Source organism: Streptococcus sp. SK140 (assembly GCF_000259525.1).
Lineage (GTDB): Bacteria > Bacillota > Bacilli > Lactobacillales > Streptococcaceae > Streptococcus.
Genome location: NZ_AJML01000010.1, coordinates 1 through 57,671, shown reverse-complemented (window position 1 = coordinate 57,671; position 57,671 = coordinate 1). Strand labels below are relative to the sequence as shown.

Genomic DNA, 57,671 nt, shown 5'->3' with positions numbered 1-57,671 from the left:
CTTGGAATCCACACCTGAATGTTGAACAGACTCAAAATTCTATTGGCAATTGGGTAAAATCCTATGACGATCCAAATTACTACAAATGGGCCATTTGTCTTAAAGAAAATTCAGACCATACCATTGGAGATATCAGTCTTGTTAGTGTGGATGAAGAAAACTCTAGCTGTGAGATTGGATATATCTTAGGGATGGACTACTGGGGACGAGGACTCATGACAGAAGCCTTGAAGGCAGTTTTATCATACTGTCTAGATGAGATTGGATTTGAAGAGGTTGATGCTTGCTATGTAAGTCTAAACCCAGCATCTGGTCGTGTTATGGAAAAGGCGGGTATGACTTTTTGGAAGACGATTCCAAATGCAGTTGAACGAAAAGGTTATAGAGCTGATAAAATTTATTATCAAATCAAAAAATAAGATGGAAAGTTAAGCTTTTCCATCTTATTTTTTTTTTATAATATACTTTTTAATCAAAATAAAGCAAATCTTTGCTGGTACTTGTAAAGAGGTCAAAGCCGTCTTTTGTCACAACACCACAGTCTTCGATGCGGACACCGACTTTACCAGGGATGTAGATACCAGGTTCAACAGAGAAGCACATGCCTTCTTCGATAACCATATCGTTTCCTTCCATAATTGAAGGGAATTCGTGGACATCCATACCGATACCATGACCGAGACGGTGGTTGAAGTACTCACCATAACCTGCTTTTTCGATAACTTCACGGGCAGCACGGTCTACTTCATGCGCAGTGACACCAGGTTTGATAAAGTCAAGGGCAGCTTGTTGGGCTTCAAGAGTCAAGTTGTAAATGTCTTTCTTGAATTGGTCAGGTTTACCAACAGCGACTGTACGAGTCATATCTGATGCATAACCATTGACCATTACACCGAGGTCAAAAAGGAGAAGGGCATTGTTTTCAACCTTGTTGGCTCCAGGAATACCGTGTGGATTTGCAGCGTTATCACCTGTCAAGACCATAGTATCAAAGCTCATTTCATAGCCTTCGCGTTTCATGGCAAAATCAATCTGTGCGATAATATCAGTTTCAGTATTGTCAAGAGAGATATTGTCAAAACCAACTTTGACAGACTTGTCTGCATAGACACCTGCTACCATCATCTTTTGTACTTCGTCAGCTGACTTAATTAAGCGCATACGCTGGATTAGTGGAGTTAAGTTTTCAAATTCAGCAGTTTCAAAGACAGATTTTAAACCGTGGTATTTAGTCAAGATGAGGTTATCAAACTCAACTGCGACACGTTTGAAATCAAGTTGTGGCAAGGCATTTTGGATTTTTTTCCAAGGGTTTTCAGAGTCTACATAACCAACAACTGGGAAAGAGACAGTGCTTGTTGCGCGCTCAACTTCAAGAGCTGGAACAAAGAGAAGTGGTTCCTGATCTCTAAGGACAAAGAGGAACATTTGGCGTTCGTGTGGATCACTGTAAAAACCAGTGAGGTAATTGATAGTGACGGGGTCAGATACGACAGCGACGTCTAGCTTTTCTGATTCAAGATATGTTACAATTTGTTGTAATTTAGACATATGTTACCTTCTTTCTACCCCTCTATTTTTGCAAAAAATAGTAGAAAATGCAAGAGAGAAGGGGAAAAGAGCTTAAAAAAATTCCAACAGCCTATGGCATGCTGGAAATAGGAAGTTTAGTTAAAATCTGCCTTGCTTTTCACATCGCTGTATTCTTCAGCAACTTCTTGACTGAGAATGTCCTCATAAGCTGGAAGGACGATGTCCTGACCATACTTTTTCTTGAGGGCAGTAGTGACCAAGCGATAGGCTAAGTTTGCATTACGGGATAAAATAGGTCCGTGGAAATAAGAACCAAAGACATTTTTATAGTGAACGCCTTCGCCAATTTTCTCTTCATTATTTCCGTTTCCGTATACGACCTGACCGAGTGGTTTTTGGTCATCTGAGAGGAAGGTACGGCCTTGGTGGTTCTCAAAGCCAAAGTAGGTTTCATCGAATTCTTCGTTATGAATTTTAATATCACCGATGAAGCGGTTGTTGGTTTGGTTGAGTGTATAGTGTCCCATAACACCGAGACCTTCGATACGTCTTCCAGAAGCTTCGATATAGTATTGACCCAATAGTTGGAAGCCACCACAGATAGCTAGAACAACACCATCATTTTGGATAAAGTTATCGATGCTTACTTTTTTAGCAGGCAAATCACCAGCAATGATACTTTGTTCAAAGTCTTGACCACCACCGAAAAAGGCGATATCATAGTGATTTTCGTCAAAGTCATCGTGGAGAGAAACGATGTCAACTGTTACGTGAGCACCTAGCTTTTCAGCCACATACTTGAGCATGAGGATATTCCCATTATCCCCGTAGGTATTCATGAGATTGCCATAGAGGTGGGCGATATTTAGCTGGTAAGGATAGTTGCCGTCTTTTGAGGAAAGTGAAGTATAAACCATTAGTTCATCTCCTTTCTAACAAGCTGACGATTGGCCAGTAATTCTCGGAATTCCAGCATAGCAGTATAAGTCGCAAGGATATAAGCATGTTTGCAGTCTTGGACTTCAATCGTTTTAAGAACTTGTTCCAGACTACTTGTTTCAGTGATTTTATCAGCTGGATAACCAGTTACTCGAAGACGACGAGCGATTTCAGAATGACGAACGCCACCGGCGTTGATTTCTGGGATATCCATCTCAGTAATTTGTTCAAAATCAGCATCCCAAATCCAACTGGTATCAATCCCGTCTGCATAATTCGCATTGAGGAGAACAGATAGACTAAATGGATAAGGAGCGAGTTTTATCATTTCAATAGCTTGGGTAGCACCAACAGGATTCTTGATGAGAACCAGTGTGCATTCCTTGTCACCGATTTGGAAGGTTTCTTGGCGTCCAAAAACAGCTCGACTCTTATCAAATCCTTGCTTAATCAGTTGAGAATCAGCACCAAGGTAACGCGCAATAGCAACCGCAGCCAGAGCATTGTAGATATTGTAGAGTCCACCGATTTGAATACCGTATTCCTGTCCGTCAATAACAAAGCGAGAGCGATTGTTGGTTAACTCAACCAATTCTGTCAGACGGTAATCCAAGTCAGGGCGTTTACATCCACAGTTTTCGCAGATATAAGCTCCTAAGTTGGCATAAGTATTAAGCTCATATTTCAAAATACTTTGACAGTCTGGGCAGAGAATACCTTCAGTATTGTAGTGAGCAAGCTTTGCTGGACCTTTTTCCATATCAAAGCCAAAATACTGAACAGGATTTGGAATAGCAGGCTTGTAGAAAAGAGGACTGTCACCATTCAGCAGAACAGTAGCAGTAGGAACTTTTCGAATAGCATCCAAAATCATGTTGTAGGTCGTATAAATCTCACCGTAGCGGTCCATTTGGTCACGGAAGATATTGGTAATGACGAAAAGACTAGGCTGGATATAGTCACAGATGTGTGAGAGACTAGCTTCATCGATTTCAAGAACCGCAATATTTTTTCCAGTTTTTGAAGATTTTGCAGTCAAGAAAGTCGTTGTAATCCCTGTGATCATGTTGGCACCACTTGGATTAGTTAAAACTTGACCATAAATTTCCTTAAGGATACCGACAGTGAGAGCGGTTGTCAAGGTTTTTCCATTGGTACCAGTTACCACAACAATCTCATAGTTCTTCGCTAAATGTTGTAAAATATCTTTATCAAATTGAAGGGCAAGTTTTCCAGGCAGCGTACTTCCACGTCCAAGACGACTCAAAATAAAGTGAGAAGAACGCCCAGCAAGAAGGCCCAAAGTAGTTTTTAATTTCATGTTTCTATTATATCATAAATGCTGAAAAAGACAGATTTGAGATTTTAGAAAAAGAAAAACAGCCCAAGGAGGGCTGCTTTCTATTATTAAATCTATTAAATCGCAAACAAGTCATTCAAGTTCTCAGCCAAGGTTGGGTGAGTGAAGATTTGTTTTGTGAAGTAAGTGTATGGAATCTTGTTGTCCATTGCAACAGTGATGATGTTGATGATTTCTTGTGAACCTTCAGAGAAGATAGTTGCGCCAAGAATTTCTTTTGTTTCAGTATTGACAACAGCTTTGAAGGCACCACGAAGGTCACCATTTACATGTCCACGAGGCATAGCTGCAACAGGGATTTCCTTAACAGCGTATGGAAGCTTCAATTCAGCAGCTTGGCTTTCAGTCAAACCAACTTGTGAAAGTGCAGGTGTGATGAACATAGTATTTGGTACATTGAGACGGTCTTCAAGGGTGTAGCTGCCATCACCAGCAAGGTAGCTGTATACAACACGGAAGTCATCAAGTGAAATGTAAGTGAATTGAAGGCCGCCGTTGACATCTCCAACTGCAAAGACACCAGGAACGTTTGTTTGACAATGTTTGTCCACCTTGATAGCACCACGTTCAGTTAGTTCAATATCTGTATTTTCAAGTTGTAGAGGTTCAACATTTGGTTTACGTCCTGTTGCATAGAGAAGGGCATCGAAACGATAGGTTTCATTTTCAGTCACAACAAGAACTTGGTCACCATCGTTTTTGATTTCAGTAGTATGGATGTTTTGAAACAATTCGATGCCGTCTTCTTCCATGTATTGTTTAGCAAGAGCTGCGATGGAAGGTTCTGCACGAGGTAAGAAAGTGTCCATTGCATCTAAGACTGTTACCTTGCTTCCGAGTTTGTTGTAAAGACCAGCAAATTCAAGACCAATGTTTCCACCACCAAGAATTCCAAGTTTTTCAGGCAATTGTTCCAAGTTTTGGATTCCTGTTGAGTCAAAGACGTTCTTACTTGTAGCAAGACCTGGGATTGGTAATACATTTGAAACAGCACCAGTGTTGATGACGATAGTTTCAGCTGTTAGTTCTTGTTTTTCATCACCAGCTTGAATTTCAATAACCTTGTTTGAGACAAAGTGTGCTTCAGCATCAAAGATATCTACACCTGTACCAGCTACAGTAGCATAATTTTTTCCATTGAGGCGTGTAGTAACCGTATTTTTAGTAGCCATGACTTCCTCAAAAGACAAGTCTTTCTCAGCAGCAACTAGCAAGGTTTTAGTTGGGATGCAACCGATATTGATACAAGTTCCACCGTACATCGCCTTACTACGTTCGATAAGGGCAACCTTTTTACCAGCTGAAGCTAGTTTTCCAGCAAGCGTTTTACCTGCCTTACCAAATCCTATTACAATTAAATCGTATGTTAACATTTTTATTCCTCCTGTTCGATTTTCATTCTAGCACAAGAAAAAAACTTTTGCACAAATCTGCTACGGAAAATAGTTTCAGGAACCGAATGCTCTAACAAATACTTTTTGAGTGAAGAAAATCGATAGAAAAATCGTTTACATGATTTAATCAGGAGGTTAGACTATCTTTTGACCCTCTCTTGTGTTATACTAGATAGGTTGCAAAAAAGCAGTACTTTTCTTTAGTGGAAAAGAAGCAACACGGTCTTTCATAAAAGATATGAAAGTACGTCATGACAAGAAAAGTATAAACTAAGCGCTATAGGATGGCTTCGCACCATCTTTAGAAAGAAGAATAACGTGAAATTTAATGAATTTAACCTTTCTGCTGATTTATTAGCAGAAATTGAAAAAGCAGGATTTGTAGAAGCAAGTCCTATCCAAGAGCAAACCATTCCTCTGGCTCTTGAAGGAAAAGATGTTATCGGACAAGCTCAAACAGGTACAGGAAAAACCGCAGCCTTTGGCTTGCCAACCCTTGAAAAGATTCGTACAGAAGAAGCAACCATTCAAGCTTTGGTCATTGCACCAACACGTGAACTAGCTGTGCAAAGTCAGGAAGAACTCTTCCGTTTTGGTCGAAGCAAGGGTGTAAAAGTCCGTTCTGTTTATGGTGGTTCAAGCATTGAAAAACAAATTAAGGCTCTTAAATCTGGTGCCCATATCGTGGTGGGAACACCAGGTCGTCTCCTAGATTTGATCAAACGCAAGGCATTGAAATTGCAAGATATTGAAACTCTAATCCTTGATGAAGCAGACGAAATGCTCAACATGGGCTTCCTTGAGGATATTGAAGCCATCATCTCACGTGTCCCAGAAAATCGTCAAACTTTACTCTTTTCAGCAACTATGCCAGAAGCTATCAAACGTATCGGGGTTCAGTTCATGAAAGAACCTGAGCATGTGAAGATTGCGGCTAAAGAGTTGACCACAGAACTAGTTGACCAGTACTATATCCGTGTTAAGGAACAAGAAAAATTCGACACTATGACTCGTCTCATGGACGTAGAGCAACCAGAACTGGCAATCGTATTTGGACGGACAAAACGCCGTGTGGATGAGTTGACTCGTGGTCTGAAAATCCGTGGCTTCCGTGCTGAAGGGATTCATGGAGACCTTGACCAAAACAAACGTCTTCGTGTCCTTCGTGATTTCAAAAATGGTAACCTGGATGTCCTCGTAGCAACTGACGTAGCAGCTCGTGGTTTGGATATCTCTGGTGTAACACATGTCTACAACTATGACATCCCACAAGATCCTGAAAGCTATGTTCACCGTATTGGTCGTACAGGTCGTGCTGGTAAGTCAGGTCAATCGATTACTTTCGTAGCACCAAATGAGATGGGCTATCTTCAAATCATCGAAAACTTGACCAAGAAACGCATGAAGGGGTTGAAACCAGCGACAGCAGAAGAAGCCTTCCAAGCTAAAAAGCATGTTGCGTTGAAGAAAATTGAACGTGACTTTGCTGAAGAGACTGTTCGTGGAAACTTTGACAAATTCGCAAAAGATGCCCGTAAACTTGCAGCTGAATTCAGCCCAGAAGAATTGGCAATGTACATCCTAAGTTTGACAGTTCAGGATCCAGATAGTCTTCCAGAAGTTGAAATTGCGCGTGAGAAACCACTGCCATTTAAACCATCAGGTAATGGCTTCGGTGGTAAAGGCAAGGGAGGACGTCGTGGTGAGGATCGTCGAGATCGTGATCGCCGTCGCGACAATCGTCGTGGTGAACGTCGAGATGATTTCAAAAAAGGCAGTCGCAAAAACGACCGCTTTGAGAAGGAAAAACGTTACCGTAAGGATAATAAAAAACCACGTAATACTTCAAGTGAGAAGAAAACTGGTTTTGTAATCCGTAACAAGGGTGATAAATAATAAAAAAAGCGGTTCACTGAGGTGGATCGCTTTTATATATAAGGAGACCGAGAGTTAATAAAAGTTTAATACGAGAAAATAGATTTATATATTTGCTATCTTGTAATATTATATTATCAAAAATTTAGGAACCTGTCAACAAGAAAATTAGAAAAAACTAGTAAAAATTTTCGAACAGTCATGAATTGCAATTCAATAAACAATTTTCAGATAATTATTGAAATAATGATCAATTTATGATATAATGGAAGCGATTAAATACGAGGTGAAAAATGGCACATTTATTAGAAAAAACGAGAAAAATTACGTCTATCCTGAAGCGTGCGGAGGAGAAATTACAAGATGATCTTCCATATAATGCCATCACACGCCAATTAGCGGATATTATTGATTGCAACGCTTGTATCCTAAATAGTAAGGGACGTCTTTTGGGATACTTCATGCGTTACAAGACTAATAATGATCGTGTAGAGCAATTTTTCCAATCAAAAATTTTTCCTGAGGACTATATTCAAGGTGCAAACATGATTTACGATACAGAAGCAAATCTGACTGTAGATCACGAATTAAGCATCTTTCCAGTTGAGAGTCGTGCAGATTTCTCAGAAGGTTTGACAACAATTGCTCCAATCCATGTTTCTGGGATTCGTTTGGGATCTTTGATTATCTGGCGTAATGATAAGAAATTCGAAGATGAGGATTTGATTCTTGTTGAGATAGCTAGTACGGTGGTTGGTATTCAGCTTTTGAACTTCCAACGTGAAGAAGACGAGAAAAATATCCGTCGTCGTACAGCCGTAACTATGGCAGTCAACACTCTTTCTTACTCTGAGTTACGAGCAGTGTCAGCTATTTTGGGTGAATTGAATGGCAATGAAGGACAATTAACTGCGTCAGTCATTGCAGACCGTATCGGTATTACGCGTTCTGTGATTGTCAATGCCCTTCGAAAACTCGAATCTGCAGGAATTATTGAAAGTCGTTCACTGGGGATGAAGGGAACTTATCTTAAGGTCTTGATCCCAGATATCTTTGAAGAAGTGAAAAAGAGGGATTATTAATGACTAAGGCTTTAATTTCGATTGACTATACAGAAGATTTTGTAGCGGATCATGGAAAATTGACAGCTGGAGCTCCTGCTCAAGCTATATCAGAAGCGATCAATCAGGTGACTAGATTAGCATTTGACCGTGGAGATTATATTTTCTTTACCATTGATGCTCATGAGGAAAATGATGTCTTTCATCCAGAAAGTAAACTATTTCCCCCTCATAATCTGATTGGGACTAGCGGGCGTAATCTATATGGTAAGTTAGCCGAGTTCTATCAGGAATATGCTGGCGATAGTCGTGTTTTCTGGATGGACAAACGTCACTATTCGGCTTTTTCTGGCACAGATTTGGATATCCGTCTGAGAGAGCGTCGCGTGGATACAGTCATTTTAACAGGTGTTCTGACAGATATCTGTGTATTGCATACGGCTATCGATGCCTATAATCTGGGTTATCAGATAGAAGTTGTTAAGCCAGCAGTCGCATCTATTTGGCCTGAAAACCACCAGTTTGCACTTGGACATTTTAAGAATACATTAGGAGCGAAACTCCTTGATGAAAACCTAGTTGAAATCAAAGAATAATGTATTCAAAAAAAATGAAAAAAATCTGAAAAAAGTGTTGACAAAGTTTGTGAAAGTTGATATACTAGTAAAGTAATCGACGCGGGGATGGCGGAATTGGCAGACGCGCAGGACTAAGGATCCTGTGACCGCTTTAGGTCGTGAGGGTTCAAGTCCCTCTCTCCGCATAGGAAAAGAGTTAGCTTCAGCTAGCTCTTTATTTTTATATAAACAAGGGCAAAGATTTTGCTCTTTTTTTGTGATTTCATAAACATTTCATATTTGGATATTATAATAGACTTAGAAACATGGAGGTGCTATATGAATCCCACTCAAAGAGCTTGGGCTTACATCAGCAGAAAACGACTGAGAAGTCTCATATTATTCTTGATTCTATTTGTTTTATTGGCAGGAATATCGGCTTGTTTGACGCTTATGAAGTCCAACCAAACAGTAGAAAATAATCTCTATCGTTCATTGAATACATCTTTTTCTATTAAAAGAATAGAAGCAGATCAGACTTTTCAACTGTCTCAACTAGATGACCTTAAAAAGATAAAGGGCCTTGAGAAGATTTCACCTGAGCTTGAAACAATAGCCAAGTTAACTGACAAAGAAGTCATTACTGGAGAACAAAGTATCCAAAGGGATGATTTGACAGAGGCTGAAAAAAATCTTATCACTTTGATTGCTTTAGAAGATTCTTCTAAGGATGTCTCCTTTACAAGCTCTGCCTTTACCCTTAAAGAAGGAAGACATCTCGAAAAAGGGGACAGTAAAAAAATCTTAGTCCATGAAGAATTAGCTAAGAAGAATAACTTAAAACTTGGGGATAAGATTAGCTTAAATCCTGCTCAAGTGGAAGGAAATAGTGGACAAAGGCTAGACTATGAAATCGTAGGTATTTTCTCAGGTAAGAAGCAAGAAAAATTCACTGGTCTTAGCTCAGATTTTAGTGAAAACACGGTCTATACAGACTTCGAAAGTAGCCAAACTCTTCTTGGAAATAAGGAAGATCAAATCACTGCAGCCCGTTTCTATCTTGAAAATCCCAAAGATATGGATGACATCATTCAAGAGGTTGAAAAGTTATCTCTTGAAAATCAAGGCTTTCAAGTGGAAAAGGAAAATAAGGCCTTTGAACAAATCAAGGATTCAGTTTCGACCTTCCAAACCTTCCTACAAATTTTCCTCTATGGTATTATGATTGCTGGTGTAGGAGCTCTGGTCTTGGTCTTGTCACTTTGGTTACGAGAGCGAGTCTACGAGGTTGGTATTTTATTGGCGCTAGGAAAAGGAAAAATAGCAATCTTTAGTCAATTCTGCCTGGAAGTTATCCTGGTTTCATTGGCAGCAATTTTACCAGCATTTCTTGCAGGAAATGCCATTACTTCCTATCTTTTAAAAACTGTACTAGCAAGTGGCGATCAAGTCGCATTACAAGATACACTGGCCAAAGCGACTAATCTTTCAACAAGTCTTCTTTCATTTGGAGAATCTTATGTCTTTCTCCTTGTGATTAGCTCCTTGTCAGTTGCACTTTGTTTTATCTTTTTATTTAGAAAATCACCGAAAGAAATTTTATCATCCATCAGTTAATAAAGGAGAAATCATGACTTTACTACAATTACAAGATCTTACTTATCGTTACAAGAACACTGCAGAAGCAGTATTATATAAAATCAATTACGATTTTGAACCAGGCAAGTTTTATAGTATTATCGGAGACTCAGGAGCTGGGAAGTCAACACTCTTATCTCTATTAGCAGGACTTGATAGCCCAGTCGAAGGAGCTATCTTATTCGAAGGCAAGGATATTCGTGAACAAGGTTATTCTTATCATCGCATGCACCATATCTCTTTGGTTTTCCAAAACTATAACTTGATTGATTATCTTTCTCCATTGGAAAATATCCGCTTGGTTAATAAAAAAGCTAGCAAGGATATCCTTCTTGAACTTGGTTTAGATGAAAGTCAAATCAAGCGGAATGTTCTCCAATTATCAGGAGGGCAGCAACAACGGGTGGCCATTGCTCGTAGCCTTGTATCGGAAGCACCAGTGATTTTAGCGGATGAACCAACAGGAAACCTAGATCCTAAGACAGCTGGGGATATCATTGACCTGCTCAAATCTCTTGCTGAGAAAACAGGCAAGTGTGTGATCGTTGTGACCCACAGTAAGGAAGTAGCACAGGCGTCAGATATTACACTGGAATTGAAGGATAAAAAGCTGACAGAAACAAGAAGAAATAGTAACTAAAACTTTTAAATATATAAGCGAAGTAAATCTAGAAAGGAATCTTATGTTACACAACGCATTTGCCTATGTCACAAGAAAATTTTTTAAGTCGCTTGTGATCTTTCTCATCATTCTCTTGATGGCTAGTTTGAGTTTGATCGGCTTGTCTATCAAGGGTGCGACAGCCAAGGCTTCTCAAGAAACCTTTAAGAATATCACCAATAGTTTTTCTATGCAAATCAATCGTAGAGTTAACCAAGGAACTCCACGTGGTGCAGGGAATATCAAGGGTGAAGATATTAAAAAAATTACTGAAAATAAGGCCATCGAATCTTACATCAAACGTATCAATGCTATCGGTGATTTAACAGGCTACGAATTGATTGAGACACCTGAAACCAAGAAAAATCTAACGCCAGATCGAGCTCAACGTTTTGGAAGTAGTTTGATGATAACAGGTGTTAATGACTCTTCTAAAGAAGACAAGTTTGTATCAGGCTCTTACAAACTAGTTGAAGGTGAGCATTTAACAAACGATGACAAATACCAGATTCTCATGCACAAAGACTTGGCTGCTAAACATGGCTGGAAGGTAGGAGATAAGGTCAAACTGAACTCCAATATTTACGATGCCGATAATGAAAAAGGAGCCAAGGAAACAGTAGAAGTAACGATCAAAGGACTCTTTGATGGACATAACAAATCTGCTGTGACCTACTCACAAGAACTTTATGAGAATACAGCTATCACAGATATTCACACAGCTGCCCAGCTCTATGGTTATACTGAAGATACAGCTATCTATGGCGATGCTACCTTCTTTGTAGCTGGAGATAAGAACCTAGATAGTGTCATGCAAGAACTAGGGTCAATAAACGGCATCAACTGGAAAATGTATAGCTTGATTAAGAGTTCATCTAACTATCCTGCCCTTGAACAATCCATCTCCGGCATGTACAAGATGGCTAATCTGCTTTTCTGGGGTAGCTTGAGCTTTTCTGTTCTACTACTTGCTCTCTTACTCACACTTTGGATTAACGCCCGTCGTAAAGAGGTTGGAATTCTCCTTTCAATTGGTCTTAAACAAGCAAGTATTCTAGGTCAATTTATCACAGAAGCAGTTATGATTGCTATTCCAGCTCTCATTTCAGCCTACTTCCTAGCTAATTATACAGCTCGTGCTATTGGAAATACAGTACTAGCCAATGTCACATCAGATGTGGCTAAGCAGGCAAGTAAGGCAGCCCAAGCTTCCAATCTCGGTGGTGGTGCAGAAGTTGACGGCTTTAGCAAGACTCTTTCAAGTTTGGATATTTCTATTCAACCTTCAGACTTTGCCATCATCTTTGTACTTGGCTTGGTTCTAGTAGTACTAGTTATGGCACTTGCTTCCAGCAATCTCCTCTTTAAACAACCAAAAGAACTCTTGTTGGATAGTGAATAAAAAAACCTGCTACCTATTCTCACTCAAATGAGATATAATATAGGTAGCATTTTTGTTAGAAAAGGATTTATATGAAAATTCTAATTGTAGAAGATGAAGACATGATCCGTGAGGGAATTAGTGATTACTTGGCGGATTGTGGCTATGAAACCCTTCAGGCAGCAGATGGCCTTGAGGCCTTAGAACAATTTTCTCATCATCAGGTTGCCTTGGTTCTCCTAGATATTCAAATGCCTAAACTCAATGGTTTAGAGGTCTTATCAGAAATCCGCAAGACCAGTCAAGTTCCTGTTTTGATGTTGACAGCTTTTCAAGACGAGGAGTATAAGATGAGTGCCTTTGCTGCATTAGCAGATGGTTATTTGGAAAAGCCTTTTTCTCTATCTTTGTTAAAAGTACGAGTGGATGCCATCTTTAAACGTTATTATGATACTGGTCGTATTTTTACCTATAGAGACACCGAGGTAGACTTTGACAGTTATAGCGCCAAAGTGGCTGGCCAAGAGGTTGCAGTGAATGCAAAAGAACTGGAAATTTTAGACTATCTGGTTAAAAATGAAGGTCGAGCCTTAACACGGTCGCAGATTATCGATGCTGTATGGAAGATGACAGATGAGATCCCTTTTGACAGAGTGATCGATGTCTATATCAAGGAACTACGGAAAAAATTGGATTTAGACTGTATTCTTACCGTGCGCAACGTTGGTTATAAATTGGAGAGAAAATGAGACGTTCAGGTTTATTTAAAAAAATTTTTATCTATACCTTCTCGGTATTTTCTACCTTGGTCATTTGTTTGCATTTGGCCATCTATTTCCTCTTTCCATCGACCTATCTCAGTCACCGTCAGGAGAGCATAGGCCTCAAGGCTACCGAAATTGCACAATCCCTCCAAGGAAAGGACAGTCAAACTATCCAGGAAGTCCTTGAACTCTATTCTCAAAGTAGTGATATTAAGGGATCTATCAAGGGAGAGATGACCCAAGATAAGTTGGAGGTCAAGGACAATCTTCCCATTGATAAAGAACGACAAACAGCCTCCTTGGTCATTGAGGAAAGAGAAGTTCAAACCAAGGATGGTCAGACTATGACCTTGCAGTTTTTAGCCTCTATGGATTTGCAGAAAGAAGCAGAAGACATCAGTCTTCAATTTCTGCCTTATACTTTATTAGCGTCTTTCATCATTTCGCTCCTCATCGCCTTTATCTATGCGAAAACCATTGTAGCTCCGATTTTGGAAATCAAACGAGTGACTCGACGGATGATGGACTTGGATGCTCAAGTACGCTTGCGCGTGGATTCCAAGGATGAGATTGGTGATCTCAAAGACCAGATTAATAGTCTCTATCAGCATCTCTTGACCGTTATTGCAGACTTGCATGAGAAAAATGAGGCAATCCTCCAACTAGAAAAAATGAAGGTAGAGTTTTTGAGAGGTGCTTCCCATGAGCTCAAGACACCTCTTGCTAGTCTGAAGATTCTTCTGGAAAATATGCAAGCCAATATCGGACGTTATAAAGATAGAGACCATTACCTTGGAGTTTCTCTAGGAATTGTGGATGATTTAAGTCACCATGTCCAGCAAATTCTATCCCTTTCTTCGGTACAGGAATTGCGAGATAAGAAGGAAGAAATCAATCTTTTGGATATGACCAATCTTCTATTGAAGGACTATGACTTATTAGCCAAAGAGAGAGAAATCACTGTAGACAATCAACTGACTAACCAACAAACTTATCTAAATCCTTCTGTACTCAAGCTTATTCTTTCCAATCTTATCAGTAATGCTGTGAAACACTCTGTTCAAGGAGGCTATCTAAAAATTGGAGCAAAAGATGGTTGGGTTTTCATTGAGAACGCCTGTACACCTGAGGAGCAAGATAAGTTTGAACAATCCTTTACGGCTTCTAGTCGACAAAGTAAGGGAGCTGGCTTGGGACTTTTCGTGGTCAAAAGTTTATTAGAAAATGAAGAAATTAACTATCATTTTGAAAGAGCTGAAGATCACCTAGTATTTTTCATGAAGCTACCTCAGACCGAGTTGGAAAGTGATTAAGAAAGGGTTTACATCTATCTAATTGGAAGAAATTCAATCTAAAGTATGGGAAAAACTAGCTTTTTTTGCTAAAAAGTGATAAAATGAACAATGTAAATGGGATGTCCCATAAAAATATACAGGAGGCCTGATAAAATGGCAATCGTTTCAGCAGAAAAATTTGTCCAAGCAGCTCGTGACAACGGTTATGCAGTTGGTGGATTTAACACAAACAACCTTGAGTGGACTCAAGCTATCTTGCGCGCAGCAGAAGCTAAAAAAGCTCCAGTTTTGATCCAAACTTCAATGGGTGCTGCTAAATACATGGGTGGTTACAAAGTTGCTCGCAACTTGATCGCTAACCTTGTTGAATCAATGGGTATCACTGTACCAGTAGCTATCCACCTTGACCACGGTCACTACGAAGATGCACTTGAGTGTATTCAAGTTGGTTATACTTCAGTTATGTTTGACGGTTCACACCTTCCAGTTGAAGAAAACCTTGAAAAAGCTCGTAAAGTTGTAGAATTTGCTCACGCAAATGGTGTATCAGTAGAAGCTGAAGTTGGAACTATCGGTGGTGAAGAAGACGGAATCATCGGTGACGGTGAATTGGCTCCAATTGAAGACGCTAAAGCAATGGTTGCAACTGGTATTGACTTCTTGGCAGCTGGTATCGGTAACATCCACGGTCCTTACCCAGCAAACTGGAAAGGTCTTCACCTTGACCACTTGCAAAAATTGACTGAAGCTGTACCAGGATTCCCAATCGTATTGCACGGTGGTTCAGGTATTCCTGATGACCAAATCCAAGCAGCTATCAAACTTGGTGTTGCTAAAGTTAACGTTAACACTGAATGCCAAATCGCATTCGCTAACGCAACTCGTAAATTTGCTCGTGACTACGAAGCAAACGAAGCAGAATACGACAAGAAAAAACTCTTCGACCCACGTAAATTCTTGGCTGACGGTGTAAAAGCTATCCAAGCATCAGTTGAAGAACGTATCGACGTATTCGGTTCAGAAGGTAAAGCTTAATCTAGCTGAACAAAACATAACAGAAACCTGCCCGTAAGGGTGGGTTTTTCATTTTCCAACTCTTCTCAATCTTATTTAAAAAGTGATATAATGAAGATGGAACGAATCATTTAGTGGATTTTTTGGTAAAACTAGTTTTTAAATCAACCTTTGAAAGGAAAAATAGCCATGATATTCGATCAGTCCTTGCAAGCTTACATACATGAAGTAGATGATGTTCTTGTAGCTTGGGAAGAAAAACCAAGTGGAAATTTTGAGATGGAAGCTCAGTTGCTTGCAGCCAATTACCATAAAAATCTTTCCCGTATTCTTGCATTTATACTGCCTCATTTACAAGAATTTTATGGTCATTTCACAGATGAAGAAGCTACTGAAAAATTGGGTAAACCCATCATCGAGCCAGAAAGACAAACCGTTACTTTCTGTGATCAAACTTTTGATGATATTCATATCTTTTCTTTTGATTATCAGGGGCAAGACTTTGAAATTCTAAAGAATTTTGCCATTGATGGTTAAGGTCTGTTTTCAGTTTTAAAAAGAAGGGGAGAGACTGATGAGTACTGCTGATTTTGTCTTTGTAGAGACTAAAGAACCCGTATTCCTTGATTTACAAGCCTTTTGTCGTGCTTTGAGAGAAAGATTCCCAGGTATTATGGTTAGAGAAAGAACTAATCCCGAAAAAGCTTACTCGCTTTCTTGGGATTATCAAAGTCCTCAGCTTACCTTGGAAAGTTCACTGAGTAGCAATAAAAATGTTTTTGTGATTGATTACTTTGATTCAACGAACAGATTACAAGATTATGCCTCCTACATCATCTGGCTTCGGAAATGGTTTCCAGCTGAAGAGAAGGTTTTCTTTTGTGATGAAGGATATGAGTATGTGTTGGAGCTTCCTAGTGTTTTATCCCAAAAAGAGTTGGAAAACTACTTACGAACAAGGTTTGATGAGTGAAGAAAAAGTTCAAAGACAAATATGATATGGAAAAGTGAAAAAGGAGAATCAGATGCTTACTAGAGATGAGATTTTAGTTGCTTTGCAAGATGCAATTACTGAATACCAAGAATTTGAGTTGGCAGATGAGATTATGGATGTTATGGAGCTTTATGATCAACCCTTTGATTTGGTTGCCCCCATTTTAGAATTTATTTCCGAGCATCCAGAAGTAGATTTTGGTTCTCCAGGTTACTTGGTTCACTTTGTGGAGAGATTTTATCATCAAGGCTATGAGGATTTATTGATGGAAGTAGTTGGTAAAAAGCCAACCTTGCATAATATTTGGATGCTTCATCGATGTTGTAATGACAATGATCCAAATCTAGTCTGGCAGATTCAGGCTTTGGTTGGAGAACTTAAGAAGGATAAGACTCTTGATTCACAAGTAAGAAGCATGATTGAAGACTTAACTTGGTAGAGGGAGGTGATGTAGCATCACCTTTTTATCTTTTCTTAGGGATAAAAATTTTCGATATGAATTAACACTTGTTTTCCTTAGACATTTGCACTATAATAGGGTGTTATTAGGGCTTTCTTTCCTTATGTTGAAAAAGAAGGCAGATTTTTGGAGATAAGAAGTCGTGTTTGAATGTTCAGGAGCTTGATTTAACGATTTCTTACTAAAGGGAGATAGATATGGCAATGATAGAAGTGGAACATCTTCAGAAAAATTTTGTGAAGACTGTTAAGGAACCGGGCTTGAAGGGAGCCTTGCGCTCCTTTATTCATCCTGAAAAGCAGACCTTTGAAGCGGTCAAGGATTTAACCTTTGAAGTTCCAAAAGGGCAGATTCTAGGCTTTATCGGAGCTAATGGTGCTGGGAAGTCGACAACCATCAAAATGCTAACAGGGATTTTGAAACCGACATCTGGTTTTTGTCGGATTAACGGCAAGATTCCCCAGGATAATCGCCAAGATTATGTCAAGGATATTGGAGTCGTTTTCGGACAACGTACCCAGCTATGGTGGGATTTGGCACTGCAAGAGACCTACACGGTTTTGAAGGAGATTTACGATGTGCCAGACTCGCTTTTCCATAAGCGTATGGACTTTTTGAATGAAGTTTTGGATTTGAAGGAATTTATCAAGGATCCTGTGCGGACTCTTTCATTGGGTCAACGGATGCGGGCGGACATTGCGGCTTCCTTGCTTCACAATCCCAAAGTTCTCTTTTTAGATGAGCCGACTATTGGTTTGGATGTGTCGGTCAAGGATAACATTCGACGTGCTATCACCCAGATTAATCAGGAGGAAGAGACAACTATTCTCTTGACCACTCACGACTTGAGCGATATTGAGCAACTCTGTGATCGGATTTTTATGATTGACAAGGGGCAGGAGATTTTTGATGGGACGGTGAGCCAGCTCAAGGAGACATTTGGCAAGATGAAGACTCTCTCCTTCGATCTGACGCCAGGTCAAAGTCATCTCGTCTCTCATTATGAAGGCTTACCTGATATATCCATTGATAGACAAGGAAATAACCTGACTATTGAATTTGATAGTTCCCGCTACCAATCAGCTGATATTATCAAGCAAACCTTATCTGATTTTGAAGTCCGTGATTTGAAGATGGTAGATACGGATATTGAAGATATTATCCGTCGCTTCTATCGAAAGGAGCTCTAAGATGGTCAAATTGTGGAGACGTTATAAACCCTTTATCAATGCGGGGATTCAGGAGTTGATTACCTATCGAGTAAACTTTCTTCTTTATCGGATTGGCGATGTCATGGGGGCTTTTGTGGAATTTTATCTCTGGAAGGCTGTCTTTGATTCCTCGCAAGAGCCTTTGATTCAGGGCTTCAGTATGGCGGATATCACCCTCTATATCATCATGAGTTTTGTGACTAATTTATTAACTGAGTCAGATAGCTCCTTTATGATCGGTGATGAGGTAAAAGATGGCTCTATTATCATGCGCTTATTAAGACCAGTCCATTTTGCGGCCTCTTATCTTTTCACTGAGCTTGGGTCAAAGTGGTTGATTTTCATCTCTGTTGGCCTGCCGTTTTTAAGTGTTATTGTCTTGATGAAAATTTTATCTGGGCAAGGGGTTATGGAAGTGCTGGGATTAACCATTCTTTATCTCTTTAGCTTAACGCTGGCTTATCTGATTAACTTTTTCTTTAATATCTGTTTTGGTTTTTCAGCATTTGTGTTTAAAAATTTATGGGGTTCTCAAGTATTTAAGGCTTCACTAGTATCCTTTATGTCAGGAAGTTTGATTCCTTTGGCTTTTTTTCCAAAGGTGGTTTCAGATATTCTCTCCTTCTTACCTTTCTCATCCTTGATTTACACTCCGGTCATGATCATTCTTGGGAAATACGATACCAGTCAGATTCTTCAGGCACTTTTGCTTCAGCTTTTCTGGCTTATAGTGATGGTGGGCTTGTCTCAGTTGATTTGGAAGCGAGTCCAGTCATTTATCACCATTCAGGGAGGTTAGTATGAAAAAATATCAACGCATGCATCTGATTTTTATCAGACAGTACATCAAGCAAATCATGGAATACAAGGTAGATTTTGTGGTTGGTGTGTTGGGAGTCTTTCTGACTCAAGGCCTGAACCTCTTGTTTCTCAATGTCATCTTTCAACACATCCCCTCGCTAGAAGGTTGGACCTTTCAAGAGATTGCCTTTATCTATGGATTTTCCTCAATTCCAAAGGGATTAGATCATCTCTTTTTTGACAATCTCTGGGCTTTAGGTCAACGACTAGTTCGAAAAGGGGAGTTTGACAAGTATCTGACTCGTCCTATCAATCCTCTCTTTCACATCCTCGTTGAGACCTTTCAGATTGATGCCTTGGGTGAACTTTTGGTCGGTGGAATTTTACTAGCGACAACGGCGACTAGCATTGCTTGGACTCTTCCCAAATTCCTGATTTTTCTAGTTTGTATTCCTTTTGCGACCTTGATTTATACTTCCTTGAAAATTGCAACAGCCAGCATCGCTTTTTGGACCAAGCAGTCAGGTGCCATGATTTACATTTTCTATATGTTTAATGATTTTGCCAAGTACCCGATTTCCATTTACAATTCGCTCCTTCGTTGGTTAATTAGCTTTATTGTGCCTTTTGCCTTTACGGCCTACTATCCTGCCAGCTATTTCTTGCAGGGCAAGGATGGACTCTTTAATATTGGTGGTTTGATTCTGATTTCTCTCATCTTCTTTTGCATCTCTCTGAAACTCTGGGATAGGGGATTAGACGCTTACGAAAGTGCAGGTTCTTAATAGCAAAAATTGGACCAAATCATGAAAGGATTTTATGATGTTTGTAATTGAAGAAGTGAAAGATGCCAATCAAAAAATGGCAGTTGTCGCTGAAGTTTTAAAGAATTTGCCAGAATGGTTTGGAATACCAGAAAGTACGCAAGCCTATATCGAAGGAGCCAAGGACTTGCAAGTGTGGGCTGCCTATCAGGAGAGTGATTTGGCTGGATTTGTAAGCTTATCATATTCTAGTGAAGATTGTGCAGAGATTGACTGTCTCGGAGTAAAAAAAGCTTATCAAGGTAGAGGAATTGGTAGTCAGTTACTTGCTACTTTAGAAAGTGAAGCACGTAAAAACGTTGATTATTTACAAGTGAAAACAGTAGCAGAAGGCTCTAATAAAGATTATGACCGAACAAATGTCTTTTATCGCAGTCTTGGTTTTAAAAAATTAGAGATTTTTCCGCAACTATGGGGACCCCAAAATCCTTGTCAGATTTTAATTAAAAAGATAGATTAAGAATCCCTTGACATCCTTCCTTATAGTGCTATACTATAAGTGGATTCGCCGATTTAGCTCAGTTGGTAGAGCACCGCACTCGTAACGCGTAGGTCACAGGTTCGATCCCTGCAATCGGCATAAGAAAGAGCAATAAAATAAATATTATATTAGTTTATTAGAATCATCAACACTCATCAAAATGAGGAGGAGTATCATGAACAAGAAAGAACGGATGAAACATGTTGAGAAGACCCACGGTCGAAAAGCAACTGCATCGAAATTGGCAGAAGCCTCCTCTACAACTAAAAATATAAAAATGTATATCAGTCTTGCCTTAACAGCACTAGTTATAATCATTGTTGCTAGTATCTTTTTAAATTCACCTAATCTCAAGCAAGAAGCAAATCAAACTTCTTCCTCATCTAAGACTGAAGAGACGACAAGAAGTCAGGGGAAAGAGGAAGAAAAGGATAAGGCAAAGGAAGAGGAAATTCAAAAACTAAAGGAACAATTGTCTGATTTGGATACCAAGATTTCAGAATCAGAGCAGCTCGTTAATCAATTAAAAAAAGAAGCTTCTGTTCCAAAATTAGATCTTGAAGCCCTCAGAAGTAATGATTTATCAAGTTTAGAGGGTACTTGGCGGACACAGTCTGGTAATGAATATGTCATTAACGATTCAGGGGAAGTCCAATCTTCTTGGATATACAATGATCAAAAGCATGAGTCTATTGTTGGATTGAAAGTATCAAAAAGTCAGAATGATCGTAACTCAGAAACAGTAGCCCTTGGCGCTTGGGCAAAAGGTTCTCAGGCGGGAGGGTTTGTGGTAGTCGTTGTACCAAGTGGGGTTGTCATGGAACCTGGTGATGATGGTAAAATAACAGACAATTCCAATCACACTGAGGACAGACTCTTTGCAGGACAACAATATGAAGGGATGTTGATGCATCCAGAAAATGTTTACTATCGTGTTAAACCAGATACGAGCCAATTAGAATCAGAAGAGAAGAATTTAACGAAATTGAAAGCTGATCGTGATGCCATCAAATCAGCTTTAGAGTCTAAAGAATAATGAAAAATGAATGAAAAGAAGCCAACTAAGGCTTCTTTTTTTGAAAAGTTTTGACCACATAGCCTGTGATGTCGACCACATAAGCAAAAGCTATTGTTGACTATTTTTATTTCTGTTATAGTAGTAACTGTCAAAGGGAGCAAAGCTTCCAACAAAATAGAAAATGAGGTCGTATCATGAAAAAAGTATTAGGTATTGGATTTTTAGTTGTTGCAGTAGCAGTTTTGTATTTTGGCTTTGTTGGATGGCCGAGTTTGGATGTTAACATCTGGGCACTCTTTCCAGTAGGTCTATTTCTGTTTTTCACTCTTGAAAATCTAGTAAAAAAAGATTACAAGGCCAGTCTCATGAGCTTAATTATTGCCTTTATCATCGCTAATGCCATTCTTGATATCTTGCCACTTTCAAGTGGGTTGGTAATCGGTGCTGGTGTTCTGGCTTGTGTGGGAATTGGTTTTCTCTTTCCTGAAGCCAACAAGTTAGAAGAATAATATAAAAAATCTCGAGGTTTCTCGAGACTTTTTCTTTATTGACCTGCGTAATATTTTTGAATTCCTTTGACAATACCTGCAACCAATCTGTTTTGGTAGGCGTCACTGCGGACTTGTTGATTTTCATTGAAATTGTCAATATAGCCCAATTCCAATAGAACAGCTGGTTTATCAGTTTCTCGAAGAACAGCAAAACTACTTTGTAGGAGTCCTGCATCCTTAGCACCAGTTTCAGCTAGTAGTGAAGAGTGGATATCTGCCGCGAGGCGATTACTTTCACTGATTCGGTCAGGGTGGTTATGCCAGTACGGATTGATTTTAGAAGGATAACCAGCAGCTTCTTCATAAGAATAAGTCTGAATCCCAGCTCTATTTGAAGCTGGATTACCACTAGCATTGAAGTGAATACTAATAAAGATATCTGAGTCAGTCTTATTAACCATTCTTGAACGTTCGGTGACAAAGTCTACAAAGACATCACTGTCTCTTGAAGAAAGAACAGTATAGCCGAGTCCTTCAAGCTCCTTGCGTAGCTTTTGGTAAACTTGCATATTCAGTTCTTTTTCGGTGATGTTATAATAAGATGCACCGGGATCTTTACCACCATGACCTGGATCTAGGAAGATAATATTGTTATATTTCCCCTTTTCAAAACCACGACTTACAGAAGTTTCACCAATCCATTTCCCATTGCTTTGGAATTGATGAGTTTGTCCATCAATTTTATGGGTTCCTGTAACATAGACTCCATTGTCATCTACATAGTAGCGGGCTTTATAGAAGCTGTCGTCAATCCATTCGCTCTTAGCCATGTAGCCACCTGCCTTGAGGTAGTAGGAGCCAATCCATTCACGTTCTGCGTAAGCACCACCAGATTTCAAGTAGAACCAGCTATCATAGTTTTTATCGAAAATCCATTCTTTTTCAGCCATGGCCCCGCTAGCTTTTAGGTAGTAGCTACCTTGCCATTGGTTACTTGCCATAGTAGCATCTTTGTTAAAGTAGTACCAGGTACCACTGATTTTATCCCACTTGTTTTTGATTAATTTACCAGAAGCAAGGGCATAGTACCATTGTCCATCTTGTTTTACCCAAGAACTCTCAGCCATGGCACCACTATTGGTAAACAGATAGTCGTCAAAAATTGTGTTGCTGAGCATGACTCCGTCTTGATCAAAATAGTACCAGACACCACCGATTTTTTCCCATTTTTGTTGAGAAATTTTTCCATAAGCATTAGCGTAATACCATTTATCTTGGAGTTTACTCCAACCAGAATCGACCATGGCCCCGCTACTAGTCAGGATATATCCGTCAAAAATAGTATCACTCAGCATGATGCCATCTTTGTTGAAGTAGTACCATTTTCCGTGGATTTTTTTCCAGTTAAGAACATGGGCATTGTTTTCATAGAAATGCCAGTGGTTTTCCTCTAATACCCAACCTTCTTTTTGAACTTCTGGAGTCTTGTCTTCTTCTTTCTTAGTTGGATTTGTTGTTTGATTGGCATTTGCTTCAGTTGAAGCTTCAGTTTCCTTGGCTGGGAGACTGTGTTTCTCCACTTTGTCAGTAGCGGTTTCACTGTGTGTTGTTTCTACTGGGGTTGACTGTGCTTGGTTTTCCTCAGCATAGCTAAGATTGGTGGTTAGACCAAAAACTGAAAGCGTAATGGCACTTGCCAAGAGCGTTTTTTTCACTTGATTTATCTCCTATACATTTTTTATAATCTTTTTTAAAAATCTCATTAGAAAAGCGCCTCAGACGGAACATTTAGTGACCAAGATCGAGGTGCTGGTGAGCTATATTGTAATAGTTGACTATTTCATCATGAAAATTTGAACAATCATGATGATATAGATGAGCAGTGTTAGTAAAAATCCAGCTCGCCAAAAGAATTTAATAAATTTGGGATAATAAAAGCTACGTCTTTTGTTTAAGAAGAAAAAGACTAACACAATTGCTAGTATTGATAAGGCTATTCCCAATACGGGAAGTTGATTGTGTGTAAACATCTTAGCCGTTATCAAATAATATTCAAATATCAGAAAAGGAAAAGCTAAATCAGCAGCATTGACGCCCCTTTTCTTTAACTTAAAGAGTCTGCTTAAAATAATCGCCAGAGCTAAGGTTAGTACCAAAAGCAAGATGGAAGCAAGTTTCATTAAAATCATACCATTATTGTATCATAAAATTTTGAGAATAGAAAAGTAAATTCCTTGATTTATCACTGTTTTAGCAAAAAATCATTGGTAAGAAACAGATTTTATAATTCCTGCTGGAATAGAATGAATTATGTGTTTTCTACGATGATAGTTTGAACTCTCAATATAAATCTTTTTTATGTTCACCATAGAAAATATATATTAGTCAGAAGAGAAGAATAGTAGTAGAATGAGTAGCAAATAAAACAAAGGAGTTTCTTATGAAATTAGTTACGTTATGGTCAAAACTCTCACTAGGAATCCAATTATTGGTGGCTTTGGTCTTGGGTGTTATCGCTGCGGTCATCTGGCCACAATTTGCAGGCTTTTATCAATTTTTAGGACAAGCCTTTATTAAATTGATCAACATGGTCATCATCCCATTAATTTTCCCAACTATCGTTGTTGCAGTAGCCGGTGTTATCGGGAAAAAATCTTTTGGAAAAATATTGACCAAGAGTTTGTTTTACTTTTTCGCAGTAACAACTGCAATTACTCTTTTGTTTGTATTTGCTAGTTACTATTTAGGATTTGGTCAAGGAGTGAATATCGGTCAAACTGGTGGGAATCTTGATGGAATTGCCAATAATGTCAAATTTAGCGAATTTTTGCTTGGTTTTATTCCATCAAACATCGTTAAATCTCTTTCAGATGGCGCTTTATTACCAATTATCGTGTTTGCTATCTTTCTTGGTTACGGAATTGGGAATCTTAAGTCTGAGAAAGCTCAGAAGATTATCGAAGGTTTCCAAATCTGGATTGAGGCCATCTACAAGATTGTTACAGTGATTGTCAAACTTTCACCGATTGGCATTTTTGGATTTATCGCAAAAGATGTTGCAACTACTGGCCTTGACAAATTGATTGGACTTGGTCAATTTGTAATCGGAACTTACTTGGCTTATGCTGTATTGGTTCTCCTTATTTTCCCTTTGATCGCTCTATTCTTTAAAGTACCGTATTTGTCAGCCTTTCGTGAAAATTGGAGTCTTTTGACTCTGGCCTTTGTTACTGGTAGTTCTAGTGTTGTCTTGCCATCACTTCTTAAAGATTTGAAAAAACAGGGGCATGACGAGCATACAATTGATTTAGTTGTTCCTTTAGGATATACTTTTAACTTAGAAGGAGCAGCGGTTTATTTCTCAGTAGCGACAATTTTTATCGCCCACGCCTATGGTATACAATTTTCTTTATCAAGTCTCTTGTTTACTGTTTTATTGTTGACTTTGATTGGAAAAACTGCAGCAACTGTGCCATCAGGAGCTATCGTAGTTCTATTAGCTGCAGCACCTCAATTGGGCTTGCCAGTTGAAGGAGTGGCCTTGATTTTTGCAGTTGATTTCTTTGTCAATGCTGGCCGTACCATGATCAATGTTCTGGGTCAAATCTTAACAGTCAGCGTTATCGAAAAAACAGAAGGATATATTTTAGAAGAAGAAAAGGAAAGCCAATTATCAGTCAGCTTTTCTTAAGGAGATATGAGTAATGAGTGAAGCAAAAGTTTATGTAATCCATGAGAATCTTGAATGGACCCAGCATTTGGTCAAATGGTTGGAAGAACTAGAAGTCCCTTATGAACTATGGGATCTGTCTAGTGGGATTTTAGATTTGCAAAGCCCACCGCCGCAAGGTATCTTTTACAATCGCATGTCTGCATCTTCTCATACCAGAGGTCATCGCTATGCACCAGAATTTACAGAGCAGGTGATTACTTGGCTAGAAGCACACGGACGCAAGGTTGTGAATGGTACTGGTGCTATCAACCTAGAAATCAGTAAAGTTAAACAATATTTAAAGTTAAACGAGTCGGGTATTGAGACTCCTGCAACAGTTGCAGTTTTGGGTCAAGAAAATATCATTGAAGCAGCCAGAAAATTTAACATCTATCCTTTGATTACCAAGCACAATCGAGCAGGTAAAGGCTTAGGAGTTCAACTCTTCCAAAATGAAGAAGAACTTGAAGCCTATGTCAATAGTCCCCTCTTTGAACCTTCAGTGGACGGGATTACCTTGCTACAAGCCTACATAAAACCAAGTGATGGACGTATTCGTCGTTCAGAGTTTATCAATCAGAAGTTTCTCTACACTGTTTCAATCGACTCTTCAGATGGTTTCCAACTTTGTCCAGCAGATGGTTGTCAAATCGGCAAGAGACCAGAACAACTAGAAACGTCTGAGAAATTCCAGATTACAGAACCTCTACCAGATGACCGAAGAGAAGCTTATGAGAATTTCTTGAAAAATGCTCAGATTGAAGTTGCGGCGATTGAATGGGTTCAATCAGAGAGTGGAGACATTTATGTCTATGATGTAAATACCAACACCAACTACAATCCTACCGCAGAAAAAAATGCCAATATTTTTGCTCACCAACATTTGGCTCAGTATCTAAAAACAGAATTGCAAGCCTTGACTAGTGGACAATAAGGTAACTAATTCAAAAATCCCCCAGTATCAAATGACTGGGGGATTGATTTGTTTATACTCTTCGAAAATCTCTTCAAACCACGTCAGCTTCCATCTGCAACCTCAAAATAGTATTTTGAGCTGCCTTCGTCAGTTCTATCCACAACCTCAAAACGGTGTTTTGAGCAACCTGCGGCTCGCTTCCTAGTTTGCTCTTTGATTTTCATTGAGTATTAATCGATAAAAAATTAATGATTTGCTTTAAAGTCCGGGTCTTTTAGGCTTTGAACACTGGCATTGATCACTGCACCGATAATTAATATCTTGGCAATAATTATAAACCAGAACATCATGACAACAACGATGATGGAACTAAAAAATCGAACGTCGACTAGATAGTTAACATAATTGTTGAAATAAGCTGAAAAGATTGTTAATAGAGATATAAGAGTAAGAAGTACGAATAGACTTCCAGGAAGGACGTAACGAATACGACCGACTTTCACATTCGGAAGGAAATAATAGAGCATAATCAAGATCGCAAAAAGAAAGGCATAAATCAGCGGTCCTGTAAAATCCTGTAAATATGCAAATAGAGAACTTTCGGATTTCCAGTAGTTTTTTAACAGATCCAATAACATATGACCAAACATACTTAGGAATAGAGCAAGTGCAAATAGAATCTGTAATCCCAAACTAACCAGGAGACTCATCAGTTGATGGGAAATGAGCCCTCTATTTTTTGCAATTCCATAAGCTTTATTAAAAGATTTTTGGAGGAAATTCATGGATTTTGAGAAGGTCCAAAGGGCTGAGATCACTGCAAAGCTCAAGAGTCCAGCAGATGGTTGAGTCAGTACTTCTCGAGCAATCTTTGCTACTACATCATAGATCGTATCTGGTAAAAATTCCTTTAGTGTGATCAAGAAATCGGAGATTGGAATTTGAAAGTAAGGCAAGATATTGACAGCTATCATAAGTAAGGGGAAGATTGAAATCAACCAATAATAGGCCACAGCTACACTGGTTAATTCAATATCTGAAACACGATAGTAGTGCAAAAAAGCTTTCAATAAAGGCCTATTGGTTAGTTGTTTCCACAACTTTTTCATTGCATAATCCTCCACAATATTAACCTAAATCTTAATTTCTGCGAACTAATTCCATCATATCATAAGGTAGTGTGTTGGCTGCTTCTTTTAGAGAATAGGTTTCTAGATTGTTTACATTTTGTCGTAATTTTTTAGCATACTGGGCTGAGATGAGTTTTTGTTTTTCGTATTCAAAGATAGACTTACGTTCTAGATAGTAGCCTCTCAACATTTCATCGATGTTATTGGGTTTGATACGATTGATAACCCGTTCCACAAAGGCACCACTAGTAATATGACTAGTTTCACGGAGACGTGATTCCTGCATAAAGCTAATCAAGGAACTCTTATAAATCCCTTTCAGGTTTTCCAAACTTTCGATGATGATTTCAGTGTTGGCTAGGTAGAGCTCTGCAATCTGATCATAATCGATGGCTAATAGTCTTTGATTTCCCTTGTCTCTCCAAGAACGGAAGGTTTTTCCAAATGTGAGCAATTCATGAAGGAGAAAACGCACAATCCGGATAGAAACAAGGAAGTAGTAGGTTAGGCGAGAAGCAAAGTTTCGCTTAATATTGTTCTCCATGCTTTTCAAGTACCGTTGATAAACACGATAACCTCTTTCACCGATTTTGCCTTCTTCATAGGCCTGTTCCAAACCATCGTTCTCGATACTGAGAATCAAAAGTTTAAGAGCTTCCCAGTCTTCTTGGATTTCTTTGTTTTCTTGGCTGAGGATGAGATTTTCAATCCGTCCGTGATAATTATCGATAGCAGCATAGAGGGGAACCTTGTTTTTAGTATGTTCCAAATCTTTCTCTAATTCCATGGCAACATCGTTTAGGATAGCGATGTGCATGAGATGATCCTTAGATGGTTCTTGCTCTTCAGAAAGGTGTGGCAAGACCAATAATCCAGTAAGGAAACTGACCAAGGTTACACCGGCTACGAGGAAGAGAAGGAGCGGATATTCCTGCTCCAGATTAGAAGGTATCAAGAGGATGGTAGCAATAGAAACCGTTCCTTTAACTCCAGAAAATGTCAAGAGAAGCATATCTTTGACATATTTATGGAGGCTTTTTTTAAGTTTCTTTATTCGAAACGCGTAAAAGCCGTAAATCATGAGAAAGCGGATGACAAAGAGTAGGAAGGTTAAGAGGAAGATAGTGATGAGAAGGAGCACATTGTTATAAAAAGCACTCTTCAGAATTGGCTCCGCAATCATTTCCAGTTCCATTCCCAAAATAACAAAGACAGAACCATTAAGCATAAAGGTTACTGTGTGCCATACAGTCTCTGTAACAGTATCAACTTGGGCTTCAAGCAGATTTATTTTCTTGAAACGACTAGCTTTTAAAATACCAGCGACAACGACCGCAATAATTCCAGAAACATGAATCTCTTCAGCTATGAAAAAAGTCAAGAGAGGTAAACTAAGTTCCAATAAGAGCTCACTTGCGATATCTGTTGCACGGACACTGAGTAGAAAAGTATGGAGGAAGCGATTGATTAGGGCTGTTATAAAGCCGACTGCAAATCCTCCAACGATGGAAATGGCTAATGAGGTTCCAGCTTGGGTGAGCGAAAATGTTCCTGTTGTCCAAGCGATGAGAGCCATACGAAAGGCTACTAGTCCAGAAGCATCATTCAGAAGACCTTCCCCCTTTAGGATATTAGAAACCCGTTTCGGAAAGGAAAAACGTTGAGAAAGAGATGCGAAGGCGACTAGGTCAGTAGGACCTAAAGCAGCACCAACTGCTACGCAGGCGGCCAATGGAAGGCTCGCCCAAAGGACATGGGCGACTCCTCCCATGCTCAGAGCTGAGATAAAGATAACTGGAAAAATCAAAAAGAGGACAATCCGCCAGTGTTTTAGGATAGAAGTAATGTCTGCTTCTTGAGCCTCTCGGAATAGTAGCGGGCCAATGACTAAAGCTAGGAATAACTCAGTATCTAAATGATATTGGTTGTTGGGTAAACAAAGTCCAATTCCAATCCCTAACAAAATTTGAATCAGGGGCATGGGTAAAAAGGGAAGAAGTTTATTGGTCGTGCTAGAAACAATAAGAACTAGTAAAAATACTAAGAGATAAAAAAGTAAATCCATCTTCTACCTCCTTATTTTTGTTTGCGACAAGCTTCAAAAAGTTCCTTTTGTTCTTGGATTTTTTGATCAATCTTCGAGCAGTCCTTATGCTCGATTTTCTTCTGACAACGCTCCATTTCAAGTGAAATCATTTTTTTCTTGATTTTCAACATCTTCTTACTCATATGAACTTCATCTAACATACCAACTGCTCGTTCATGTTGGGTTGATTCAACGAATTTTTGTCGAAGACCTTCTATTTTATCTCGTAGGTATTGTTTATCCATGGCGATACCTTTCTAATTTTTCAATCATGACTAAAAACGGTGGATTGTTGATTTGGTTGAGAGTGCGATAGATCGTAGCAGTATATTCTTGTTGTGGTAAGTGACTGACAAAATCCATGACTGCATCCCGTTCGATATCTCCGCCTTCATGCCCGTAATAAATCATGATGGCTATTCGTCCACCTTTAACAAGCATTTGGCAAAGTTTATCCAGTGCTTCAATAGTTGTTTGAGGTTGGGTGATAATGCTTTTATCAGCTGAAGGAAGATAACCTAGATTAAAGATGGCAGCTTTCACCTCAGTTACAAACTGATCCACGGTTTCATGACCTTGTAGGATTAATTCTGCATTGGTCAAACCAGCTTCTTGTAGACGTTGGCTAGTCTTTTCTAGAGCTTGTTCCTGTATATCAAAAGCGTAGACTTGTTTAGCCAACTTGGCAAGAAAAAAGGTATCGTGGCCATTTCCCATGGTCGCATCAACGACAATATCCTCTTGGGTGATGACTTGGGCAAGAAAATCATGCGCCATTTCAAGTGGTCTTTTCATTCATAAACTCCTGTTTTACAGCCTTGCATCCTTGGACGCTACCGCGTCGTCTCATTTCAGCCTCAATGCTATTTAGAACTTCCCATTTATTGAGACTCCACATAGGACCAATCAACATATCCCTAGGCGCATCACCCGTAATCCGATGGATGACAATATGCTTGGGAATAATTTCTAGTTGGTCACAGATGACCTTGACATATTCATCCTGACTCATGAGCTGCAAACGACCTTCATGATAGTCGCGTTGCATTCGAGTGTTGGTCATGAGGTGAAGTAGGTGAAGCTTAATCCCTTGGATATCATTGTCCCTTACACAACGCCGAACGTTTTCCACCATCATTTCATGAGTTTCACCGGGCAAACCATTGATCAAATGGGCAACAATCTCGATCTTCGGATACTTCCGAAGTCGTTTGACCGTATCCACGTAGAGTTCATAGGAGTGGGCACGGTTAATCAATTCAGAAGTTTCTTCATAGGTAGTTTGTAAACCTAGTTCTACAGTAACATGCATTCGCTCTGATAATTCTGCCAAGTATTCGATAGTCTCATCAGGAAGACAGTCAGGTCGAGTCCCAATATTGATGCCAACTACACCTGGTTCGTTGATAGCTTGTTCATAGCGTTCGCGAATCACTTCTAGCTTTTCATGTGTATTGGTAAAATTTTGGAAGTAAACCAAATACTTTTTAACATCTGGCCACTTACGGTGCATAAAGTCAATTTCCTTATAGAATTGCTCGCGAATAGGAGCATCAGGAGCAACGATTGCATCTCCAGAACCAGAAACCGTACAAAAAGTACAACCTCCATGTGCTACAGTTCCATCGCGATTGGGACAATCAAAGCCAGCATCAATAGGAACTTTAAAAGTCTTTTCTCCAAATAAATTTCGATAGTAATCATTCAAGGTATTATAGGATTTCATAGCTAATATTATATCAGAAAAGACCCGCAAACTCAAAGTCAGCAAATAAGTGAGAGATATTGAAATGATTGGACAGAAAAAAATTTTTTAAAAAGCCTTTACAAAAAAATAAAAAGTGGTATAATTAAGTCACAAACAAGTGCAAACGTTTTCGTAAAACGTTTGCCTAATAAATATAAAAGGAGATTTGAATGATGAAAGATACATTCAAAAATGTCTTGTCTTTCGAATTTTGGCAGAAATTCGGTAAGGCTCTAATGGTGGTTATCGCTGTTATGCCAGCGGCTGGATTGATGATCTCAATCGGTAAGTCGCTTGCAATGATTGACCCAAACCTTGCCCCTCTAGTGATTACAGGAGGAATCCTTGAGCAAATCGGTTGGGGAGTTATCGGTAACCTTCATATTTTGTTTGCCCTAGCTATTGGAGGAAGCTGGGCTAAAGAACGCGCTGGTGGTGCTTTTGCTGCTGGTCTTGCCTTTATCCTAATCAACCGTATCACTGGTACCATCTTTAGTGTAAGCAGTGATATGTTGAAAGATCCTAACGCTATGGTATCAACACTCTTTGGTAACTCTATCAAGGTTGCTGATTATTTCATTAGCGTACTTGAAGCACCAGCCCTTAACATGGGGGTATTTGTAGGGATTATCTCAGGTTTTGTTGGAGCGACTGCTTTTAACAAATACTATAATTTCCGTAAACTTCCTGATGCACTTTCATTCTTTAACGGGAAACGTTTTGTACCGTTTGTAGTTATTCTTCGTTCAGCAATCGCTGCAATTCTTCTTTCAGCTTTCTGGCCAGTTGTTCAAACAGGTATCAACAACTTCGGTATCTGGATTGCTAATTCACAAGAAACAGCACCAGTTCTTGCACCATTCTTGTATGGTACTTTGGAACGCTTGCTCTTGCCATTTGGTCTTCACCATATGTTGACTATCCCAATGAACTATACAGCTCTTGGTGGTACTTACGATATTTTAACTGGTGCAGCAAAAGGCACTCAAGTATTTGGACAAGATCCACTTTGGCTTGCATGGGTAACAGACCTTGTAAACCTTAAAGGTACTGATGCTAGTCAATACCAAACATTGCTAGATACAGTTCATCCAGCTCGTTTCAAAGTTGGACAAATGATTGGTTCATTCGGTATTTTGATGGGTGTGGCTGCTGCTATTTACCGTAATGTTGAAGCAGACAAGAAACACCAATACAAAGGTATGATGATTGCGACAGCTCTTGCAACTTTCTTGACTGGTGTTACTGAGCCAATTGAATATATGTTCATGTTCGTTGCAACACCTCTTTACCTTGTCTACGCTGTTGTTCAAGGTGCTGCCTTTGCTATGGCTGATATTGTTCACCTTCGTGTGCACTCATTCGGTTCAATTGAATTCTTGACTCGTACTCCACTAGCTATCAATGCTGGTCTTGGTATGGATATCATTAACTTTATCTGGGTAACAGCACTATTTGCAGTTATCATGTACTTTATCGCCAACTTCATGATTCAAAAATTCAACTATGCTACTCCAGGACGTAACGGAAACTACGAAACTGCTGAAGGTTCATCAGAATCTGCTGCTTCTGGTGAGTCAAAAGTTGCAGAAGCTTCTCAAGCTGTTAACATCATTAACCTTCTTGGTGGACGTGCTAACATCGTTGATGTGGACGCATGTATGACTCGCCTTCGTGTTACTGTAAAAGACGCTGAAAAAGTTGGAACAGAGGAACAATGGAAAGCTGAAGGAGCTATGGGACTTGTCATGAAAGGACAAGGTGTCCAAGCTATCTACGGACCTAAAGCTGACGTTTTGAAATCAGATATCCAAGACCTTCTTGACTCAGGTGAAGTGATTCCTGAAACTCTTCCAAGTCAAATGGCAGCAGCTCAACAAGATGCTGTTGTATACAAAGGTGTGACTGAAGAAGTATACTCAGTTGCTGACGGTCAAGTGATTGAATTGGATCAAGTTAAGGATCCTGTATTCGCACAAAAAATGATGGGTGATGGATTTGCAGTAGAACCATCAAACGGAAACATTGTATCTCCAGTATCAGGTACTGTATCAAGTATCTTCCCAACTAAACACGCTCTTGGTCTTGTGACTGAAGCAGGCCTTGAAGTACTTGTTCACATTGGTTTGGACACAGTAAGTCTTGAAGGAAAACCATTTACAGTTCGTGTTACTGAAGGACAACAGGTTGCTGCTGGTGATCTTCTTGTCACAGCTGACTTGGGTGCTATCCGTGAAGCTGGTCGTGAAACTACAACTGTAGTTGTCTTCACAAATGGTGATGCGATCAAATCAGTTAAATTAGAAAAAACAGGTTCTCTTGCTGCTAAAACAGCAGTTGCAAAAGTAGAATTGTAATATTTAGGAGGTTGGAAGCTGTTTCCAACCTCTTGTTTAATAGGAGAAAAGCATGAAGTTTTTAACACTCAATACCCATAGTTGGATGGAAAAAGATCCTGAACAAAAGTTTCAACTTTTACTTCAAGATATACTTGAAAACAGTTATGATTTGATTTGTTTTCAAGAAATTAACCAGGAAATTACTTCAGCGCAAGTAGAAGCTGGTGCACTTTATCAGCCATTACCATCTGCTGAGCCGATTCATCAAGATCACTATGTTCGTCTCTTGGTAGAACACTTAGCTGAGCAAGGTCAAAACTATTATTGGACTTGGGCCTACAACCATATCGGTTATGATCGTTACCATGAAGGTGTTGCAATCCTATCTAAAACACCAATTGAAGCGCGTGAAATTTTGGTTTCAGATGTAGATGATCCGACAGATTACCACACTCGTCGAGTTGCTCTAGCAGAGACAGTAGTTGAAGGTAAAGAACTTGCAGTTGCCAGTGTCCATCTCTCTTGGTGGGATAAAGGCTTCCAAGAGGAATGGGCGCGCTTTGAAGCAGTTCTGAAAGAATTGAACAAGCCACTCTTGCTAGCAGGTGATTTTAATAATCCTGCAGGTCAAGAGGGCTACCAAGCTATTTTAGCTAGTCCACTAAACTTACAAGATGCATTTGAAGTTGCAAAAGAAAGAAGTGGTAGTTACACTGTTCCGCCTGAAATTGATGGTTGGAAGGGAAATAGCGAACCTCTTCGAATCGATTATATCTTTACAACAAAGGATGTGCAGGTAGAAAAACTTCACGTGGTCTTTGATGGTAAAAACAGTCCACAAGTTAGTGATCATTACGGTCTGCAAGCAACACTATCTTGGAAAGACTAAATAAGCTATTTTAGTAAAAACAATCAAGCCCCCTTCTACAAACAGAAGGGGGAATTTAATTTAAAGAGTTAATATAGTTAAAGTTTTTTATTGAATAACTTGTAAAAAAAGATAAAATCCTTTAAAATAAAAAGTGTTGGAGGAATTTATGATTGTAAATCAAATAAAGCGTATGATCCCGACGCTAAAGGTAAATAATAGAAATTTAAATGAGTTGTTTTATATTGAGACTTTGGGGATGACACCCTTGCTTGAAGAGTCAGCATTCTTATCACTAGGAGACCAATCAGGTATTGAAAAGTTAGTTTTAGAAGAGTCACCAAGTATGAGGAGCCGTAAGGTTGAAGGGATTAAAAAATTAGCTAGATTACTTGTAAAGGTAGAGAAGCCATCTGAGATTGAAGCACTACTAGCTAGAATGGAAGAAATCCCTCAACTCTATAAAGGAAATAAGGGATATGCTTTTGAGGTTCTTTCTCCAGAAGGGGATTGTATTCTTATTCATGCCGAAGATGATATCAAGGATTTGAAAAAAGTTGAGGAAGAAGTCACTTTTTCAAAAGATGAGAAACTGAGATATTTGACAGCCTTTGAAATCTCGGTGGAAATTAACTTACCAGATAAGACATCAAGCCTACTTGATAAAGAAGAAATCGAAAACCGACTAGCTTTTAATCAATCTCAAGGGAGCGATTTACTGGTTGAAAATAATGTAACTTGGGACTTGTCTATGTTGAAATTTCAAGTAGAGAATTTGGATTTGCCTGTATTGCGTCAAAGATTTGAAGAAGCTGGTTACTTTATTCCAAAATCTGAGAAGTTTTTCCTAACTAAGGATACCAACAATATTGAATTGTGGTTTGAAGCAGTATGAAACAAAAAATCATTCAAAAAATAAAGCAACAAATTGAGGCGGGGATTTATCCTGGTGCCTCTTTTGCGTATTATCAGGATGGCGTTTGGTCTGACTGGTATCTAGGAGAAGCAAATCCAGAAACTGGTGAGCAGACTCGTGAGGGCTTGGTCTATGATTTGGCAAGTGTGAGCAAGGTCGTTGGAGTAGGAACGGTCTTAACCTTTTTGTGGAAGGAAGGCAAGATTGAGTTAGATAACTCCATAAGAGACTATCTTCCAGAAGTGGATTACCCAGTCATCACCATTCGACAACTCCTAACGCATGCAACGGATTTAGATCCTTTTATTCCTAATAGAGATCAGCTTTCAGCAGATCAGTTAAGAGAAGCTATGTTTCATCTGAATCGCCGAGAGAAGAGAGCCTTTCTATACTCAGATGTGCACTTTCTCTTACTAGGTTTTCTTTTAGAATCTTATTTTGAAAAGGACTTGGATCAGATTTTACAAGAGCAAGTGTTGAATCCATGGAAGATGAAGGAAACTCAGTTTGGTTCAGTTAACTGTGCTGTTCCAACGGTCCGTGGACAGAAAGCAGGAGTGGTCCATGATCCCAAGGCTCGTTTGCTTGGAAAACATGCAGGTAGTGCAGGCTTGTTTTCAACAGTTCATGATTTAAAAATCTTCTTAGAGCATTATTTGCAAGATGATTTTGCTGAAGGATTGAGTCAGAATTTTTCGGATCTGAGTGATAAAGAACGCTCATTGGCCTGGAATCTTGAAGGTGATTGGTTGGACCATACAGGTTATACTGGAACTTTTATCATGTGGAATCGACAGAAACAAGAGGCGGCAATCTTTTTATCTAACCGAACCTATGAGAAAGATGAGCGTGCTCAGTGGATATTGGATCGTAATCAGGTCATGGACTTGATTCGTGAAGCAGACTAGGGAGGGCTCATGTCTAAAGCGTTAAAAGGAACTATTTTTACAGTGATTGCAGGTATTGCCTGGGGCCTATCAGGGACTAGCGGTCAATACTTGATGGCTCATGGAATTTCTGCTCTTGTTTTAACCAATATCCGTTTGATTATTGCAGGACTCCTTTTGGTTCTTTTGTCCTATATCAAATCTAAGGAGCAATTCATAGCTTTTCTAAAAGATAAATCAAGCCTGTTTTCTCTCTTGCTATTTTCTTTATTTGGTCTTTTTCTAAATCAATTAGCTTATCTTTCAGCTATTCAGGAGACAAATGCTGGGACAGCGACAGTCCTCCAGTATGTCTGTCCAGTTGGAATCCTTGCTTACACTTGTATCAAGGATAAGGTGGCTCCGACGCTTTCAGAAATCATCTCTATGTTTTTAGCTATAGGTGGGACCTTTCTCATTGCAACCCATGGGCAATTGGATCAACTCTCGATGACTCCAGCTGGTCTATTTTGGGGTTTGTTCTCGGCCCTAACCTATGCTCTTTATATCATTTTACCCATAAAATTGATTCAAAAATGGGGGAGCATTTTGGTTATTGGTGTTGGAATGACCATCTCAGGTATACTAGCAGTACCTTTTACGGGGCTTATCGGGGCCAGTATTCCCATATCTTTTGATATCTTTCTAGCTTTTGCTGGTATCATTCTGATTGGAACGGTCTTTGCCTATACAGCCTTCCTCAAGGGAGCTAGTATGATAGGACCAGTCAAGTCTAGCCTTTTGGCTTCGATTGAGCCTATCTCGGCAGTATTTTTTGCCTTCATGATTATGGGGGATATCTTTTATCCTGTAGATTTTCTTGGTATGGCAATGATTTTACTAGCTGTGACTATCATTTCATTGAAGGATTTAATGCTTGAAAAGAAGCAACATTCTGTTTAATGGATTAAAACAGTCTTTGATAAGGCTGTTTTTTTAATCTTCTAGCAAGTTGATTCATATAACTTTAAGAATGAATGGTTATAATCAATTCATACATTTAAAGATAAGGAAGAAATATGAATTTGCTACAAAGTATTCATCCATCAAAACCTTTAAGATACTTAAAATGGTTCGATATCCTCATCATCACTGTTTTAATGTTTGGAGAGTTTATCATTCGTTCTACTCAACAATTTATGGAGAGTTTATAGCCCTCAACTCTTACTAGCGTCGCAGAAACTACGACAAATCTAGCAAGTGATGGGGCAGCTTATTCTAGTAATTTCAATTTTCAATTGATGATGTTAGGGATTACCTTCCTATATCTTGTGATTCGAAATTATGATTTTAAACAGCTTCCTATACATTGGAGCTGGTCTGTTTTAATTTGGGTACCCCTTATCTTTGCTGTAGTTGGTATCTTTGGTGATATCATTACAACTCTTAGCGGTGAGTATAATTATTTTAATCCTCAGTTGATCCCTTTTATAGACCCTATGGAAATCATTCGAAAATTCATGGCTTTAACGCCGATGGCGATTTGCTATGCTTTACTAAATGGTTTTTATGAAGAATTTTTCTTCCTAGGCTTACTGACTTCAGTAAAAGAAAAGCACAAGTGGTTAGCTCTAGTCTACTCGGTAATTATACGGATTTCTTTCCATACCTATCAAGGATTACTTTGGGCCTTGGTTATTGGGCTTGTTTATGGTCTCTTTTATTATTTCTTGTACAAATATGTAGTCAAGAATTTACTGCCATTTTTTCTCATGCATGCTCTTGCTGATATGTTTGGTTCCAGTCTCTTGTATCTTTTGATTGCTTGGGGAAATTAAGAAATCAAACTTTTTGACAACAGTCCAATGAGTCACTGTATCAAAGGCTTCTTGTTCATAAAAACGAGGTCGGGATTTTTGGTCCCGACCTCTCGTTGATTCTATATGGATTAGTCTTTGTTTTCGTATGGCAAGATCAAGTTTAGGATGATACCTGTCATAGCTGATAGGGCAGTACCTGAAAGGGTAACTGGTCCAAGTTTAAGGATAGCACCACCAAGTCCAAGCACCAACATAGCACTTGCGATGATAAGGTTGCGCATCTGACCGAAGTCAACACGTTCTTTGATCAAGACTTTCAAACCGTTACTTGCGATAACCCCGTAAAGAAGGATAGACATACCACCAAGTACAGAGTTTGGAATTGTTGAAATCAAAGCAGTAAATTTACCAAGGAAGCTAAGGGCAATTGCGATAAAGGCAGCGTTACGGATAACTGAGACAGAAGCGATACGAGTCATTCCGATAACCCCTGTATTTTCACCGTAGGTTGTATTTGCTGGTCCACCGAGGAAGGCAGAAACAGATGTTGCAATACCATCACCAAGAAGGGTACGGTGAAGACCTGGTTCTTTCAAGAATTGGCGTCCACAGATTTGACCTAGAACGGTGTGGTCTCCGATATGTTCAGAAATGGTTACGATTGCGATTGGTAGGATGGCAATTGTTTCAGGACCGAAGTATAGGTCGTATTGTTTGAAGGCACCACCTGTATTGAATGGTAGGTAGAAACCAGGGATTTCAAACCAGTTAGCTTCAAGAACAGGAGTGAAGTCAACCAATCCAAGTGCTAGGGCAAAGAGGTAACCACCGATAATGGCAAAAAGGAATGGGATGATTCGTAGGAAGCCTTTTCCTTTTGTATTGATAAAGGCAGCAATCAAGAAAGTAACAACGGCTACAAGAGCGTTTTTCCAGTTTCCGTCAGCTACAAGACCAGCGTTGGTAACAGCTGAACTAGCAAGTCCAAGACCGATAACAATGATCATAGGACCGATAATGATTGGAGGTAAGAGTTTGTCGATCCATTTTGTACCTGCAAAGCGAACACTTGCAGCAACAAGTACATAAACAAGACCAGTCAGGATAACCCCTGTCTGAGCAGCAGATACATCACCACCCATTTCTTTCATGGCAAGTGACATAGCTGTGATAAAGGCAAAAGAAGAACCCAGATAAACTGGAACTTTAAAGCCAGTAGAGATCATGTAAATGAGTGTTCCTACACCTGATGCAAAAAGGGCAACCGATACAGGCATTCCCAAGATCAAAGGTACCAAGATGGTTGCACCAAACATGGCGAATACGTGCTGGAAGCTAAGAAGAATTCCCTTTCCAGCTGAAGGACGTTGGTCAACGTCTAAAAGCAAATCAACAGTTGATTCCTGTTTCATATTAACCTCACTTTTGGGCATCAAAAAAGAGCCCATTATTTTATAGCAATAGGCTCCCAGAGTAAGACCTCTCTAAAACAAGACTCCTATATCAAGTTTTAAAGAGTTTTATATAGATCTGCGCCTTCGTCACCTCACGGGATGACATTAAAAACCTTTGCTTAGGATAGTATAGCAGAAAAAAATGATTTTGTAAATCATTTTTTCCTGAGCCTTGAAATGGGAAAGCGAGGTATGATTTTGTAAATCATTTTTTTCCGAGCCTTGAAATGAGAGAGCGAGGTATGATTTTGTAAATCATTTTTTCCTGAGCCTTGAAATAAGAAAGCGAGGTGTGAGTTTGCAGATTTTTTAATCTTTCTAAAGTGGACGTTTGTTAGGCATGCCAGCCTTACGTGGATATTTGTTTGGAGTTTCCTTTTTCTTCTCAACAATAGTAATGTAGCGAGGGTCTCCGTTAGGAAGAGTGTAACTGAGGTTTTCTTCAACCTTACTAAAGAGAAGATTGAGGGCATTTTTAGCTTCAGTTAATTCCTCAGGTGCATTGCTAGCCTTTAGTGCAAGCAATTTTCCACCAACTTTTAAGTAGGGAATAGTCAACTCGGACAAGACCTGCATACGGGCAACTGCACGAGCTGTAACGATATCAAACTGAGCACGGAAGTTCTTATCTTGGGCGAAGTCTTCGGCACGTCCATGATAGAAGTGAACATTTTCTAAACCTAGTTCTTGGGCTAATAGATTCAGAAAGTTGATTCGTTTATTGAGAGAGTCAATAATGGTTACATCTAGATGAGGATAGAGGATCTTCATAGGAAGGCTAGGAAATCCTGCTCCAGCACCGATATCTAAGAGTTTAATAGGCTGGTTTTCAATCAATCCCTGTATAATAGGAGCGATGGAATCATAGAAGTGTTTGAGATAGACTTCTTCTTTTTCTGTAATAGCAGTCAGGTTGATTTTTTCATTCCATTCAACCAAGAGTTCAAAATAACGCTCAAATTGAACTTTTTGCTGGTCAGAAAGATGGATATTTTGTTCAGCTAGCAGTTGATAAAATGTTTCTGGTTTCATAGTAGTTTCCTTCTTTAGTATCATCTTATTTTACCACAAAAAGATGGAAATTTGATATACTGGTACTAATCTAAAAGAAGAAAGGAATTATATGATGACTTGGATTATTCTTGGAGTTCTTGCTCTTATTGTTATTTTCGTAATTGTTAGTTATAACGGTTTAGTTAAAAATCGTATGCAAACTAAGGAGGCATGGAGTCAGATTGATGTTCAGTTGAAACGTCGTAACGATCTCTTGCCAAACTTGATTGAGACCGTGAAGGGATATGCAAAGTATGAAGGTTCAACGCTTGAAAAAGTTGCAGAACTTCGTAATCAAGTAGCCGCAGCAACTTCACCAGCAGAAGCTATGAAGGCTAGTGATGCTCTTACACGCCAGGTTTCAGGCATTTTTGCCGTTGCAGAAAATTATCCAGATCTAAAAGCGAGTGGCAACTTTGCACAATTGCAAGAAGAGCTGACCAATACTGAAAATAAAATTTCTTACTCTCGCCAACTTTATAATAGTGTTGTTAGCAACTATAATGTTAAATTGGAGACTTTCCCAAGTAACCTAGTTGCTGGACTTTTTGGTTTTAAAGTGGCTGATTTCCTTCAGACTCCTGAAGAAGAAAAGGCAGTACCAAAGGTTGATTTTAGTGGTTTAGGTGACTAGGATGCTGTATGATCAAATCGCGAGTAATAAGCGAAGAACTTGGATTTTACTATTAGTATTCTTTTTACTTTTGGCTTTGGTTGGATATGCAGTTGGTTACCTCTTTATGCGGTCTGGTCTTGGTGGCTTAGTTATCGCTCTGATTATCGGCTTTATCTATGCCTTGTCCATGATTTTTCAATCAACAGAGATAGTCATGAGCATGAATGGTGCGCGTGAGGTGAATGAGCAGACCGCACCAACCCTCTATCATGTTGTGGAAGATATGGCTATGGTTGCGCAAATCCCCATGCCACGTGTTTTCATCATCGATGATGCCAGCTTGAATGCCTTTGCTACGGGTTCAAATCCTCAAAATGCAGCTGTAGCAGCAACTTCAGGACTCTTAGCGGTTATGAATCGTGAAGAGTTAGAAGCGGTTATAGGCCATGAAGTCAGTCACATTCGTAACTATGATATTCGTATTTCTACTATCGCGGTTGCCCTTGCTAGTGCGATTACGCTTTTATCAAGTATGGCTGGACGCATGATGTGGTGGGGTGGTGCAGGCCGTGGTCGTAGAAGTGATGACCGTGATAGTGGTGGACTTGAAATTATTATGCTAGTTGTTTCTCTCCTAGCAATTGTTTTGGCTCCCCTAGCAGCAACTTTGGTACAACTAGCCATCTCTCGTCAGCGAGAATTTTTAGCAGATGCTTCAAGCGTGGAATTGACTCGTAATCCTCAAGGGATGATCAATGCTCTGCGTAAGTTGGACAATAGTAAACCAATGAGCCGTCATGTAGATGATGCTAGCAGTGCACTTTACATCAATGATCCTCAAAAGCGAGGTGGTTTGCAAAAACTCTTCTATACTCATCCGCCAATCTCAGAACGGATTGAGCGTTTACAACATATGTAAAAGAATCCAGAGATTTTCCTCTGGATTTTTGAGATTTTCTACATTTATAAATCTTGTAAATCAACGACTTCCAAACCATGTTCTGTCAAACGATAGATATTCGTACAGACTTCTTTTAAGAAACGTCGATCATGCGAAACAGTAACCAGACCACCGGGATAATTGGCAAAGAGTTTTCTGATTTCTGGTTGAGAAGTTGGAGAAAAATTTCGTGTGGGTTCATCCAGAAGGAGAAAGTTTGGTTTTCGCAGAACTAAATTCAAAAGAAGGAGTTTACCTTGTTGACCACCAGATAAGGAGCGGATATGGTGATGCATCTCTGGATAGCTGAAGTTGAGACTAGCTAAGTGAGATTGGATTTTCTGTAATTCCTCTTTGTGTCCAGTTTGGCTAAGAAATTCTACTGGAGATAGATCCAAATTCAATGTTTCTTGGTAATCTTGTGGCATAAATCCAAGCGAAATCTCTCTTTTGTCGCTTAGTACTTGCTGCAACTTGGCTAACAGAGTGGATTTGCCAACGCCATTGGGACCGATAATGCCGATTTTTTCTTGACCACGGACAGTTAGTTGTAACTCCTGAGCCAAAACACGCTCACCAATGGACAAATTTTCCTTTTCCAGTCGAACCAAGACTTTTGAAGCAGCTAATGGCTCTATATCTGAAAAGAAGAGTTGGATTTGTTCCTCTTCAAGTGGCTTTTGGGTCATGGACTGAGCTGCTTTTTCGTAGCGTTTTTCTTGAGAGAGAACATTTTTCATCTTTTTAGCCAATAGGCGACCTGCAGTACTGTCTTTGGTAGCTCGAAGTGCATTTTCTACATTTTGCTTAACTCGGCGATGTTTTTCCATGGTTTTGTCATAGGCTCTCTGATCGTTAGCAGCTTGCTGGCTTTGTCTGGCAAAATTAGCCTTTCTCTGCTCGCTATAGCGATCATAGTCTAAATGCTCGACTAGCGTTTCGGCTTCTTTCCGATGCTTGACCAGTCGCAAGTGGACAATAGTATCTGTCGTTTGAGAGAGGAAGTCTTCATCATGGGAAATGAAAATAACAGTTTGCCTAGTCTTTTGAATCTGACCTTTTAGCCAATCAACCGTCTCAAGGTCTAGGTCATTTGAAGGTTCATCTAAAAATAGAATCTCAAAAGGTTTTGCTAACTCATGGATGAGCTGAATTTTCAAAGCTTCTCCCCCCGAGAGATTCCCAATTTCTTGGTTGCTAGCAAAACGGTCGCTATCAAAATGCAATTCCTCAGCCAAGCGATAGAGAATGCTGTAGTCCAAATCAGTAGATTCTAAAAAGAAGTAGTCCTGTAGAGATTTTTTCTTCAGTTCTTCAGGGAGATGTTGAGGAATGTAGGCCAGGGACTGAAGGTCAGACTGGATTTCTCCCCTGATAGTGAAATCAGCTAATCTTTCTCCCATTAAAGTTCGAAGTAAGGTTGATTTGCCATTTCCTTCTTCACCAATAATAGCGACCTTTTCTCCGTCTTGGATAGTCATATTTAAATCGGAAATAAGGTCTCGTAAATCTTTGTTTTGAGTGATAGTTAGATGGTTAATTTTTATCATATTAATGCCCTTTCTAGAATGTCTATATTGCATAACAAAAAGCTCTACTTTACCTAGTAGAGCCCAAAGTCTATGTCAAAAAAACTCTTTTAATACTCTTCGAAAATCAAATTCAAACCACGTCAGCGTCGCCTTACCGTACTCAAGTACAGCTTGCGGCTAGCTTCCTAGTTTGCTCTTTGATTTTCATTGAGTATAAAATGCCAGAAGAAAGAGCATAAAAGAGCACACAAAAAGAGACAAAAACAAGATCTACTAAATAAAGGTTCTATATTTGATAGACTTAGTTGTTCATGTCTCCCTTACCTCCGAAAATTATTATGTTTATTTTATACCTTTTGGAACACTTTGTCAAAAGAAATGTGAAATTCAAGTCTTTCTAGAAACCAAAAACAGGTCCATAGAGTGTCAAAACGTGTTTGACTTGATCGTAGTGAAACTTATCATAGTTTCGCCAAGCAGTGCGAGTTTGCTCATTCAGCTTAAGTGTGCCAAGTCCAATCAAGAGACTGGTACATTGGTAAAATTTCTCAAGATCAATTAAGATAGAGTTATCTAGTTTCTCTGTCTTTTTAAGTTGTCTGAGTAGCTCGTCAATATTTTGCTGCAAGCGCAGATCATCAGGCAATCCTTGTTTGCAAGTTTGGTAAGCTTTATTTAACTCGGAAATGAGTTGATAAGCTTCTAAGATTAGTTCTTTGTCTTCCATATGAGCGTCCTCCTTTGCTCATGTATTGATGTCTATAGTATAGCACCAAAAACAAAAAATGTCATAGTAAATATATCAAAAAATAGTGAAAAATATTTAAAATGTTTAGATACCTTGTTTGAACTTTTTTCATGGTATAATCAAGTGAGTAAATCTTTATGGAGGAAGTATGAAATTAAATATTCAAGAAATTCGTAAGCAGCCTGAAGGTTTGCACTTTGAGCAAACTTTAGACTTAGCAGCTGACTTGCGTGCCCGTAATCAAGAAATTATAGATGTAAAAGATATTGTTGCTGTAGGAAAAATTCAGTACGAAGACCTTATGTTTTTCCTAGATTATCAGTTGTCTTATACAATCGTCTTAGCCTCTAGCCGTAGCATGGAGCCGGTAGAATTGAATGAATCATATCCAGTGACGGAAGTCTTTATGGAAGGTGCTACTAATCAACTGGACCAAGAAGTTTTAGATGATGACTTGGTTTTACCAATTGAAAATGGGGAAATTGACCTGGCTGAAAGTGTCTCAGATAATATTTTGCTCAATATTCCTATCAAAGTCCTAACAGCTGAGGAAGAAGCTGGTCAGGGATTTGTTTCTGGAAATGACTGGCAAATCATGTCCGAGGAAGAGTATCAAGCCCAACAGGCAGTCAAGAAAGAAGAAAATAGTCCTTTTGCAGGTTTGCAAGGACTGTTTGACGGAGACGAATAGATGGTTTTATCCAAGAAACGTGCCCGTCATGTCATTGAGGAAATCATTGCTCTTTTTCCTGATGCGAAACCAAGTCTAGATTTTCGTAATCATTTTGAACTTCTGGTTGCTGTTATGCTGTCTGCTCAGACGACAGATGCGGCAGTCAACAAGGCTACCCCTGGCCTTTTTGCAGCTTTTCCAACCCCACAAACCATGGCAGATGCAAGTGAGAGTGAGATTGCCTCGTATATTTCTCGCCTAGGCCTTTATCGCAATAAGGCTAAATTCCTCAAAAAATGTGCTCGGCAACTACTGGATGATTTTGACGGTCAAGTCCCTCAGACTAGGGAAGAATTAGAGAGTTTGGCAGGAGTTGGCCGAAAAACAGCTAACGTAGTTTTGAGCGTAGGCTTCGGAATTCCGGCCTTTGCAGTTGATACTCACGTAGAGCGAATCTGTAAACACCACGATATTGTAAAAAAATCAGCTACGCCCCTTGAGGTCGAAAAACGTGTCATGGATGTCTTGCCACCAGAAGAGTGGTTGGCAGCCCATCAGGCTATGATTTACTTTGGTCGTGCGATCTGTCATCCGAAAAATCCAGAATGTGATCACTATCCACAGTTATACGATTTTAGTTCATTATAAGGCTTCGCATTGAATGTTTTTACTTGCTTTGAAGTATGCTTTGTGATATAGTAAGGACAATAAAATATTCCTTTAAACCTGTCCCGTGAGGCAGGCAAGGAGCTCGATTAAGTAGAAGGGTAAGTCTATACTGTTTACAGTAAGGCTCGCTTAGTTGTACATTCTCAAGTCTCCTTGAAAAAGGAGACTTTTCTTTTTGGAGGTTTGTCATGAAGACAAAAGAAGTTGTAGATGAATTGACCGTCAAGCGAGCGATTACTCGGATTACCTACGAGATTATCGAGCGAAATAAAGATTTAAACAAGATTGTATTGGCTGGGATAAAAACACGAGGTGTCTTCATTGCTCACCGTATCCAAGAGCGTTTGGAACAATTGGAAAATATCTCTGTTCCCGTTGTAGAATTAGACACAAAACCTTTCCGCGATGATGTCAAAAGTGGTGAAGATACTTCATTGATTTCTGTCGATGTGACAGATCGAGAAGTCATTTTGGTGGATGACGTACTTTATACAGGTCGTACAATCCGTGCTGCTATCGATAACATTGTCGGACATGGTCGCCCAGCGCGCGTGAGTCTTGCGGTACTGGTTGACCGTGGGCATAGAGAATTGCCAATTCGTCCAGACTATGTTGGGAAAAATATTCCAACTAGTCGTTCTGAAGAAATCATCGTTGAGATGACAGAACTTGATGGTCAAGATAGAGTTTTGATTACTGAAGAAGCTTAATAGCTAAAGGAGTAGCCATGTCAGAAAATCAACAAGCATTGAAACATGTGGTATCCATGGAAGATCTCACTGTGGATCAGGTTATGAAATTGATTAAACGAGGAATTGAGTTTAAAAATGGAGCAAAAGCGTCTTATGAGGACCAACACATCGTCTCTAATCTCTTCTTTGAGAGTTCGACTCGTACCCATAAATCTTTTGAAGTAGCAGAGATTAAACTGGGCCTTCAGCTACTGGACTTCGATGTGAAAACAAGTTCAGTCAACAAGGGTGAAACACTCTACGATACAATTTTGACCTTGTCAGCCTTGGGAGTAGATGCCTGTGTCATTCGACACCCAGAGGTGGATTACTACAGAGAGTTGATCGATAGTCCGACGATTACGACTTCGATTATCAATGGTGGGGATGGTTCGGGCCAACACCCAAGCCAAAGCTTGCTTGATTTGATGACCATTTATGAAGAATTTGGACACTTCGAAGGACTCAAGGTAGCTATTGCTGGTGACCTTGACCATTCGCGTGTGGCTAAATCCAATATGCAAATCTTAAAACGCTTAGGAGCAGAACTCTACTTTGCTGGACCTGAGGAATGGAGAAGTCAAGAGTTTGCAGACTATGGACAGTTTGTAAGCATTGATGAAATCATTGACCAAGTTGATGTGATGATGTTTCTCCGTGTTCAACATGAGCGTCATGCAAGTGGAACAGTCTTTTCAAAAGAGGGCTATCATGCCCAGCATGGTTTGACTCAAGAACGTTATGAACGCTTGAAAGATAAAGCTATTCTGATGCATCCTGCTCCTGTAAATCGCGATGTTGAAATTGCTGATCACTTGGTCGAAGCACCAAAATCACGTATTGTTCAACAAATGACCAATGGTGTCTTTGTCAGAATGGCAATTTTAGAATCTGTATTGACTTACAGAAACGCAAAATAAGACACAAAACGTTAAAAGATGCCTGAGAGCATCCACGAGAGGTGAATTTATGACTAAACGACTTCTAGTTTTAGAAGATGGAACAATTTTTGAAGGTAAAGCCTTTGGGGCTGATATTGATGTAACTGGTGAAATCGTCTTTAATACTGGGATGACCGGTTATCAAGAATCCATTACGGATCAGTCTTATAATGGGCAAATTCTAACCTTTACTTATCCCTTGGTTGGAAATTATGGAATTAACCGTGATGACTACGAGTCTATCAGTCCAACCTGTAAAGGTGTAGTAGTATTTGAAGAAGCTCGTAGAGCCAGCAACTGGCGAAACCAGATGACACTGGATGAATTTTTGAAGTCTAAGAAAATCCCTGGTATTTCAGGTATTGATACACGTGCTTTGACAAAAATCATTCGCAAACATGGAACTATGAGAGCGACTCTGACACATGTTGGAGATAGTATCGATCACATCACAGATCAGCTTCAAGCAACTGTTCTACCAATTGATAACATCAAACAGGTTTCTACAAAAACTGCTTACCCAGCTCCAGGAGTAGGTTTAAGTGTGGTACTTGTAGACTTTGGTCTCAAGCATTCAATCTTAAGAGAGTTGTCTAAGAGAGATTGTAATGTAACGGTCGTTCCTTATACTACAACAGCAGAGGAAATCCTTCACTTAAATCCAGACGGAGTTATGTTGTCAAATGGACCGGGAAATCCAGAAGATGTACCAGAAGCACTCGATATGATTCGTGGTATTCTCGGGAAAATTCCAATCTTTGGTATTTGTATGGGGCACCAGCTCTTTGCAATGGCAAATGGTGCCAAGACCTATAAGATGAAATTTGGTCACCGTGGATTTAACCACGCTGTACGTGAAATTGCAACAGGGCGCGTGGACTTTACTAGTCAAAACCATGGATATGCAGTGAGTCGTGAAGATTTTCCAGACCATTTGATGATTACTCATGAAGAAATCAATGACAAGTCAGTTGAAGGTGTACGTCACAGATACCAACCAGGTTTCTCCGTGCAATTCCACCCAGATGCTGCACCAGGTCCGCACGATGCAAGTTATCTATTTGACGAGTTCATCGAGATGATGGAAGCTTTCAAACAAGCAAACTAAAGACGAGTGTGAAATCGTCGGAGAATTTATGTAACTGAACACGGACGGAGAGCTCGGAATTTAGAGAACCCAACTCGGATTGTCAATCCTTCCTTGGTTTCCTAACATTCTATCGCTTTCTATTCGTCCTTTGTATCTTATTTAATGTCGCCCTGTGAGGCGACGAATAGAAAGGCAGGTCGTTTCTTTTAGTCGCAATCAGGCGAACTAAAAACTCCCTGCACTAGATTTTTTATCGAAAAAAATCGTCGGAGAATTTATTTAATGTCGCCCTGTGAGGCGACGAATAGAAAGGAGAAGGGTGAGCCGTATTTGCTGAACTGAATACGGGCTACGGACGGTGCTAAAAAGATAGTTATTCCTAGAACTGACAGTTCTTCGTCATAACTCCTATTTTAGCTTTGTCCGCTTGACGCCCTTAATATCTTATAAATGCCTAAACGTACTGATATTCAAAAAATTATGGTGATTGGTTCTGGTCCGATTATTATTGGTCAGGCTGCTGAGTTTGACTATGCTGGGACTCAGGCTTGCTTGTCTTTGAAAGAGGAAGGTTATGAGGTTGTCTTGGTGAACTCAAACCCTGCAACCATCATGACGGATAAGGAAATTGCAGACAAGGTTTACATTGAGCCAATCACACTTGAGTTTGTAACTCGTATTCTCCGTAAAGAACGTCCAGATGCCTTGCTTCCAACTCTTGGTGGGCAAACAGGTCTTAACATGGCCATGGAATTGTCTAAAAATGGAATTCTTGATGAATTGGGAGTAGAACTTCTCGGTACTAAATTGTCTGCTATCGACCAAGCGGAGGACCGCGATCTTTTTAAACAATTGATGGAAGAGCTGAACCAACCAATTCCAGAATCTGAAATTGTTAATACAGTGGAAGAAGCCGTAGCTTTCGCAGCAACAATTGGTTACCCAGTGATCGTCCGTCCAGCCTTCACACTTGGTGGTACAGGTGGTGGTATGTGTGCCAACGAGGAGGAATTACGTGAAATTGCCGAAAATGGTTTGAAGTTGTCACCTGTTACTCAATGTTTGATTGAGCGTTCCATTGCAGGTTTCAAGGAAATCGAGTACGAAGTCATGCGTGACTCAGCTGACAATGCCCTTGTTGTATGTAACATGGAAAACTTTGACCCAGTCGGGATTCATACAGGGGATTCCATCGTATTTGCCCCAGCGCAAACTATGTCAGACTATGAAAACCAAATGCTTCGTGACGCCAGCTTGAGCATTATCCGCGCTCTCAAGATTGAAGGTGGATGTAACGTTCAGTTGGCTCTCGATCCTCACAGCTTTAAGTACTATGTTATCGAAGTAAATCCTCGTGTATCGCGTTCGTCAGCCCTTGCTTCTAAGGCGACAGGTTACCCAATCGCTAAATTGGCTGCTAAGATTGCTGTCGGTTTGACCTTGGATGAGGTCATTAACCCAGTAACAGGTTCAACTTATGCCATGTTTGAACCAGCCCTTGACTACGTTGTTGCCAAGATTCCACGCTTCCCATTTGACAAGTTTGAAAAGGGTGAGCGCCGTCTTGGTACTCAGATGAAGGCGACTGGAGAAGTTATGGCCATCGGTCGTAACATCGAAGAGTCACTTCTTAAAGCTTGTCGTTCACTTGAAATTGGGGTGCATCACAATGAAATGCCTGAACTTGCAGATGTTTCAGATGATGCCTTGATTGAAAAAGTTGTCAAAGCACAGGATGACCGTCTCTTCTATGTATCAGAAGCCATTCGCCGTGGTTACACACCAGAAGAAATTGCTGAACTTACAAAAATCGATATCTTTTATCTGGATAAACTCTTGCATATCTTTGAAATTGAGCAAGAATTAGGCTCATATCCACAAGATCTTGAAGTTTTGAAAACTGCAAAATTGAATGGTTTTTCAGACCGTAAGATTGCTGAACTCTGGAATACTACAGCTGATCAAGTTCGCCAACTACGTTTGGAAAACAAGATTGTCCCAGTTTACAAGATGGTTGATACTTGTGCGGCAGAATTTGAATCAGAAACTCCATATTTCTATTCAACTTATGGTTGGGAAAATGAATCCATCAAGTCTAAAAAGGAATCTGTACTAGTCCTAGGTTCAGGTCCAATCCGTATTGGTCAAGGGGTTGAGTTTGACTACGCAACAGTTCACTCTGTTAAGGCGATTCAAGCTGCTGGCTACGAAGCCATCATCATGAACTCAAACCCAGAGACCGTTTCAACCGACTTCTCTGTATCGGATAAACTTTACTTTGAGCCATTGACATTTGAAGATGTCATGAATGTTATCGACTTAGAGCAACCAAAAGGTGTTATCGTTCAATTTGGTGGACAAACAGCTATCAACCTTGCTGAACCATTGGCAAAAGCTGGTGTAACTATCCTTGGTACGCAGGTTGCTGACCTAGACCGTGCCGAAGACCGTGACCTCTTTGAGCAAGCCCTCAAAGACTTGGATATTCCACAACCTCCTGGACAGACTGCAACAAACGAAGAAGAAGCAGTGCTTGCAGCTCGTAAGATTGGTTTCCCAGTCCTCGTTCGTCCTTCTTATGTCTTGGGTGGACGTGCCATGGAAATTGTAGAAAACGAAGAAGACCTTCGTTCTTACATGCGTACAGCCGTTAAAGCAAGTCCAGACCATCCAGTTCTTGTCGACTCTTATATCGTTGGACAAGAATGTGAAGTTGATGCCATCTCAGACGGACGAAATGTCCTCATCCCAGGTATTATGGAACATATCGAACGTGCTGGTGTCCACTCAGGTGACTCCATGGCTGTTTATCCTCCACAAACCTTGTCTCAAAAGGTTCAAGAAACGATCGCAGATTACACTAAACGTCTTGCAATCGGCCTTAACTGTCTTGGTATGATGAACATTCAGTTTGTCATCAAAGATGAAAAAGTCTACGTTATTGAAGTCAATCCACGTGCCAGCCGTACAGTTCCATTCCTATCAAAAGTAACCAATATCCCGATGGCTCAGGTTGCAACTAAGTTGATTCTTGGTCAAAGTCTTGAAGAACTTGGTTACCAAGATGGACTTTACCCAGAAAGCAGTCGTGTTCATATCAAGGCGCCTGTCTTCTCCTTCACTAAGCTCGCGAAAGTAGACAGCTTGCTCGGTCCTGAAATGAAGTCAACAGGGGAAGTTATGGGTTCTGATACGACTCTAGAAAAAGCGCTCTACAAGGCTTTTGAAGCTTCATACCTTCACTTGCCAACCTTTGGGAATGTTGTCTTTACTATCGCTGACGATGCCAAGGAAGAAGCTTTGGATTTGGCTCGTCGTTTCCAAAATATTGGCTACGGAATCCTTGCAACTCAGGGAACAGTAGCTTTCTTTGCAAATCATGGCTTGAAGGCTCAACTCGTTGGTAAGATCGGTGATGATGAACACGATATCCCAAGCTATGTTCGTAAAGGGAAAATCCAAGCTATCATCAACACAGTTGGTACCAAGCGAACTGCTGATGAAGATGGTGAACAAATCCGCCGTTCAGCTATCGAACATGGTGTACCACTCTTTACAGCCCTAGATACAGCGGATGCTATGCTTAAGGTACTTGAAAGCCGTAGCTTCGTTACAGAAGCAATTTAGTTTCTTGTTAAATGATCTAAGTAGCTTTTATCCAGCGTCAAAAGACGCTGGTTTTTCCTCTTTTATAGAGAAATCGAGTTAGAAATAATAGTTACAGTTCACTATTAAATGTCAAAGTTTATCAATAGATTTATCATTATCGTTAATGAGTAGACTTATTCTGACTTTCCCTAAAATTTTGTTGAATTTTCTTAAGTTTTTATCATATTTTTTATAATTAAGGTGCCTTAAGAAAAATAATGAAAAAACTAAATGTTTTTCATATAGTTTTCATTGTTTTAATAGTTTAAAGTCAATCTTATTTTTCTCTAATAGAAAATAATGAAAAAGTAGGTTTAGAAAGAGGTAAGTATCTATGTCTTCTCATAAAAAAGTGTCACTCTCTGAGATTAATCAATCTATCGATACTCCAAATAACAATCATTTCTGGCAAAATTTAAAGGCCTTTTTAGGTCCGGGTGCTCTTGTCGCAGTTGGTTATATGGATCCAGGAAACTGGATTACCAGTGTAGTCGGTGGTGCTTCCTATAAGTATAGTCTCTTGTTTGTTATCTTGATTTCATCTCTCATTGCCATGCAACTTCAGCAGATGGCAGGAAAGCTTGGTATTGTAACCCAGATGGACCTGGCTCAAGCAACGGCTCATCATTCACCTAAATGGCTTCGTTATAGTCTATGGGTGATTTTAGAATTAGCCTTGATGGCGACAGATCTGGCAGAAGTTCTAGGTTCAGCGATTGCTCTCAATCTTCTCTTTAAGATTCCGATTATGATAGCAATTCTCTTGACCGTGTTGGATGTTTTTCTCTTATTGCTTCTGATGAAATTTGGCTTTAAGAAGATTGAAGCTATTGTGACAACACTGATTTTAACGATTTTAGCAATCTTTACTTATCTGGTAGCTTTGTCACATCCAAGCTTCCAAGGAATCGTTGAGGGTTATCTACCGAATGCAACCTTATTTGAAAGTCCTTTGCCAGGGCATGAAAGTCAATTAACCTTGGCGTTAGGTATCGTGGGTGCGACAGTGATGCCCCATAACCTCTATTTGCATTCTTCCTTGTCTCAAACTCGGAAAATCAATCACAAGGACAAGAATGATGTTCGAAAAGCCGTGCGCTTTATGACCTGGGACTCGAATCTTCAACTGTCCTTGGCCTTTATCGTTAACTCCCTTCTTTTAATCTTAGGGGCGGCCCTCTTTTTCGGACATGCATCTGAGATTTCTGCCTTTTCTCAAATGTATAACGCCCTGCAGGATTCTACCATTGCGGGAGCTATAGCTAGCTCAACCTTATCAACCTTGTTTGCCTTGGCCCTATTAGCCAGTGGTCAGAATTCGACTATCACAGGTACCTTGACAGGACAAATCGTTATGGAAGGTTTCTTGCATATGCGATTGCCTCAGTGGTTCATTCGTTTGGCGACTCGTCTCTTTGCCTTACTGCCTGTTATGATAGTAGCGGTTCTGTTTGGTCATCAAGAAAAAACCTTGGATCAGTTATTGGTTTATTCACAGGTCTTTCTTTCAATCGCTCTTCCATTTTCAATCTTCCCTTTGATTTATCTAACTTCTAAGAAATCACTGATGGGCGAATTTACCAATGCCAAATGGAATACCATCCTTGGTTATATCGTTTCCATTATCTTGACCATCCTCAATGTGAAATTGCTGTTTGATATTTTTTAAGATCTTTTAACATGAAGTAGAAAAAAATCACCCGAGAGTTAACTCCTGGGTGATTTTTTGCAATTCAAATCTTTGATAGACGAAAATCCATTTTAAAAAGCTGCATGAAGATGCAGCTACACTATAGCAACGGAAGACATGGGATTCGAACCCACGCACGCTTTCACACGCCTACCGCGTTTCCAACACGGCCTCTTAAGCCTCTTGAGTAATCTTCCAATACTTACTAAAATAGTTTATCATAAAGGGATTTATCTTGCAAATAAAATTCAAACAATTGGCAAAATGATAGAAAATGAAAGAAAGTGATAAAAAGTGCTTGACTTTGATTTTTTTTGTGGTAGAATGATTATTGTAATCGTTAACAGGAGGTGAGTAAGTGCTAAAAACCGAGAGAAAAAAATTGATTTTAGAGGAGCTGAGCAAACATAAAGTCATTTCTCTAGAGAAATTAGTAGGTTTGTTAGACACGTCAGAATCAACGGTTAGACGAGATTTAGATGAATTGGAATCGGAAAATAAACTTCGCCGAGTTCATGGAGGAGCAGAGTTGCCTCACTCCTTGCAAGAAGAAGAAACCATTCAAGAGAAATCTGTCAAAAACCTTCAAGAGAAAAAATTGATTGCGCAAAAAGCAGCTTCCCTCATCAAAGAAAAAGATGTTATCTTTGTGGATGCAGGAAGTACAACAGCCTTTCTCATTAAGGAATTGGAGCGAAAAGACATTACTGTTGTGACTAACTCCATTCACCATGCAGTACAATTAGTGGATAAGCAAATTCCAACTGTGATTATCGGTGGTGGGGTTAAGATGACGACTGATGCCAGCATCGGTGGTGTCGCGCTTAATCAGATTAACCAATTACACTTTAATCGTGCCTTTATCGGAATGAACGGTGTAGATGAAGGTTATTATACAACTCCAGATATGGAGGAGGGAGCTGTTAAGCGAGCTATCTTAGAAAATGCCAAACAAACTTATGTTTTGGCGGATTCATCCAAGATAGGTCAGTCTTGTTTCGCTAAGGTTGCGCCTATAAAAAGAGCTATTGTCATTACAAGCAAGGGTCACGAACTCTTGCCAGCTATCAAAGAAAAAACGGAGGTTATCGAAGTATGATTTATACAGTCACGCTAAATCCATCTATTGACTACATTGTTCGTCTGGATAAAGTGGAAGTTGGTAGTGTTAATCGTATGGATAGTGATGATAAGTTTGCTGGTGGTAAGGGAATCAATGTTAGCCGTGTCTTGAAACGCTTGGATATTCCAAATACAGCGACTGGATTTATCGGAGGTTTTACTGGTAAATTTATCACAGATACTTTAGCTGAAGAGCAAATTGAAACACGATTTGTCCAAGTGGCAGAAGATACGCGTATCAACGTCAAGATTAAAGCGGATCAAGAAACTGAAATCAACGGAACTGGTCCTACTGTTGAGCCAGAACAACTTGAAGAATTAAAAGCTATTCTTTCAAGTCTAACAGCAGAAGATACAGTGGTATTTGCTGGTTCAAGTGCTAAAAACTTAGGCAATGTCATCTATAAGGATTTGATTGCCTTGACTCGTCAAACGGGTGCTCAAGTGGTCTGTGACTTTGAAGGTCAGACCTTGATTGATAGTTTGGATTATCAACCACTTTTGGTCAAACCAAACAATCATGAACTTGGAGCTATCTTTGGAGTCAAGCTCGAAAGTTTAGATGAGATTGAAAAATACGCTCGAGAATTGTTGGCTAAAGGTGCTCAAAACGTTATTATCTCTATGGCTGGAGATGGAGCCCTTCTGGTAACATCAGATGGAGCCTACTTTGCTAAACCAATCAAGGGAACAGTGAAAAACTCAGTTGGTGCTGGTGACTCTATGGTTGCTGGATTTACTGGTGAGTTTGTCAAATCAAAAGACGCAGTAGAAGCCTTCAAATGGGGTGTGGCTTGTGGAACAGCAACTACCTTCTCTGATGACTTGGCAACTGCAGCATTTATTAAAGAAACTTATGAAAAAGTTGAGGTAGAAAAAAGATGAAAATTCAGGATTTATTGAGAAAAGATGTCATGTTGCTTGATTTGCAAGCAACTGAAAAAACAGCAGCTATCGAAGAAATGATTCATAGCTTGGTAGAACACGGATACGTGACAGATTTTGAAACTTTTAAAGAAGGAATCTTAGCGCGTGAAGCTTTGACTTCTACAGGCTTGGGTGATGGTATCGCTATGCCACACAGCAAAAATGCTGCTGTAAAGGAGGCAACTGTTCTCTTTGCTAAGTCAAACAAGGGTGTTGACTACGAAAGTTTAGATGGACAACCAACTGACCTCTTCTTTATGATTGCTGCTCCAGAAGGTGCCAATGATACTCACTTGGCTGCCTTGGCAGAATTGTCTCAATACTTGATGAAAGACGGTTTTGCTGACAAACTTCGTCAAGTAACATCAGCTGACCAAGTTATTGAACTCTTTGATCAAGCATCAGAGAAAACTGAGGAACCAGTTCAGGCTCCTGCAAATGGTTCTGATGACTTTATCGTTGCTGTAACTGCTTGTACAACAGGAATTGCCCACACTTATATGGCTCAAGAAGCTCTTCAAAAAGTGGCTGCTGAAATGGGTGTTGGTATCAAGGTTGAAACTAATGGTGCCAGCGGTGTAGGTAACCAATTGACAGCAGAAGATATCCGTAAGGCTAAAGCTGTAATTATCGCTGCAGATAAAGCAGTTGAGATGGATCGTTTTGATGGTAAACCATTGGTAAATCGTCCAGTTGCAGATGGTATCCGTAAAACTGAAGAGTTGATTAACTTGGCTCTTTCTGGGAATGCTGAAGTTTATCATGCTGCTAATGGAGCACAAGCTTCAACAGCATCTAACGAAAAACAAAGTGTCGGTGGTGCTTTCTAAAAACACTTGATGAGTGGTGTATCTCAAATGTTGCCATTCGTTATCGGTGGTGGTATCATGATTGCCCTAGCCTTCTTGATTGATGGTGCTATGGGTGTGCCAAATGATAGCCTTGGAAATCTTGGTTCTTACCATGAACTCGCTTCTATGTTCATGAAAATCGGTGGCGCAGCCTTTGGTTTGATGTTGCCAGTGTTTGCTGGATATGTTGCTTACTCAATCGCTGAAAAACCAGGTTTGGTAGCAGGTTTCGTAGCTGGAGCTATTGCCAAAGAAGGTTTTGCTTTTGGTAAAATCCCTTATGCTCAAGGTGGTGAAGCAACTTCAGCTCTTGCAGGTGTATCATCAGGTTTCCTAGGAGCCCTTGTTGGTGGATTTATCGCTGGTGCCTTGGTACTTTTGGTTAAGAAATACGTGAAGGTTCCTCGCTCACTTGAAGGTGCTAAATCAATCCTTCTCTTGCCACTTTTTGGAACAATCTTGACAGGATTTGTTATGCTGGCTGTGAACATCCCTATGGCTGCTATCAACACCGGTATGAACAACTTCCTTGGTGGTCTTGAAGGTGGTTCGGCTGTCCTTCTAGGAGTCGTTCTTGGAGGAATGATGGCTGTCGATATGGGTGGACCTGTCAATAAAGCAGCTTATGTCTTTGGTACTGGTACTCTTGCAGCAACAGTGTCAACAGGTGGTTCAGTAGCTATGGCAGCAGTTATGGCTGGAGGAATGGTTCCACCACTTGCAATCTTTGTCGCAACTCTTCTCTTCAAAGATAAATTCACCAAGGAAGAACGCAACTCTGGTTTGACTAACATTGTTATGGGCTTGTCATTCATCACTGAAGGTGCGATTCCG

The 57,671-nt window shown here is 39.7% G+C and carries 52 protein-coding genes, 3 tRNA genes and 2 pseudogenes (1 of these 57 running past the window's edge); 41 read left to right on the top strand and 16 right to left on the bottom strand.

The genetic code is table 11. From position 1 onward, the window contains the following. Nucleotides 1-419, top strand: partial view of a GNAT family N-acetyltransferase gene (locus HMPREF1116_RS03715; protein ID WP_000645370.1) — the 3' portion only. It extends 124 nt beyond the left edge of the window; 419 of the gene's 543 nt are visible here — the last part of the coding sequence; its start codon lies off the left edge, out of view; it ends in the stop codon at nucleotides 417-419. Between the two features lie 49 nt (nucleotides 420-468). Here the strand turns inward: HMPREF1116_RS03715 and HMPREF1116_RS03710 are convergent, their stop codons facing one another. From HMPREF1116_RS03710 to HMPREF1116_RS03695, 4 genes are all read right to left on the bottom strand, one after another. Beyond that, entirely contained in the window at nucleotides 469-1,551 is a 1,083-nt protein-coding gene (locus HMPREF1116_RS03710; RefSeq protein WP_000040944.1) for a M24 family metallopeptidase, read from the bottom strand. 116 nt (nucleotides 1,552-1,667) lie between these two features. Beyond that, nucleotides 1,668-2,450 carry a lipid II isoglutaminyl synthase subunit GatD gene (gene gatD, locus HMPREF1116_RS03705; RefSeq protein ID WP_000263198.1) on the bottom strand — a complete coding sequence of 261 codons (783 nt, stop codon included), beginning with the start codon at nucleotides 2,448-2,450 and terminating at the stop codon, nucleotides 1,668-1,670. Next, entirely contained in the window at nucleotides 2,450-3,793 is a 1,344-nt protein-coding gene (gene murT / locus HMPREF1116_RS03700; RefSeq protein WP_000770010.1) for a lipid II isoglutaminyl synthase subunit MurT, read from the bottom strand. Before murT ends, gatD begins: the two co-directional genes overlap by 1 nt. Before the next feature lie 95 nt (nucleotides 3,794-3,888). Then, on the bottom strand, nucleotides 3,889-5,205 hold the full coding sequence (locus HMPREF1116_RS03695) for an FAD-containing oxidoreductase (RefSeq protein WP_000958915.1): 1,317 nt from the start codon (nucleotides 5,203-5,205) through the stop codon (nucleotides 3,889-3,891). Between the two features lie 339 nt (nucleotides 5,206-5,544). On the opposite strand from HMPREF1116_RS03695, the gene HMPREF1116_RS03690 reads away from it, so the two are divergent. From HMPREF1116_RS03690 to HMPREF1116_RS03595, 20 genes are all read left to right on the top strand, one after another. Further along, nucleotides 5,545-7,122, top strand: a complete 1,578-nt coding sequence (locus tag HMPREF1116_RS03690; RefSeq protein WP_000671070.1) for a DEAD/DEAH box helicase — start codon at nucleotides 5,545-5,547, stop codon at nucleotides 7,120-7,122. A gap of 272 nt (nucleotides 7,123-7,394) precedes the next feature. Beyond that, on the top strand, nucleotides 7,395-8,183 hold the full coding sequence (codY, locus tag HMPREF1116_RS03685) for a GTP-sensing pleiotropic transcriptional regulator CodY (protein WP_000940720.1): 789 nt from the start codon (nucleotides 7,395-7,397) through the stop codon (nucleotides 8,181-8,183). Then, entirely contained in the window at nucleotides 8,183-8,758 is a 576-nt protein-coding gene (locus HMPREF1116_RS03680) for a cysteine hydrolase family protein (protein ID WP_000158714.1), read from the top strand. Before codY ends, HMPREF1116_RS03680 begins: the two co-directional genes overlap by 1 nt. An 81-nt stretch (nucleotides 8,759-8,839) precedes the next feature. Then, a tRNA-Leu gene (locus HMPREF1116_RS03675) sits at nucleotides 8,840-8,925 on the top strand. Between the two features lie 133 nt (nucleotides 8,926-9,058). Further along, a complete protein-coding gene (locus HMPREF1116_RS03670) occupies nucleotides 9,059-10,336 on the top strand; it encodes an ABC transporter permease (RefSeq protein WP_007554556.1) in 1,278 nt (425 codons plus the stop codon). A 13-nt stretch (nucleotides 10,337-10,349) separates the two neighbouring features. Beyond that, a complete protein-coding gene (gene vex2, locus HMPREF1116_RS03665) occupies nucleotides 10,350-10,997 on the top strand; it encodes an ABC transporter ATP-binding subunit Vex2 (RefSeq protein ID WP_000173721.1) in 648 nt (215 codons plus the stop codon). A 43-nt stretch (nucleotides 10,998-11,040) separates the two neighbouring features. After that, a complete protein-coding gene (vex3, locus tag HMPREF1116_RS03660; protein ID WP_000903010.1) occupies nucleotides 11,041-12,420 on the top strand; it encodes an ABC transporter permease subunit Vex3 in 1,380 nt (459 codons plus the stop codon). Between the two features lie 71 nt (nucleotides 12,421-12,491). Further along, the gene (vncR, locus tag HMPREF1116_RS03655) at nucleotides 12,492-13,148 is read left to right on the top strand and encodes a response regulator transcription factor VncR (RefSeq protein ID WP_000697930.1); all 657 of its coding nucleotides are present in this window, start codon (nucleotides 12,492-12,494) and stop codon (nucleotides 13,146-13,148) included. Continuing rightward, nucleotides 13,145-14,476: a sensor histidine kinase VncS gene (vncS, locus tag HMPREF1116_RS03650; RefSeq protein ID WP_001254600.1), complete on the top strand. Its 1,332-nt coding sequence runs from the start codon at nucleotides 13,145-13,147 to the stop codon at nucleotides 14,474-14,476. The genes vncR and vncS overlap by 4 nt, the downstream gene beginning before the upstream one ends. A gap of 135 nt (nucleotides 14,477-14,611) precedes the next feature. Further along, a complete protein-coding gene (locus HMPREF1116_RS03645; RefSeq protein WP_001019005.1) occupies nucleotides 14,612-15,493 on the top strand; it encodes a class II fructose-bisphosphate aldolase in 882 nt (293 codons plus the stop codon). 168 nt (nucleotides 15,494-15,661) lie between these two features. After that, complete coding sequence (locus HMPREF1116_RS03640; RefSeq protein WP_000575572.1) at nucleotides 15,662-16,009, top strand: hypothetical protein; 348 nt, start codon at nucleotides 15,662-15,664, stop codon at nucleotides 16,007-16,009. Nucleotides 16,010-16,046: 37 nt separating this feature from the next. Then, entirely contained in the window at nucleotides 16,047-16,445 is a 399-nt protein-coding gene (locus HMPREF1116_RS03635; protein WP_000100681.1) for a hypothetical protein, read from the top strand. Nucleotides 16,446-16,497: 52 nt separating this feature from the next. Next, on the top strand, nucleotides 16,498-16,905 hold the full coding sequence (locus HMPREF1116_RS03630; RefSeq protein ID WP_000957736.1) for a hypothetical protein: 408 nt from the start codon (nucleotides 16,498-16,500) through the stop codon (nucleotides 16,903-16,905). 218 nt (nucleotides 16,906-17,123) lie between these two features. Further along, nucleotides 17,124-18,116, top strand: a complete 993-nt coding sequence (locus HMPREF1116_RS03625; protein WP_001240803.1) for an ABC transporter ATP-binding protein — start codon at nucleotides 17,124-17,126, stop codon at nucleotides 18,114-18,116. 1 nt (nucleotide 18,117) lies between these two features. Next, nucleotides 18,118-18,936, top strand: coding sequence for an ABC transporter permease (locus HMPREF1116_RS03620; RefSeq protein WP_000240155.1), 819 nt, complete (start codon nucleotides 18,118-18,120; stop codon nucleotides 18,934-18,936). Between the two features lies 1 nt (nucleotide 18,937). Then, nucleotides 18,938-19,723, top strand: a complete 786-nt coding sequence (locus HMPREF1116_RS03615; RefSeq protein ID WP_000760746.1) for an ABC transporter permease — start codon at nucleotides 18,938-18,940, stop codon at nucleotides 19,721-19,723. A gap of 37 nt (nucleotides 19,724-19,760) precedes the next feature. Next, a complete protein-coding gene (locus tag HMPREF1116_RS03610; RefSeq protein ID WP_007554548.1) occupies nucleotides 19,761-20,222 on the top strand; it encodes a GNAT family N-acetyltransferase in 462 nt (153 codons plus the stop codon). Between the two features lie 47 nt (nucleotides 20,223-20,269). Continuing rightward, nucleotides 20,270-20,342: transfer RNA gene (locus HMPREF1116_RS03605), tRNA-Thr, on the top strand. 76 nt (nucleotides 20,343-20,418) lie between these two features. After that, nucleotides 20,419-21,279: a DUF6287 domain-containing protein gene (locus HMPREF1116_RS03600; protein WP_001034418.1), complete on the top strand. Its 861-nt coding sequence runs from the start codon at nucleotides 20,419-20,421 to the stop codon at nucleotides 21,277-21,279. Nucleotides 21,280-21,455: 176 nt separating this feature from the next. After that, complete coding sequence (locus HMPREF1116_RS03595; protein ID WP_000756544.1) at nucleotides 21,456-21,770, top strand: hypothetical protein; 315 nt, start codon at nucleotides 21,456-21,458, stop codon at nucleotides 21,768-21,770. A 35-nt stretch (nucleotides 21,771-21,805) separates the two neighbouring features. Here the strand turns inward: HMPREF1116_RS03595 and HMPREF1116_RS03590 are convergent, their stop codons facing one another. Together HMPREF1116_RS03590 and HMPREF1116_RS03585 are read right to left on the bottom strand one after the other, a co-directional pair. Beyond that, nucleotides 21,806-23,467 (bottom strand): N-acetylmuramoyl-L-alanine amidase, encoded by a 1,662-nt coding sequence (locus tag HMPREF1116_RS03590; RefSeq protein ID WP_000751993.1) that lies wholly within the window; start codon nucleotides 23,465-23,467, stop codon nucleotides 21,806-21,808. Between the two features lie 120 nt (nucleotides 23,468-23,587). Then, nucleotides 23,588-23,941 (bottom strand): DUF3397 domain-containing protein, encoded by a 354-nt coding sequence (locus tag HMPREF1116_RS03585; protein WP_007554599.1) that lies wholly within the window; start codon nucleotides 23,939-23,941, stop codon nucleotides 23,588-23,590. 251 nt (nucleotides 23,942-24,192) lie between these two features. On the opposite strand from HMPREF1116_RS03585, the gene HMPREF1116_RS03580 reads away from it, so the two are divergent. Continuing rightward, on the top strand, nucleotides 24,193-25,443 hold the full coding sequence (locus HMPREF1116_RS03580) for a dicarboxylate/amino acid:cation symporter (RefSeq protein ID WP_000780336.1): 1,251 nt from the start codon (nucleotides 24,193-24,195) through the stop codon (nucleotides 25,441-25,443). A gap of 13 nt (nucleotides 25,444-25,456) precedes the next feature. Beyond that, nucleotides 25,457-26,398, top strand: coding sequence for an ATP-grasp domain-containing protein (locus tag HMPREF1116_RS03575; RefSeq protein WP_001287359.1), 942 nt, complete (start codon nucleotides 25,457-25,459; stop codon nucleotides 26,396-26,398). A gap of 227 nt (nucleotides 26,399-26,625) precedes the next feature. On the opposite strand, the gene HMPREF1116_RS03570 is transcribed toward HMPREF1116_RS03575, so the two are convergent. Genes HMPREF1116_RS03570 through HMPREF1116_RS03550 form a run of 5 tightly spaced genes read right to left on the bottom strand, consistent with a single transcriptional unit; the run spans nucleotide 26,626 to nucleotide 31,322 of the window. Further along, a complete protein-coding gene (locus HMPREF1116_RS03570; protein WP_000737724.1) occupies nucleotides 26,626-27,489 on the bottom strand; it encodes a YihY/virulence factor BrkB family protein in 864 nt (287 codons plus the stop codon). A 31-nt stretch (nucleotides 27,490-27,520) separates the two neighbouring features. After that, the gene (locus tag HMPREF1116_RS03565) at nucleotides 27,521-29,575 is read right to left on the bottom strand and encodes a cation:proton antiporter (protein ID WP_000364842.1); all 2,055 of its coding nucleotides are present in this window, start codon (nucleotides 29,573-29,575) and stop codon (nucleotides 27,521-27,523) included. Nucleotides 29,576-29,586: 11 nt separating this feature from the next. Continuing rightward, nucleotides 29,587-29,841, bottom strand: coding sequence for a hypothetical protein (locus HMPREF1116_RS03560; RefSeq protein WP_000361083.1), 255 nt, complete (start codon nucleotides 29,839-29,841; stop codon nucleotides 29,587-29,589). Further along, nucleotides 29,834-30,391: a tRNA (mnm(5)s(2)U34)-methyltransferase gene (locus HMPREF1116_RS03555; protein ID WP_000828447.1), complete on the bottom strand. Its 558-nt coding sequence runs from the start codon at nucleotides 30,389-30,391 to the stop codon at nucleotides 29,834-29,836. The genes HMPREF1116_RS03560 and HMPREF1116_RS03555 overlap by 8 nt, the downstream gene beginning before the upstream one ends. Further along, nucleotides 30,375-31,322, bottom strand: coding sequence for a TIGR01212 family radical SAM protein (locus tag HMPREF1116_RS03550; protein ID WP_000844482.1), 948 nt, complete (start codon nucleotides 31,320-31,322; stop codon nucleotides 30,375-30,377). Before HMPREF1116_RS03550 ends, HMPREF1116_RS03555 begins: the two co-directional genes overlap by 17 nt. Nucleotides 31,323-31,513: 191 nt before the next feature. Between HMPREF1116_RS03550 and HMPREF1116_RS03545 the strand changes: the two genes are divergently transcribed. The 6 genes and pseudogenes from HMPREF1116_RS03545 (at nucleotide 31,514) to HMPREF1116_RS03520 (ending at nucleotide 38,170) form a co-directional block, all read left to right on the top strand. Beyond that, entirely contained in the window at nucleotides 31,514-33,700 is a 2,187-nt protein-coding gene (locus tag HMPREF1116_RS03545; protein WP_000974085.1) for a PTS transporter subunit IIBC, read from the top strand. Between the two features lie 52 nt (nucleotides 33,701-33,752). Next, a complete protein-coding gene (locus HMPREF1116_RS03540; protein ID WP_000670816.1) occupies nucleotides 33,753-34,571 on the top strand; it encodes an endonuclease/exonuclease/phosphatase family protein in 819 nt (272 codons plus the stop codon). Nucleotides 34,572-34,719: 148 nt separating this feature from the next. After that, nucleotides 34,720-35,445: a CppA N-terminal domain-containing protein gene (locus HMPREF1116_RS03535; RefSeq protein ID WP_000636830.1), complete on the top strand. Its 726-nt coding sequence runs from the start codon at nucleotides 34,720-34,722 to the stop codon at nucleotides 35,443-35,445. Next, nucleotides 35,442-36,374, top strand: a complete 933-nt coding sequence (locus HMPREF1116_RS03530) for a serine hydrolase domain-containing protein (RefSeq protein ID WP_000810449.1) — start codon at nucleotides 35,442-35,444, stop codon at nucleotides 36,372-36,374. Before HMPREF1116_RS03535 ends, HMPREF1116_RS03530 begins: the two co-directional genes overlap by 4 nt. Nucleotides 36,375-36,383: 9 nt before the next feature. Then, a complete protein-coding gene (locus HMPREF1116_RS03525; RefSeq protein WP_000030342.1) occupies nucleotides 36,384-37,295 on the top strand; it encodes a DMT family transporter in 912 nt (303 codons plus the stop codon). 116 nt (nucleotides 37,296-37,411) lie between these two features. Beyond that, nucleotides 37,412-38,170 (top strand): annotated as a pseudogene (locus HMPREF1116_RS03520) (CPBP family intramembrane glutamic endopeptidase). 110 nt (nucleotides 38,171-38,280) lie between these two features. On the opposite strand, the gene HMPREF1116_RS03515 reads toward HMPREF1116_RS03520, so the two are convergent. After that, entirely contained in the window at nucleotides 38,281-39,564 is a 1,284-nt protein-coding gene (locus tag HMPREF1116_RS03515; RefSeq protein ID WP_007554578.1) for a uracil-xanthine permease family protein, read from the bottom strand. Nucleotides 39,565-39,924: 360 nt separating this feature from the next. Further along, entirely contained in the window at nucleotides 39,925-40,638 is a 714-nt protein-coding gene (rsmG, locus tag HMPREF1116_RS03510; protein WP_000801944.1) for a 16S rRNA (guanine(527)-N(7))-methyltransferase RsmG, read from the bottom strand. 94 nt (nucleotides 40,639-40,732) lie between these two features. On the opposite strand from rsmG, the gene HMPREF1116_RS03505 reads away from it, so the two are divergent. Both HMPREF1116_RS03505 and htpX read left to right on the top strand, forming a co-directional pair. Then, nucleotides 40,733-41,293, top strand: coding sequence for a LemA family protein (locus HMPREF1116_RS03505; protein ID WP_000219831.1), 561 nt, complete (start codon nucleotides 40,733-40,735; stop codon nucleotides 41,291-41,293). Between the two features lies 1 nt (nucleotide 41,294). Beyond that, nucleotides 41,295-42,194, top strand: a complete 900-nt coding sequence (htpX, locus tag HMPREF1116_RS03500) for a zinc metalloprotease HtpX (protein WP_000965043.1) — start codon at nucleotides 41,295-41,297, stop codon at nucleotides 42,192-42,194. Between the two features lie 44 nt (nucleotides 42,195-42,238). On the opposite strand, the gene HMPREF1116_RS03495 is transcribed toward htpX, so the two are convergent. Both HMPREF1116_RS03495 and HMPREF1116_RS03485 read right to left on the bottom strand, forming a co-directional pair. Further along, nucleotides 42,239-43,798 carry an ATP-binding cassette domain-containing protein gene (locus HMPREF1116_RS03495; protein ID WP_025171235.1) on the bottom strand — a complete coding sequence of 520 codons (1,560 nt, stop codon included), beginning with the start codon at nucleotides 43,796-43,798 and terminating at the stop codon, nucleotides 42,239-42,241. Nucleotides 43,799-44,144: 346 nt separating this feature from the next. Further along, nucleotides 44,145-44,474, bottom strand: coding sequence for a hypothetical protein (locus tag HMPREF1116_RS03485; protein ID WP_000389563.1), 330 nt, complete (start codon nucleotides 44,472-44,474; stop codon nucleotides 44,145-44,147). Between the two features lie 169 nt (nucleotides 44,475-44,643). Between HMPREF1116_RS03485 and HMPREF1116_RS03480 the strand changes: the two genes are divergently transcribed. From HMPREF1116_RS03480 to HMPREF1116_RS03450, 7 genes are all read left to right on the top strand, one after another. Then, entirely contained in the window at nucleotides 44,644-45,186 is a 543-nt protein-coding gene (locus tag HMPREF1116_RS03480) for a YceD family protein (protein ID WP_000773200.1), read from the top strand. Next, on the top strand, nucleotides 45,187-45,816 hold the full coding sequence (gene nth / locus HMPREF1116_RS03475) for an endonuclease III (RefSeq protein ID WP_000244433.1): 630 nt from the start codon (nucleotides 45,187-45,189) through the stop codon (nucleotides 45,814-45,816). A gap of 209 nt (nucleotides 45,817-46,025) precedes the next feature. Beyond that, the gene (gene pyrR, locus HMPREF1116_RS03470; RefSeq protein WP_000850020.1) at nucleotides 46,026-46,547 is read left to right on the top strand and encodes a bifunctional pyr operon transcriptional regulator/uracil phosphoribosyltransferase PyrR; all 522 of its coding nucleotides are present in this window, start codon (nucleotides 46,026-46,028) and stop codon (nucleotides 46,545-46,547) included. Nucleotides 46,548-46,564: 17 nt separating this feature from the next. After that, nucleotides 46,565-47,488: an aspartate carbamoyltransferase catalytic subunit gene (locus tag HMPREF1116_RS03465; protein WP_001293817.1), complete on the top strand. Its 924-nt coding sequence runs from the start codon at nucleotides 46,565-46,567 to the stop codon at nucleotides 47,486-47,488. 49 nt (nucleotides 47,489-47,537) lie between these two features. Next, on the top strand, nucleotides 47,538-48,617 hold the full coding sequence (locus tag HMPREF1116_RS03460) for a carbamoyl phosphate synthase small subunit (protein WP_000166838.1): 1,080 nt from the start codon (nucleotides 47,538-47,540) through the stop codon (nucleotides 48,615-48,617). 432 nt (nucleotides 48,618-49,049) lie between these two features. Beyond that, on the top strand, nucleotides 49,050-52,226 hold the full coding sequence (gene carB / locus HMPREF1116_RS03455) for a carbamoyl-phosphate synthase large subunit (RefSeq protein ID WP_001126430.1): 3,177 nt from the start codon (nucleotides 49,050-49,052) through the stop codon (nucleotides 52,224-52,226). Nucleotides 52,227-52,581: 355 nt separating this feature from the next. Beyond that, nucleotides 52,582-53,916: an Nramp family divalent metal transporter gene (locus HMPREF1116_RS03450; RefSeq protein ID WP_000094597.1), complete on the top strand. Its 1,335-nt coding sequence runs from the start codon at nucleotides 52,582-52,584 to the stop codon at nucleotides 53,914-53,916. Nucleotides 53,917-54,046: 130 nt separating this feature from the next. Here HMPREF1116_RS03450 and HMPREF1116_RS03445 read toward each other — a convergent pair. Then, a tRNA-Ser gene (locus HMPREF1116_RS03445) sits at nucleotides 54,047-54,134 on the bottom strand. A gap of 161 nt (nucleotides 54,135-54,295) precedes the next feature. Here HMPREF1116_RS03445 and HMPREF1116_RS03440 point away from each other — a divergent pair. From HMPREF1116_RS03440 to HMPREF1116_RS03430, 3 genes and pseudogenes are all read left to right on the top strand, one after another. Further along, on the top strand, nucleotides 54,296-55,036 hold the full coding sequence (locus HMPREF1116_RS03440) for a DeoR/GlpR family DNA-binding transcription regulator (RefSeq protein WP_000920623.1): 741 nt from the start codon (nucleotides 54,296-54,298) through the stop codon (nucleotides 55,034-55,036). Further along, nucleotides 55,033-55,944, top strand: a complete 912-nt coding sequence (pfkB, locus tag HMPREF1116_RS03435; RefSeq protein WP_000640771.1) for a 1-phosphofructokinase — start codon at nucleotides 55,033-55,035, stop codon at nucleotides 55,942-55,944. The genes HMPREF1116_RS03440 and pfkB overlap by 4 nt, the downstream gene beginning before the upstream one ends. Next, nucleotides 55,941-57,671, top strand: a pseudogene (locus tag HMPREF1116_RS03430) (PTS fructose transporter subunit IIABC); the annotation flags it as partial. The gene pfkB and the pseudogene HMPREF1116_RS03430, both read left to right, overlap by 4 nt.

Excerpts from the sequence above, each read along its gene's own strand:
- HMPREF1116_RS03620 (WP_000240155.1), top strand. The coding sequence starts at position 18,118 with ATGGTCAAATTGTGGAGACGTTATAAACCCTTTATCAATGCGGGGATT.
- HMPREF1116_RS03485 (WP_000389563.1), bottom strand. The coding sequence starts at position 44,474 with ATGGAAGACAAAGAACTAATCTTAGAAGCTTATCAACTCATTTCCGAG.
- nth (WP_000244433.1), top strand. The coding sequence starts at position 45,187 with ATGGTTTTATCCAAGAAACGTGCCCGTCATGTCATTGAGGAAATCATT.
- HMPREF1116_RS03625 (WP_001240803.1), top strand. The coding sequence starts at position 17,124 with ATGGCAATGATAGAAGTGGAACATCTTCAGAAAAATTTTGTGAAGACT.
- HMPREF1116_RS03710 (WP_000040944.1), bottom strand. The coding sequence starts at position 1,551 with ATGTCTAAATTACAACAAATTGTAACATATCTTGAATCAGAAAAGCTA.
- HMPREF1116_RS03555 (WP_000828447.1), bottom strand. The coding sequence starts at position 30,391 with ATGAAAAGACCACTTGAAATGGCGCATGATTTTCTTGCCCAAGTCATC.
- HMPREF1116_RS03670 (WP_007554556.1), top strand. The coding sequence starts at position 9,059 with ATGAATCCCACTCAAAGAGCTTGGGCTTACATCAGCAGAAAACGACTG.
- HMPREF1116_RS03570 (WP_000737724.1), bottom strand. The coding sequence starts at position 27,489 with ATGAAAAAGTTGTGGAAACAACTAACCAATAGGCCTTTATTGAAAGCT.
- HMPREF1116_RS03550 (WP_000844482.1), bottom strand. The coding sequence starts at position 31,322 with ATGAAATCCTATAATACCTTGAATGATTACTATCGAAATTTATTTGGA.
- vncS (WP_001254600.1), top strand. The coding sequence starts at position 13,145 with ATGAGACGTTCAGGTTTATTTAAAAAAATTTTTATCTATACCTTCTCG.
- pyrR (WP_000850020.1), top strand. The coding sequence starts at position 46,026 with ATGAAGACAAAAGAAGTTGTAGATGAATTGACCGTCAAGCGAGCGATT.
- HMPREF1116_RS03680 (WP_000158714.1), top strand. The coding sequence starts at position 8,183 with ATGACTAAGGCTTTAATTTCGATTGACTATACAGAAGATTTTGTAGCG.
- HMPREF1116_RS03610 (WP_007554548.1), top strand. The coding sequence starts at position 19,761 with ATGTTTGTAATTGAAGAAGTGAAAGATGCCAATCAAAAAATGGCAGTT.
- rsmG (WP_000801944.1), bottom strand. The coding sequence starts at position 40,638 with ATGAAACCAGAAACATTTTATCAACTGCTAGCTGAACAAAATATCCAT.
- gatD (WP_000263198.1), bottom strand. The coding sequence starts at position 2,450 with ATGGTTTATACTTCACTTTCCTCAAAAGACGGCAACTATCCTTACCAG.
- htpX (WP_000965043.1), top strand. The coding sequence starts at position 41,295 with ATGCTGTATGATCAAATCGCGAGTAATAAGCGAAGAACTTGGATTTTA.
- HMPREF1116_RS03575 (WP_001287359.1), top strand. The coding sequence starts at position 25,457 with ATGAGTGAAGCAAAAGTTTATGTAATCCATGAGAATCTTGAATGGACC.
- HMPREF1116_RS03540 (WP_000670816.1), top strand. The coding sequence starts at position 33,753 with ATGAAGTTTTTAACACTCAATACCCATAGTTGGATGGAAAAAGATCCT.
- carB (WP_001126430.1), top strand. The coding sequence starts at position 49,050 with ATGCCTAAACGTACTGATATTCAAAAAATTATGGTGATTGGTTCTGGT.
- HMPREF1116_RS03580 (WP_000780336.1), top strand. The coding sequence starts at position 24,193 with ATGAAATTAGTTACGTTATGGTCAAAACTCTCACTAGGAATCCAATTA.
- HMPREF1116_RS03640 (WP_000575572.1), top strand. The coding sequence starts at position 15,662 with ATGATATTCGATCAGTCCTTGCAAGCTTACATACATGAAGTAGATGAT.
- HMPREF1116_RS03515 (WP_007554578.1), bottom strand. The coding sequence starts at position 39,564 with ATGAAACAGGAATCAACTGTTGATTTGCTTTTAGACGTTGACCAACGT.
- HMPREF1116_RS03565 (WP_000364842.1), bottom strand. The coding sequence starts at position 29,575 with ATGGATTTACTTTTTTATCTCTTAGTATTTTTACTAGTTCTTATTGTT.
- HMPREF1116_RS03495 (WP_025171235.1), bottom strand. The coding sequence starts at position 43,798 with ATGCAATATAGACATTCTAGAAAGGGCATTAATATGATAAAAATTAAC.
- HMPREF1116_RS03630 (WP_000957736.1), top strand. The coding sequence starts at position 16,498 with ATGCTTACTAGAGATGAGATTTTAGTTGCTTTGCAAGATGCAATTACT.
- murT (WP_000770010.1), bottom strand. The coding sequence starts at position 3,793 with ATGAAATTAAAAACTACTTTGGGCCTTCTTGCTGGGCGTTCTTCTCAC.
- HMPREF1116_RS03615 (WP_000760746.1), top strand. The coding sequence starts at position 18,938 with ATGAAAAAATATCAACGCATGCATCTGATTTTTATCAGACAGTACATC.
- HMPREF1116_RS03480 (WP_000773200.1), top strand. The coding sequence starts at position 44,644 with ATGAAATTAAATATTCAAGAAATTCGTAAGCAGCCTGAAGGTTTGCAC.
- HMPREF1116_RS03450 (WP_000094597.1), top strand. The coding sequence starts at position 52,582 with ATGTCTTCTCATAAAAAAGTGTCACTCTCTGAGATTAATCAATCTATC.
- HMPREF1116_RS03505 (WP_000219831.1), top strand. The coding sequence starts at position 40,733 with ATGACTTGGATTATTCTTGGAGTTCTTGCTCTTATTGTTATTTTCGTA.
- HMPREF1116_RS03525 (WP_000030342.1), top strand. The coding sequence starts at position 36,384 with ATGTCTAAAGCGTTAAAAGGAACTATTTTTACAGTGATTGCAGGTATT.
- HMPREF1116_RS03635 (WP_000100681.1), top strand. The coding sequence starts at position 16,047 with ATGAGTACTGCTGATTTTGTCTTTGTAGAGACTAAAGAACCCGTATTC.
- vex2 (WP_000173721.1), top strand. The coding sequence starts at position 10,350 with ATGACTTTACTACAATTACAAGATCTTACTTATCGTTACAAGAACACT.
- HMPREF1116_RS03460 (WP_000166838.1), top strand. The coding sequence starts at position 47,538 with ATGACTAAACGACTTCTAGTTTTAGAAGATGGAACAATTTTTGAAGGT.
- vex3 (WP_000903010.1), top strand. The coding sequence starts at position 11,041 with ATGTTACACAACGCATTTGCCTATGTCACAAGAAAATTTTTTAAGTCG.
- HMPREF1116_RS03595 (WP_000756544.1), top strand. The coding sequence starts at position 21,456 with ATGAAAAAAGTATTAGGTATTGGATTTTTAGTTGTTGCAGTAGCAGTT.
- vncR (WP_000697930.1), top strand. The coding sequence starts at position 12,492 with ATGAAAATTCTAATTGTAGAAGATGAAGACATGATCCGTGAGGGAATT.
- HMPREF1116_RS03695 (WP_000958915.1), bottom strand. The coding sequence starts at position 5,205 with ATGTTAACATACGATTTAATTGTAATAGGATTTGGTAAGGCAGGTAAA.
- HMPREF1116_RS03545 (WP_000974085.1), top strand. The coding sequence starts at position 31,514 with ATGATGAAAGATACATTCAAAAATGTCTTGTCTTTCGAATTTTGGCAG.
- HMPREF1116_RS03560 (WP_000361083.1), bottom strand. The coding sequence starts at position 29,841 with ATGGATAAACAATACCTACGAGATAAAATAGAAGGTCTTCGACAAAAA.
- HMPREF1116_RS03645 (WP_001019005.1), top strand. The coding sequence starts at position 14,612 with ATGGCAATCGTTTCAGCAGAAAAATTTGTCCAAGCAGCTCGTGACAAC.
- HMPREF1116_RS03530 (WP_000810449.1), top strand. The coding sequence starts at position 35,442 with ATGAAACAAAAAATCATTCAAAAAATAAAGCAACAAATTGAGGCGGGG.
- HMPREF1116_RS03585 (WP_007554599.1), bottom strand. The coding sequence starts at position 23,941 with ATGATTTTAATGAAACTTGCTTCCATCTTGCTTTTGGTACTAACCTTA.
- pfkB (WP_000640771.1), top strand. The coding sequence starts at position 55,033 with ATGATTTATACAGTCACGCTAAATCCATCTATTGACTACATTGTTCGT.
- HMPREF1116_RS03600 (WP_001034418.1), top strand. The coding sequence starts at position 20,419 with ATGAACAAGAAAGAACGGATGAAACATGTTGAGAAGACCCACGGTCGA.
- HMPREF1116_RS03535 (WP_000636830.1), top strand. The coding sequence starts at position 34,720 with ATGATTGTAAATCAAATAAAGCGTATGATCCCGACGCTAAAGGTAAAT.
- HMPREF1116_RS03465 (WP_001293817.1), top strand. The coding sequence starts at position 46,565 with ATGTCAGAAAATCAACAAGCATTGAAACATGTGGTATCCATGGAAGAT.
- codY (WP_000940720.1), top strand. The coding sequence starts at position 7,395 with ATGGCACATTTATTAGAAAAAACGAGAAAAATTACGTCTATCCTGAAG.